A 57032-nucleotide genomic window follows, 5' to 3' on the forward strand; every position below is an offset into this window, starting at 1 on the left:
CCCGCGACCGATTATTTGCAGTAGGTGTCGTGCGTTTCCTTGGTGATCATCGGCGTATCGAGGAAGGTCATCTTCTCGACCGTCTCACCGGCAAGCACCTTCATCGCAAGGTCGAGCGATTCCGGGAACATGGTGGGATAATAGACCGAACCCGTCAGCCGGCCTGAGGCGACGCCCTCGCAACCCTCCTTCGCACCGTCCATGCCGACGGTGGCGACGCCTTCAAGACGCTGTTCCTCCAGCACTTGCGCCGCACCCATCGCCATCGTGTCATTGTGCGCGAAGACGGCCTTCACGTCGCGATGCGCGGTCACGGCGTCTTCCATCGCCGCCACGGCTTCCTGCAAACGGTAATGACCAACATAGGAGACGACCGTGATGCCTGGATGCTTGGCCATTTCCTCCTCGAAGCCCTGCTTGCGATCGACAGTCGCGGATGCTCCGGGCGTTCCTTCGAGCTGGATAACCTTGCCCTCCTCGCCGATCTTCTCAATGACGAAGCGGGCTGCGACGCGGCCCATCTCGATATTGTCGGACCCGATGAAGGCCGCGAAATCCGTTTCCGGCACATCGAGCTTGCGGTCGAAGATGATCAGCGGGACGTTGGCGCGTTTGGCGGCATCGGCGATCGGTGCTAGTGCCTTGGAATCGTTCGGCGACAGGACGACTGCCGAGACATGACGGGTGATCAGGTCTTCGACGCCCGAAAGCTGGGTCGCGCTGTCACGGCGGCCATCGACGATCGTTAGCTTCACATCCGGATGCTCGGCGCCCCAGGCCTTGGCCCGCTCGATACCGCCCACGCGGTAGGGATGCTCGAGGTTCGGCTGTGCAATGCCGATCTCAACCTGTTGCGCGCTTGCGGCAACCGGTGCGGCGAACACCGTGCCGGCCAGCATCGCGATACGAAACATCTGTCTGCAAGTCATGGTTTCCTCCCTATCGACTTGGTCCGGCGTGTGCCGGAATCTCATTGTGATTTCTGCATCACCTGCGTGCCCGGCTCTTTGCTTCCCGTCGGATGCTGAACATCACGGCCACGACAATGATCACGCCGCGCGCAAAGTCCTGCGCATAGGGCGAGACGGAGAGCAGGTTCAGGATGTTGTAGGTGAGCCCGATCACCATCAGCCCGACGAAGGTGAGCAGAATGCTGCCCACGCCGCCGACGAAGGGCGTGCCGCCGATGACAACAGCGGCAATGCCGGAAAGTTCGAAGAGCATGCCGCCTGTCGGCTCGCCGACACCGAGACGTCCGAGAAACAGCAGCCCCGCCATGGCTGCCAGCACGCCGTGCAGCGTGTAGACGCTGCGGATGACGCCTTCGACCTGGATGCCGGAGCGGTGCGCCCCAACCGGATTGTCGCCCACGAGGCAGACATGCCGGCCATAGACCGTGTATTTCAGCACCACGGCTGCCGTGATAAAGACGATCCCCGTCAGCAGCACCGGCATGGGGATCGGCCCGAGATAGCCGCGGCCGAAGGCGAAGACGAATTCTGGCGCCAGATCAGCCGTCAGAGTGCGCCCTTCGCTGAGAATAAGCGCAAGCCCGCGCGCGGCTGTCATCATGCCCAGCGTCGCAACAAAGGGCGGCACCTTGCCCCAGGTGATGAGAGCGCCGTTGATGTAGCCGCAGACAGCACCGACGAGGATCACCACAGCAATCATGCCGGCCGACCCGACGATGGGCGCGGCGAGCGCGCCGACCACCGTAGCGAGCGCGAGAACCGCTCCACCCGACAGATCGATGCCGCCGGAGATGATGACATATGTGAGGCCGATGGCGATCAGCCCAACCATAGTCCATTGCCGGAGCACATTGAAGATGTTGTCGACCGTCAGGAAATACGGCGACAGGAAAGTGGAGATGATGATGAGCGCGAGAAGGCCGGTCACCGCGATGTTGCGCAGCATCAGGTCCTTGGCTCCCGCCACGAGATTCCCTTTGGCGAACATGGGCGTTCTTTCGCTGAGATTGCGTCCGTCAGACATGTTTGGCTCCTCAGTCGCCGACCTTCGCCGATGCCCAGCCCGCAGCCGTCATCAGCCCATCCTGGTTGCGGGTCCACACTTCGAGCTCGAGGCGACCGTCGTCGGTACGACCGGTAACGACCCCGTGGGTCGTCAGCTCGTCGCCGGCGTAAACCGGCTGCAGATAGACGTTCTTCATCCACCCGGAGGAGAACCAGGCAGCCGGACCGAAGAAATCGGCCAGCATCTGCGACATCCAGCAGGTCGTCTGCACGCCCTGCGCGAGGCGGGCACGAAACCCGGCGGCGCTGGAGACGTTGTCGTCCGTGTGAATGTTGTGCCGATTGAAATGGATACCGGAGAATACCGCCATCTCGTCGTTGTGCGCGGTCTTCTTCAAGGAAGGGATCGGTGTGCCGGCGGCAATGTCCAGGCTTGCACGGGCAATGGGAGAAACGTTTTTGGAAATCACCCCGGAAACCCGCCCCGTTGCGGGAAGCGAACTGCCCTCGCCCATGCGGATTCCCTCCGGAATGCGCATGATCTCCGTCGACTTCTGCCGCACCAGCAGGCGGCCACTCTCGTCATGCACGCTGACATCGAGGACGCAATAGCCCTTGCCGCGCCGCTCGTACTTGTCGACATATTCTCCGGTAAGCGTGACCTTCCCGCCGAAGGGCACCGGCGCATGATACCAGAGCTCCTCGGACTGGTGCAGGCCGACCACGGTGTTGGGATTGTACTTTGTCAAAAACAGCGCAACCCCGTCGCGAACCAGCGCTGCCGAGGGGACGATACGATAGCCGATCGCCGGATCGGCATTGGTATAGCAGTCGGAGTAGTCAGACAGCGAAAAGCACGCCGAGCGCAGATAATGCTCATCCATCTCGATGACCTGCGGGCCGAATGTCTCGCCTACCTCGACGGACTCGAAGGTCGGATCCTTATATTGCATTGAGTTCCTCACCGATATCTTCGCCGGCCCTGCCGGCATACTCAAGATGGCCGCAGGCATGCAGCGACACGCGCCATGCGGCGCATCACGGGACATGTCGTTTACCGGAAATCTTCTCCCAGCTCCGAGAGTTTCATATAAAAACGTTTCTGCAAACGTTTTTATTGGTCATACTGCAAAAACCATCAGCGGGAGGAGCAAGGATGGGGGAAAGACGGCGAACAAGACGCGGTATTACGATTGTCGATGTGGCGGACGCCCTGGGCGTCGCACCGTCGACTGTTTCGAACGCCCTGCATGACAAGGATATTGTCGCGCCGCGCACCAAGGCGCGCGTTCTCGCCATGGCGAGAGAGATGAACTACCAGGCGTCGGCCGCCGCACGCGCGCTCGTGACGCGCCAGTCGTCGTCCGTCGGCGTCATCCTGCCCGATTTCGCCAATCCGGTCTTCAACGAGATCATCAGCGGCCTGAATGCCGTTCTCGTCCGGGCCGGTTACGCCACGCTTGTCGCCAGCACGTCGAACGACGGCCGGACATGCAAGGCGGCGATCCACGCTTTTGTGAAACGCGACGTCGATGCGATCGTCGTCATTTCCCAGAGCCTGGATGTCGACGAGACGGCGCAGCTCGCCGGATGCGGCCTGCCGGTAATTCTCGTGCACCGTACACCGGCCGACTGGCAGACGACGCATGCGCCGAGCTCCAGCTTCGACTATGTTGGCATGGACAATGCCGCCGGCGTGCGTGCGCTGGTCGAGCATCTCGCAGCGTTGGGCCACCGGCGCATCGGCTTCATTACCGGCCCGCTGCAATCGTCCGCCGCATGCGAGCGCACGGATGGATTCAGGCATGCGGTAGCGGCGCTGGGGCTCGATGAAGATCCGCGCCTCGTCACGGAAGGAAGCTATGACTTCATCTCCGGCATGCACGGCGCGCGTGAACTGCTTTCGCTGCCGCAGCGGCCGACGGCGGTCATCGCCGCCAATGACCTGATGGCATTCGGAACCATGGACGTCGCCCAGCAGATGGGCCTTACCGTTCCGCAAAACCTTTCGATCGTCGGCGTGGACGATGTCTTCTTTTCCGCATTCCCGATGATCTCGCTGACGACCGCCCGCCAGCCGGCGATCGAGATCGGCGGAAGCGTGGGCGAACGTCTGCTGGAACGCTTTTCGAACGATGCGCTCTGCCCGATCGCTGTCACGCTTCCGGTCGAGGTTATCGTTCGCCATTCCACCGCACCCGTGCCCGTCATCGTCAACCCCGGAAGGCCGCTCTCGGTCGAGAGCCTTGAGGCGTACCTCGCGAGCCGTTGGAAACCGTCCACCATCATCGTTGCATAGACTGGAGCAGACATGACCTCTACCCCGCCGCTCGCCGGCCTTCGCGTTCTCGATCTTTCCCGCTTCATCGCTGGTCCCTTCTGCGCCATGCAGCTCGGCGATATGGGTGCCGACGTGGTGAAGGTCGAGAAGCGCGGTACCGGAGACGACACACGCCTCAACCAGCCGAAAATCGCCGGCGAGAGCACCTATTTCCTGTCGTTCAACCGCAACAAGCGCAGCGTCGATCTCGATTTCCGCGAACCGGTCGATCAGGAGACGCTGCGCCGGCTCGCCGCCACGGCCGATGTCCTCATAGAGAACTTCCGCCCCGGCACGCTCGAAAAGATGGGCTGTGGCTGGGACGTGCTGTCGGCCATCAATCCCCGCCTGATCCTCGTGCGCATTTCCGGCTTCGGCCAGGATGGCCCCTTTGCCAATCGCGCCTGCTTCGATGTCATCGCCCAGGCCATGGGTGGCATCATGAATCTGACCGGTCAACCCGACGGGCCGCCCACCATGGCCGGCACCTTCATGGTCGATTACTCGACCGCCCTCTATGCCACGATCGGCACGCTCTGTGCACTGGAAGCCCGACGCCAGACCGGCAAGGGCCAAGTCGTCGAAACGAGCCTGCTGGAGACGAGCGCCAGCCTGCTGATGAGCGCCATTCCCGATTTCAAGCAGCTCGGCCAGTCGATGACGCGCATGGGCAGCCGGGACCGCTACACCGCTCCGGTCAACAGCTTCCAGTGCAGCGACGAAGAATGGGTCTACCTCTCCGCCGGCACCAATTCGCTTTTCCGCCGTTTCGTGGCGACCGCCGACCTCGCCCATCTTCTCGATGACCCGCGCTTTGCAACCGCCGATGCCCGCCTGGCAAACCAGGAGGCGATAGAGGCGATTGTCCAGCAGTGGGTAGGCCTGCATTCCTCTAGCGCCGTCGTAGAAGCAATGGAGAAGGCCGGCGTGCCCTGTGCCAAGGTCGCAGGTATCGGCGAGGTGACCGAAAATCCGCAATTGCGCTATCGCCGGCAGATCATCGATATCGACCATCCGACGGTCGGCACCTACACGACCCATGGCGTGACCGTGACGCTGCATGACACACCCGGCCGCATCGCCCGTCCGGCGCCCTTGCTCGGAGAACATACGGACGAAGTCCTCAAGGAGTGGCTGGTGGAAGCACCATCGACAAGGCAGGCGGGATGAAGGAAGCGCTATCCCTTCCGCACAGGCCCGGTCGTATGACGGATACGCAGCTCGGTCGGCAGAATGACCTTGCGCCCCGGCGCGTCCGGCGCGCCCAGCCTTTCGAGAAGCAGCTTGCCGGCCGCCCGCCCGAGGTGGCGCTTCGGCTGATTGACGGTGGTCAGTCCCTCCACCTTCAGGGCTTCGGTTTCCATCAGGCTGGAGTCGAACATGTCGTCGAAGCCGGTGACGGATATATCGGCGGGCGTGTTGAGCCCGATGCTGTGGAGGTAGCCGACGATACCGAGTGCGACGAAGTCGTTTGCCGCAAGGATCGCGGTCGGTCGCGGCGTCACGGCCATAAAGGCTTCTGCCGCCTTCGCACCGCTTTCCTTGTAATAGTTGCCAGCGAAGACCAACCGTTCGTCCACCTCCAGCCCGCACGCCGCCATGGAGACACGGAAATGGGCGAGGCGCTCGCGCGACGTGGAGGAATGCGACGGGCCGGAAACATAGGCGATGCGCTGGTGGCCGAGGCCGCGAAGATGAGTGAGCAGAAGCTCGATGCCTTGCTCGTTGTCCGGGCCGACATAGTCGACGCCCTCATAGGGCCGCCGGTTGACGAAGACGCAGGGTGGTCCATGCTCGAGCAGTTTCAAGGTCTCGTCCGCGAGCGTCTGCGACACCATGACGATGCCGTCCACCTGCCGGTCGAGCAGCGACCGCACGATCGCCACCTGCTTTTGCGGATCTTCGTCGGTATTGGACAGAAAGATTGTATGGCCGTCGCTGGAGACGATCTCGTCGATGCCCTTCACGATCTGCGGAAAGATCGGATTCGTTATATCGGCGATCAGCACGCCGACAGACGATGTGCGCTGCGTTCTGAGCGCCCGGGCGATCGTCGAAGTGCGATATCCAAGCCTGTCGGCCGTCTCCTGGATAAGCCGCCTGCGATCGAGATCGACGTAACCCTTGCCGGAAAGCGCGCGCGCCACCGTCGCGCGGGAAAGCCCACACTCCCTTGCGATGTCGATCAACGTCGGCCGTCTGGCCGAAGGAATTGGAACGACGCGTTCCACCATCAAGCGAACCTCTCCGCACAAATTCTGTGCAACTCCAATCACGCTTTGAGAAAGATGGCAACCGCGGCGGTTGACAAGCTCTCCAACTTGTGAGATCGATCCCATATGAGATCGATCTCACAGTAGTGTTTTTCGTTGTTGAGATCAATCCGGCACAGGGCCGTCGAGGAGGATGGCCAGGAGGAAATCCGTGGGACGAACGTCCAAACTGACCTCGCTGCAGGAAGCTGCGGCGATCGTGAAGGATGGCCAGCGCCTGACGCTCGGGGGCTTTGCGATCTATCAACGACCGATGGCCTTCGCGCGGGAACTCGTGCGCCAGGGCCGCCGTGACCTGACGATCGTGGGCGTCGTAAACGCCATCGAGGCGGACCTGCTGATCGGCGCGGGCTGTGTCTCGCGCATCGAGACATCCTATGTCGGTCTCGAAAAATTCGGCCTCGCCCGCAACTTCCGCCGTGCGGCGGAGGCAGGTACGCTCGATACGGTCGACTATCCGGAACTGATCGCGTGGGACCGCTTTCGCGCCAGCCAGGAGGGAATCCCCTTCTGGCCGTGCACCTTTCTCGGCGGCAGCGGCATCGTCGATTACAACAAGGACATCGTCCCGTTCGATTGCCCCGTGACCGGCGCCAGGCTTTGGGCCGTCCCGCCGGCAGCACCTGATGTGGTCGTGGTGCACGCCGTCATGGGCGACGAATATGGCAACGTCGCCTTCCATGACCGCAAGATGCTGCCGCAAAGCGTCGACATCACGCATACGCGGTCTTGCGACACCATTATCGTGACCGTCGAAAAAATCGTTTCTGGAAGAGAAATGCGCAAGCGGCCCGACCTCGTCGAAATCCCTGCGCTGCGCACTACCCATATCGTTGAAGTGCCTTTCGGCGCGCATCCAACATCGCTGCTCGGTATTTACGACTGTGACGAGGACGCCTTCCGCGACTATGCGACAGCCTCCGGCACACCGGAGACGTTCGCGGACTATCTCGATAGCACTGTTCATGCACCGGGTGATCATGCCGGCTATCTCGAGGCCCTTGGTGTCGAGCGCCTGCTTGCCCTTCGCAATGTGGAGCTCCCGGCATGAGCACCCTTCCCTATACGATCGAGGAACTGATCACCGTCGTGCTCGCCAAGAGCTTCAAGGACGGCGAAGTCGGCTTCACGGGCCTTGCGACCGGCGGCGCGGCGGCACTCTACATCACCGGTATCCCGCTTGCCGCGATGGAGTTCGCCCGTCAGACGCATGCCCCGAACCTGACGATTCTGCTTGCCGGCTGGTCGATAAACCCGGTTTTCTCTGAAATCCGCGAACTGCCCTCGGCGGAATTCGACAGCGGGCTTCAAAACCTGCCCTGCGAAGCGCAGATGGAGACCTATCCCGGCCCTTATGCGGTGCGCCGCGGCGACGTGGATTTCGGCTTCGGCTCGGGCGTCCAGGTCGATCGCGCCGGCAACATCAACAGCACCTGTGTCGGCGACTTCAACAAGCCGAAGGTTCGCCTCGTCGGCTCGATCCTGCTGCCTGAGCATATGACCTGCTTCCGCCGCGAGTACATCATGATGCCGCACCATGAGGTGCGCAGCTTCGTCGAGAAGGTCGATTATGTTTCAGGCGTCGGCTATCCGGGCGGTGAGGCGGGGCGCCAGGCGCTTGGCCTGACAATGGGCGGCCCGGAATGGATCGTCACGCCCAAATGCATCTTCGAATTCGACCGCGCCGCCGGCCAAGCCCGGCTGCGCAGCATCCACCCGGGTATAGATCCGCACGACGTCCTCAACTCGACCGGCTTTGCCATCGAGACGGACGGCATTCCCACGACACAGGCCCCGACGGCTGAGGAACTGGCGATCCTGCGGCGCAAGGTCGATCCACATCACGCCCTCATCCCACACGGCGGCGAATGACACTTTCTTGAGGAGCTGAGAACACCATGTCCAACGTCGAGATCGGTTCGAAGCCGGTGGCGAAATCTTCATCCACCACAAACCTGCGCACGGCCGGGCTGTTCCTTTTGAACTATAGCCACGTCATCACCTTCCTTGTCTTGGTGATCGCCGCGAGCATCGCCTCGCCGCACTTCCTGAATTCGACGAACATCCTGAACGTCGTGCGCGGCGCAAGCATGGTGGGCGTGGTCGCGATCGGCATGACCGTCGTCATCCTGTGCCGCGGCATTGACCTTTCCGCCGGCTCGCTGGTCGGCGTTGCGGCGGTGACGGCGGCTGCACTTGCCGGCAGCGGTTCGCCGATTGCCTGGGGCGTGGCCCTTGTGGTCACGACAGCGCTCGGCGTCGTCAACGGCGTCCTCATCACCAAGCTGAAGCTCCAGCCTTTCATCGCTACGCTGGCCATGATGATCTTCGCCCGCGGCTGCATCTATCTCTATTCGGATGGCGGCGACGTCTATGCGCAAGGCGCTGATGCGGCCTTCCGTTGGCTCGGCTCCGGCTACATCTGGGTTGTACCGGTACCCGTCGTGCTCTTCGTCGCTCTCTGGGCAGCGCTCGCCTACGTCATGAAGCACACCCGCTGGGGCCGTCACGTCTATGCCGTCGGCGCAAACGAGGATGCCGCTCGCGTGTACGGTATCGGCGTCGATCGCATCAAGATCCAGGTCTACGCGCTGTCAGGCCTGCTTGCGGGCATTGCCGGGCTCATTCTCGTCAGCCGCGTCAGCGTCGCCGAGCCGAATGCGGGCAACCTGTTCGAGCTTGACGCGATCGCCGCAACGCTGATCGGCGGCACGTCCTTCGACGGCGGCGTTGGTGCCGTCACCGGGACCATACTCGGCGTGCTGATCCTCGCCATCATCACGAACCTGCTCAACCTGCTCGGCGTGTCTCCCTTCGTCCAGATGCTGGCGATGGGCGTAATCATCGTCGTTGCCGTCGTCATCAGCGACATGCGCAACCGACAGCGCTGAACATCTGATTTTTCTTCGAAGGTCTAATGAGGAGGAGACTCGAATGACCAAGATCCTGACGCTGAAAGACGCATTGGCATTGAACCGCCGCAGCCTGTTGAAAGCGGGCCTTGGCGCGGCCGTCCTCGGCACGTTCGGTGCTCCCTACGTGGTGACGAGCGCGCGTGCCGAGCAGCCACTCGCCGGCAAGAAGATCGGCTTCTCGCAGTCCTACGCAACCGACGAGTGGCTGAAGGCCCAGCGGCAGGATCTCTTGGCGCAAGCCGAAAAGCATGGCTTCGAAGTCAGCGTCACCGACGCACGGGAAAACCCCGCGCAGGAAATCCGCAACCTCGAAGACCTCGCCGTGCGCGGCGTCGATGCGGTTGTGATGATCACTTACTACGCCGAGGCGGTACAGCCGGGCGTCCAGGCTCTCAACGACGCCGGAATCCCAATCATCGTCATGAGTTCGGCGCTCGCCGGCGACGGCCAGTTCAATGCACATCTCGCCGCCGATACGTTCGGCACGGCACGCTCCGCTGGCGAATATTATCTGAAGGCGCTGAACGGCAGCGGCAAGGTCGCGCAGATCGAAGGTAAGCCCGGTTCGCTTGTCAATCAGGCACGCGGCAAGGGTTGGCGTGAAATCGTCGACGCCAACAGCGGCATAGAAGTCGTGGCACAGGGCATCGCCAATTACAGCCGCACCGAGGCCCTGACGCTGATGCAGGACTTCTTGCAGGCCAACAAGGAGATCGATGCCGTCTACTGCCACAACGACAACATGGCCAAGGGCGCTCTCCAGGCCATCGAGGAAGCCGGCCGGGCCAAGGAGATGTGGCTGACCGGTTACGACGCCATCACGACAGAAACGTTCGAGATGATCGCGGCCGACCGCCTGCGTGGTTCGTTCCTCTACCCGACTTTCGGTGCGGAAGCGATCGAGGTCGCCGCCGCCATCCTTCAGCAGAAGGACGTCAAGAAGGAGATCGTCTTCGCCTCGCCGATGGTGACGAAGGAAAACCTGTCGCAGTTCTTCGATGCCGACAAGAAGCTGCGCATCGTTCCTCCCGTCGACATGGCCACCCTCGGCCTGTGACCTTCCAGGATGTGGCGGGCGTACGATGAGGCTGCGCCCGCGCATAACAAGACAATAGAGGATTTTCCTATGAGCGTTCGCCAAGAGATGCAGCCAGCGGGCGCGGGTAGTGCGGCCATCGCCGCCCCCCTCGTCTCGATCCGTGGCCTTACGAAGCAATATGGCGGCCATGTCGCCAACAGCAATATCGATCTCGACATCTTCCCCAACGAGGTGATGGCTCTCGTTGGGGACAATGGCGCGGGAAAATCCACCTTTATCAAGATGATTTCCGGCGTCGTCACACCAACGAGCGGCACGATCCGCATTGCAGGCGAGCCCGTTTTCATGACGGCACCTTCCATCGCCCGCGAAAAGGGCATCGAAACACTGCACCAGAACCTTGCGCTGGTCGATGTCTTCACGCCGCAGGAAAACATCTTCATGGGACGTGAGATCCAGCGCCGCGTACTCGGCGCCATTCCCTCGCTCGACCACGCGGAAATGCGCCGCCAGACCATCTCGCTCTTCGAGGAGCTCGGTCTCAAGGCGCCGGACATGACGAAGATGGTGCGCGCGCTTTCCGGCGGCCAACGCCAGGCGATCGGCATTGCACGCCTTCTGCTCGACCGCAACGTGAAGCTCATTATCATGGATGAGCCGATGGCCGCGCTCGGCGTGGAAGAATCCCGCCTCGTGCTGGAACTCATCGAGCGACTGCGCGACAAGGGCTACGCCGTCTTTATCATCAGCCACAATCTTGAGCACGTCTTTCAGATCGCCGATCGCATCGCCGTGCTGAAGACCGGCCGCATGGTGGGTACGGTGCGCCGCGCGGACGTCGAGCACGACGAGGTCGTCTCCATGATCGTCGGTGGGCGTATGCCGCAACGGCTCACCAGCCATTAGGCGCAAGAAGCGCGTGATCGATGACAACACCTCGCGGCAACGCGAGGCGCCGATTTTCGACTGACAAGGATCTTCAATATGACGTCCCCGCTTCAGGGCATTAAGGTGCTCGACCTCACCCGCTTCATCGCCGGTCCGCACTGCGGCATGATCCTCGGCGATATGGGCGCCGATGTCGTCAAGGTCGAGAAGAAGGGATCGGGCGATGACAGCCGGCACTTCCCGCCGTTCCAGGGCGGAGAGAGCCTGTACGGAATGGCGCTGAACCGCAACAAGCGTTCGATGACGCTGAACTTCCGCGATCCGCGCGCGCAGGAGCTGTTGCGCGATATGGTGAGGCAAGCCGACATCCTGCTCGAAAACTTTCGCCCTGGCACGATGGAGCAGATGGGCTGCGGCTGGAAAGAACTCAGCGCCATCAATCCCCGTCTTATCATGACGCGGCTATCCGGCTTCGGTCAGGACGGTCCCTATGCCCAGCGTCCGGGATTCGACGGCATCGCCCAGGCCATGAGCGGCCTCATGGGGTTGACGGGTTCACCCGACGGCCCGCCCTACCTCGCCGGTACCTTCTACATCGACTACATGACGGCCATGTATGGCGTGACGGCAACGCTCGGCGCGCTCAACGCCCGCCACTTGACCGGCAAGGGCCAGATGATTGACGTGTCCCTGCTCGACAGCGCCGTTTCCCTTCTGACGACGGCAATCCCGACGCAGTTGAACAAGGGCGAGACGTTGACCCGCACGGGCAACCGCGATCGCTACTCCTCTCCCGCCAACGTGTTCAAAACCGCATCAGGCGATTTTGTGCTCCTGTTATCGGGAACCAATCCGCTATTCCGACGGCTTGCCGATGCAATGGGACAGCCGGAGCTTGTCGTCGATCCCCGGTTTGCGACCGTTGACGCCCGCTTGCGGAACGCGGCTGCGATCGAAAGCATCGTTCAGGCATGGATGAGCACGCGGGATACGGACGCGGTCCTGGCGCTTATCGGCAACGCTGGTGTACCCTGCACCAAGGTCGCGACAATTGACGAGGTGGTCGAAAACGCGCAGCTGCGTCACCGCAACCAGATCGTTGAGATCGACCATCCGGTCGCCGGCAAGGTCTCGACCGCAGGGGTAACGATGAAGCTCTCCGACACCCCGCTTGAAATCCGCCGCCCCCCGCCGACGCTTGGACAACACACTGTCGATGTCCTCTCCGATTGGCTGTCGCTATCGAGTAGTCGCATCAGGGATCTGATGGATGATGCCGTTGTTTAGATAATCGGTGCCTGAGCAGCCCGAGCCGAAATGACGACACCTCGGTTCAACGAGTTAAGCGACGAAATTGCCTCCCACTCCATCAAGCCGCGAGAGGATCAATCATGCGTGGTAGCAATCCTTGCGGACGGGATGCGCATGTTCATGACCGCCCGAGACCGCCTTTGCGCCGGCAAGGTGCGGATGGTCGGGGGCGAGATTGCGATGAACATGACGATCGTCTTCCTCCGACCTTGGCCAGAGCAGTGCTGCGATCGTGGCCCCAAGAGCGGTGATGATCGCAAGGCCGAGGTAGGTTGCCGGGATGCCGGCCGTTGCGCCGAACCAGCCCGCCAGCGGATAGGTGATCAGCCAGCATCCGTGAGACAGCGCGAACTGAGCTGCGAACAGGGCTGGCCGGTCTTCTGGCGCGGCGGACCGCCGCAATATCCGGCCTGACGGCGTCAGGACGAGAGAATATCCTACGCCGATGATGGCCCAGACGACGATCAGCCCGGCATAGGACGCCGTGAACAGGCCGACGAGAAGGGCTGCGACCAGCACCACCGTTCCGGTCAGCATCGTGGAGCGATCATCGATCTTCTTCAGCAGGCGCGGCAACAGAAGCGCCGCCAGCATCGATCCCAGCCCGAAGGCCGCCAGGGCCATTGCGGTATAGCGCTCTCCGAGGCCCAATGTCCCCTGAACGAGCACGACCGTGTTGACAAAGACCATGGAGCCTCCTGCCGCGACAGCAAGATTGAGCGCAAACAGGCCACGCAGGCGGGGAACGGTCAGATAGAGGCGGATGCCGCGGGTCGTCCGGTCGTAGATGCTTCGCGGTTCACCCGGCTTCGGATCGGGCAACAGGACCGAGACGACGAGGCTGGCGGAGGCGAGGAAGCCGACAACGGTGCCGAGATAGAGATTGTGGTAACTCATCAATGCTAGAAGAGCCGCTGCCAGAAGCGGGCTGCCGACCTTTTCCAGATCGTAGGCCAGACGCGAGAGGGAGAGCGCGTTCGTATAATCGTCCTCGTCGGGCAACACGTCGGGAATGGTCGCCTGGAAGGTTGGCGTGAAGGCGGCTGACGCGGCTTGGAGCAAGAAGATCAGGATATAGACCTGCCAGATGCCGGTGATGAAGGGCAAACAGAGCGCGACGGCGGCCCGGATGAGGTCCAGCGTCACCAGCATCGCCCTTCTCGGAAACTGCTCGGTAAACGCGGTCGCGATCGGGGCGACGACCACATTGGCGATCATCCTGATCGCCAGCGCCGTTCCGAGAACCATCCCTGCATTTCCGTCCGCCAGTTCGAACGCCTGCAGGCCGAGCGCGACGGTTGCCAACCCCGTGCCCAGCAAGGAGACGACCTGCGCAAGGAAGAGATGACGATAGGTGCGGTTCTTCAGGACGAAGAGCATGGCGGGCGACCGGTTTTCAGAGGTATTTGGTGATGGTCTTGAACTCGTCGATCGTCTGACGCTGTTCGCGTCCGAGAGCGCCGACGGCATTTTCCAGGCAGTGATCCAGGTGATCCTGGATCAAGGTTCGCTTCGCATTGGTGATCGCCTTTTCCACCGCATGAAGTTGCTGGGCGATGTCGAGGCATGACTTACCAGCCTCGATCATGGTGACGACGCTTTTCAGGTGGCCTTCGGCCCGCTTGAGCCGCTTGACGATGTCGGGATGCGTATCGTGGCGATGTTCGTGTTCTTCCGTGCTCATAAGAAACTACCTATCCTCCTGGAGGGGATACGTCAACGGGCGTCACATAAGTAGCCTGAGAGATAGGCGCTCGTTTCAAGCTGGACCGTTGACCGGTCATTTCATAGTATCGGCGAGCCTTGGCTTCCAACCCGACGGGATAGTATTCGCTTATGGACTTGTCGCTTCGGATCCTTCGCTACGTTGTCGAGACGGCCGATTGCGGCAGCATCACGGAAGCCGCCAAACGTATGAATGTCTCTCAACCGTCGATTTCAGCGGCGCTGGCGCAGATGGAGGCACAGCTTGGCATCCAGCTGTTCGTCCGGCACCATGCCCGTGGTGTAACGCTTTCGGCGGCGGGGCAACGTTTCGTCAATGATGCCCGCCTCCTTCTCAATCATGCTCGGGATTTCGCCCAGAACGCGCAGTCGCTGGGTGACGCCTTGCGTGGCGAAATCGTTGTGGGCAGCTTTCCAACACTCGCGATCCGTTTCATGCCTTCCCTGCTGTCGGGCTTTTCGCGCCGCTATCCTGGAATTTCCGTCAAGCTCGAAGAAGGCGATCAGCAGGAAATGATCAGCCATCTGATCTCCGGGCGGACGGAGTTGGCGCTGTCCTACCACTTTGCGGTTCCGGACGAGATCACGGGTGAGAAGCTTGCAGATTTGCCGCCTTACGCACTTGTCTCCGCCAATCATCCGCTCGCCGGTCGCAAGGACATCAGCCTCGCCGAGCTTGAGGACGAGCCGTTTATCCTGTTGGACCTGCCGCATTCGCGTGAATATTTCTTCAGTCTATTCGAGATATGCGGGTTGAGCCCGCAAGTCGCCTTCAGGACCCGCTCCTCAGAATTGATCCGTGGCCTGGTGGGCCACAATCAGGGCTACTCGCTCCACAATGTCTTGCCGCGCACGACGGTCGGGTATGACGGCAGCAAGATCGCAATTCTCCCGATCTCGGAACCACTACCACCTGCAACAGTAACTTTTCTGCGGCTGGCGCGTCATGAGTTCAGGCCCGCAGTGCAGGCGTTCGCCGACTACATGCGCAAGGCCTTCGCCACCGGTGGAATGTTCGCTCCCTGAGAAGCTTATTGTCAACGCAGCGATGCAATCGAGAAAGCTATTAAACTTGCCGTTCGAGATAGGAAAATCCTATGCTGGGGATCGAGGTGGGGTATGGGTCCCAACTATTCAACAGCAGCCCGAAAAGTAGCCGGAATAAAGCAACTTATTGCCTATTTTATAGTCATTCGCCGTCTTGAACTTTTCCTGTGCGATCCGGGATACTTGGTCACCAACAATAAGAGAGGGTGACCGACATGTCCGTAATGAGGAAAATGGGTTTTGCGTTCGGCGTTCTTGCCAGCGTAATTTCTGCCGATCTTGCAGCCGCTGAAACAAAAATGCGCCTGGCTGTGGAAACCACCAGCGGTGATCCGACCAATGTCATGCTCGCGACCTTTCGCGACGAGTTGAAGAAGACCACCGGCGATGCTTTCGCCATCGAATTTTTCGATGGCGGATCGCTTGGCGACGAAAACGCGCTTGCCGAACTCATCCGCGCCGGTGCGGTTGAAGTCATCCCGCTGGGATCGGACGGGGTGGCCGCACTCGACAGCAAGTTCTCGGTCTTCGACACGCCCTTCCTGTTCTCCGGCAAGGAGCAGGCACGCGCCATGCTCGACGGCGAACTCGGCCAGATCATGGCCAAATCCCTCAAGGAAAAAGCGAACCTCGAAGTCCTCGCCTTCGGCGAACTGGGCGTCCGCGTCATCACGAATTCAAAGCGCGAAATCAAGACACCGACAGATCTGAGCGGCCTCAAAATCCGCACGCCGAACAGCCCGACCCGCATCATGGCTTTCCAGACGCTCGGCGCTGCTCCCACCACGCTCGCTTTGGGCGAAGTCTACATGGGTCTGAAGCAAGGCGTCATCGACGGGCAGGAAAACCCGCTTTCGGTCGTTAAGGAATTCTCGCTCTTCGAAACGCAGCCCTACATTTCGCTCACCAACCACATCTACACTCCAATCACTCTGGTCATGAACGGCACGGCTTTCGACAGCCTTTCGGACGACCTGAAGGCAAAGGTGAAGGCCGCAGCCAAGGTCGGGGTCGACAAGACCCGCACCTTGTCCGACGACAGCGACGCCAACCTCGTCGCCGAATTCGAGAAGGCGGGTGTGACGGTCACGAAGCCCGACATCGCTGCCTTCCAGGCCGCCGCCGCTCCCGTTCGCATGAAAATTGCTGAGGTTGTCACGCCCGAATTCATGACACAGGTCGAGGAGACCCTTCGTTGACCGCTGCATCAAACCCGACTCCGGCGCAAGCCGGGGTCTACCCGCGCTTTCGCTACGACGGCTCGGGCAATCGCTCAAGGATCGGCCTGATCTACATCGCTTCCAGCGTGGTCATGGAAGAGGAAATGTGGGCCATGTCGGCGGAAGGCGTCTCGACCCACACCGCTCGTATCAAGCTTCCGAAGGTCACCGTCCAGGGCATCGAGGAAATGATGAACGCGCCGGAACTCGAAACGGCCGCGCGCATGGCTGGTGCAGCACCGATCGACGTTCTTCTCTTCGGCGGCACCAGCGCTTCCTTTCTACACGGCACCGCCTATGACAAGGCGCTGATCGAGAAGATCAAGGGCTGGGTACCCGGTCCGAAAATCACCACAGCATCTACGGCTACGCTTGCTGCACTGAAACGGGTGAAAGCCGGCAAGGTTGCGCTTGCCACACCCTATCTGCCCGAGATCCACGAACGGGCCATCCGCTTCCTGGAAGAAAACGGCCACACCGTCGTCAAGAGCAACCACCTGAACATCTCGGACGACCACGCGCTAGCGGAAGTGCCGATCGAGCAAGTCTACGATCACGTATTGTCCGTCGATCATCCTGATGCCACCGCGATTTTCGTATCCTGCACCAACTTTCGCACAGTCGGCGCAATCGAAGCGCTCGAGGCGCGGCTTGGCAAACCCGTAATCTCGGCCAACCAAGCCTCCTTCTGGCACTGCCTGGAATTGACAGGCGTCGCAGGCGCGCGCCCGGGTTATGGCCGATTGTTCGAGGGTTTTGTCTCGGAAGGAAGCGAACGATGAAAGACATCGACGCTCCGACCCCAAGCGAAATCCTGAGCGAGGACGTAACGCGCCGCTCCAAGCTGCGCGACGGATTCCAGTGGTTCGTCGAGACCGCCGCCATCGTCCTGCTCGCCGTCCTCGTCGCGCTGGTGCTTGCCAATTCTCTTGGCCGCTACCTCTTTGCAAAGCCCCTTCCCTGGACCGAGGAAATCGTGACCGCGCTTCTGATGTGGCTCGGCGCCCTTGGCATCACCATTGCCGGCTTGAAGAACGAACTGATCAGTTGCGCCGTCTGGACGCAGAAACTGAGCGGCGCGTCCAAGCGCAGGCTTGCAGTCTTCCAGTCGATTTTCTCGCTTGTCGTGCTTGCATCCGTCGCCGTCCTTGCTTGGCAGTATCTCGGTATTTTCGGCAATGACCGATCACCTATCCTCGGTGTTTCCAAGTCGGTCGCCATTTCCGGAATCCTCGCAACCTGCGCTGGGCTCGGCATCGCCTCCACACTCAACATTTTCGAAAGGGAGAAGGACTGATGCTCGGTCTCGCGGCCCTGATACTTCTCGCGCTCTGCGTCTTCGTCCTGATCGGCCTGCCTATCGTGATTTCGCTGGCGGCGTCGGTCCTGCTGTTCCTGGCCTTCAGCGGCGGCTGGGCGTTGGCCCTTCCGCAACAGACGCTTGGCGGCGTCGGCGACTATATTCTCATCACCCTGCCGCTCTTCATTCTGGCTGGCGGCATCATGAATGCCACGGGGATAGCGGACAAGCTCTTCGACTTCGGCGTCGCCCTGGTCGGGTGGATGCGCGGCGGCCTCGCCCATGTCGACGTGATCGCCAGCGTGATGTTCGGCGGCATGATCGGCACGTCGGTCGCAGATCTTGCCGGCAGCGGCTCGGTCACGATCCCGAAGCTCAAGGCGCACGGTTATCCGGGCCCCTTCGCCTGCGCGGTCACCGCGACCTCCTCTGGCATCGGCGTTCTCATTCCGCCGAGCTCACCGATGATCCTCTATTCGGCGGTGACCGGCACCTCACTCGGCGCCCTTTTCCTGGCCGGCGTCATCCCCGGCCTGCTGATGGCCGTCGCGATGATGATCACCATCTCGATCCTCGCTCGCCGCAATGGCTGGAAGGCGATGGGAACCTTCGAATGGACGGAGGTCATCCGCACCGGCAAGCACGCGATCCTGCCGCTCGGCATGCCAGGTCTCATCCTCTTCGGCCTGATGTTCGGCGTGTTCACCGCAACCGAGGCCGGCGCCTTTGCCGTTGCCTACGCCCTGCTGCTGTCCACGGTGGTCTACCGGACGCTGACGCTCTCCAACATGCGCCGCGCATTGGTGGATTCCTGCATCCTGACGGGCGAAGTGCTGATGGTCGTCGGCTTCTCGACGGCGCTCGGCTGGGCGCTCTCGCAGGCGGGTGTTCCCGCGGCACTTGCCAACGGACTTCAAACCGTCTTCCCGTTCGAGAACACGACACTCAAGATTTTCGCGCTGCTTCTGATAGCCCTGATTGCCGGCATGGTGCTCGACCCTCTCATCCCCATGATCATGCCGGTTCTTCTACCATCCCTGATGATAATGGACGTGGATCTGGTGCATTTCGGCGTGCTCATGGTCACGACGGTCGTTATCGGGCAGGTCACCCCACCGGTCGCCATCGCGCTCCTGGTGGCGGCGAAGATCGGCAACGAGGATGTCATGAAGGTCGCCAAGGCGAACATGCCCTTCCTGATCGCCCTCTTTCTCTTCTTGATCCTGCTTGTGCTCGTCCCCTCATTATCGACGGCTCTTCCAGAAATCCTGAAGTAGATCAGACGCAGCAATCGACAAAGATCAAATCATCGCCCGGCCATCCCGGCCGGGCGGAGTGGAAAACGCGCGCTTTCAAACAGCGGGAGTCCGCTCGTTCCGCGCTTTTTCCCGTGCCACGTTTTCAGACCGGGCACCCGGTCGCATCGACCATTTTTAGGACATGACCATGACCATCGAAACTATCGACACTCTCGTCGTCGGCGCCGGCCAATCCGGGATTGCCATGAGCGAGCATCTCCGGGACTGCGGCGTTCCCCATATCGTCCTCGAACGCAACCGCGTCGCTGAGCAGTGGCGCTCCGGCCGTTGGGATTCGCTTGTCGCGAATGGTCCCGCCTGGCACGACCGGTTCCCGAACCTCGAATTCGATGACATCCATCCCGACACTTTCCCGCCCAAGGAGCGGATGGCGCGCTATTTCGAGGACTACGCGAAGATGATCGAGGCGCCGATCCGCACCGGTGTCGAGGTCAAACGCGTCGAGCGCCTCAAGGGTCGTCCAGGCTTTCTCGTCACGACCTCGGCGGGACAGATCGAAGCACAGCGCGTCGTGGCAGCGACCGGTCCGTTTCAGGTGCCGCAATACCCGCAGATCGTACCTGAGGATGCAGGTATCGACCAACTTCACTCCTCCGCCTACAAGAACCCGGGGCAGCTTGCCGATGGCGCCGTTCTGGTCGTTGGCGGCGGCGCTTCCGGCTCGCAGATCGCCGAGGAGCTGCAACGCGCCGGACGTCAGGTCTATCTCTCGATCGGCGAGCACTATCGTCCGCCACGAGCGTACCGGCAACGCGACTATGTCTGGTGGCTGGGCGTGCTCGGCAAATGGGACGAGATCAAGATCATCGCGAAAAAGAAGCATGTTGCCTTTGCCGTCAGCGGTTACGACGGCGGCAAGACCATGGATTTTCGTCGCCTCGCGGCCATGGGCGTTACCGTGGTCGGAATGACCGAAACCTATGATGACGGCGTCCTGACAATCGCCGACGATCTCGCCGCCAACATCGCGGAAGGCGATCGCGCTTATCTAGAGGTACTTGCGGAAGCGGATGCCTATATCGACCGCACCGGCATCAACTTGCCGCCGGAGCCGGAGGCGTGGGTTATCCCGACCGATCCGGATTGCATCGCCAAACCCATTCGCAGTCTCGATCTCGCTGCCACAGGTATCAAGACGATCATATGGGCGACCGGCTTCAAATTTGATTTCAGCTGGCTCGACGTCAATGCCTTTCACCCGGACGGCACGCCGTTCCACAAGCGCGGCATTTCGGCCGAACAGGGCATCTACTTCCTTGGCCTTCCCGAACTCACGAACCGTGCTTCCTCCTTCATCTACGGCTGCTGGTACGACGCAAAATACATCGCGACGCACATCGTGGTGCAGCGGAATTACGTCGCCTACGAGAAGGTTTAGCACACCGATCGATGCCGGACGGAACCACCGCCTGCCATTCCAACCAAGCGACAGGAAGAACCATGCCGCAGATCATGTTCATCAACGGGCCCAATGCCAATCTCTACGGACTCGACCCCGCCGGCACGTACGGCCTGCAGAGCTTTCCGCAGATCGCGGCGGCCTGCCGCGCAAAAGCGACGGAACTTGGCATGGCGCTCGATTTCCACCAATCGAACCACGAGGGGGTGATCATCGACTGGATCCAGCAAGCCCGGCAGAGCCACGACGGTCTGCTGATCAACGCGGCCGGGCTCACTTACACATCGATTGCAATCCTCGACGCGCTGCTCGCGTTCCCCGGCCCGATCCTCGAATGCCATATGAGCAATATCTGGAAGCGTGAGCCGTTTCGGCATCACTCCTTTATCTCGAAGGCCGCGACCGGTGTGATCGCCGGCCTTGGCGCCGATGGTTATCTGCTGGCGCTGACCGCGATGAAGCAACTGGTCGAGCAAAAGGCGGCCTGACGATTCTGTCGCCAGAAAATGCCAGCCGTTACAGACTTGCCGGTCGTGCAAACTTGAAAGACGAGCCCATGTCCCTCTCGCCCTTGCCCCTCGACAAATCCATGACCGCCGTGATCGCCACGACCACGGGCGGCCCAGACGTCCTGGCCGTGGTCGAGCGTCCTGTTCCCCGCCCGCTGGCGGGTGAAGTGCTGATTTCGGTCTCAGCGGCCGGCGTCAACCGGCCCGATCTCATGCAGAGATCCGGCGCGCTTCCGGTGCCTGCCGGTCTCTCCGACATTTTGGGGCTTGAAGTCGCCGGCCGCATCGTTGGATGTGGGGATGCCGTCGACCCGGCTCTCGTGGGCACCGCCGTCATGGCCCTGGTCAAGGCTGGCGGCTACGCGACGCATGTCTGCGCGCGCGCCGACCAGTGCCTGGCGATCCCGACCGGATTGTCGTTGACGGAGGCCGCTGCCCTTCCGGAGGGATTGTTCACCATCTGGCACAATCTCTTCGACCGGGGCGCGTTGCGCGCCGGAGAGATGCTCCTGATCGAGGGCGGGGCATCCGGAATCGGCACGCTCGCCCTGCAACTCGCCCAAAGCGTCGGCGCAAAGGTCATAGCGACGGCCGGCGGACCCGAAAAATGTGCACGGATCGCCGCGATGGGCGCTTGCGCCGTTGATTATCGCGAGCCCGGCCAGGACGAGGCGATCCAGGCGCTTACAGGAGGCCGCGGCGTCGATGTGGTGCTCGACATCCTCGGCGGAGCGGCTGTCAACCGCCATCTCGCCATCATGGCGCCCGGCGGCCGGCATGTCGGCCTTTCCTTCATGACCGGTGCTGTGGCCCCGGTCGATCTGGCGCTGCTGATGCGCAAGGGCATCTGGATGACGTCCTCGACGATGCGGCCGAAATCCGACGCGGAAAAGGCTGCGATCGCACGAGATGTCACGCGCCATATCCTGCCGCTTCTCGGAGAAGGCCGCGTCCGCCCTGTCATCTCCGCCGTGTTGCCGATTGCGCGGGCGGAAGAAGCTCACCGCCTGCTCGAGGGTGGCGGCAATTTCGGCAAGATCGTCCTCGAAATGCCGCAGGAGGCATGACCATGAACCGCATCTCGCTCTTCTGGGCGCCCGCCTCCCCCTTCGTGCGCAAGGTGATGGTCTGTGCTCACGAAGTCGGCTTCGCAGACAGGATCGACATTCTTGAAAGTGCGGCAAACCCGATTGAACGCGACGCCCGCATACAGGAATTCAATCCCCTGGCCAAAGTGCCTGCGGCCCGAACTTCAGACGGCACTGTCCTCTATGACAGCCGGGTTATCTGCGAATATCTGGACACGCTGAAGGCTTCGGAGAGCGGCCCTGAAGCCCTTCAACTCTTTCCCCCGGCGGGACCCAAGCGCTGGACGGCGCTTCGTCGCCAGGCCCTGGCCGATGGCCTCGTCGATGCGGCGCTTCTGGTGCGCTACGAAATATTGCTTCGCCCGGAAACCCTTCGCTGGCCCGCCTGGATCGAAAAGCAGAGCGAGAAGATCGTCGATGCGGTCGACGATATGCTGGCCGACCTGCCGGCGCCGGAGACCTTGGACATCGGCACGGTGAGCTATGCTTGCGCGCTCGGCTGGCTCGATTTCCGCTTCCCGGATCTCGACTGGCGGTCCGGCCGCACGCCGCTCGCAGCATGGTACGCAAGCTATGAAGCCCGCCCGGCCATGATCGCGACGCAACCGCGATCCTGAGCCCCCATTCCCGGCAGCGAATCTCGCCGCCGGCCGACCTCAACGACAGAAAGGTGAGCCCCATGGCCCATATCCGCCACCGCAAATTCAACACCCGAGAAACTTACCCGGAACAGAAGCTCGACAACGACCTCGCACAGGCTGTCGTCGCGCGCGGCACCACGATCTTCCTGCGCGGCCAGTGCCCGCAGGACCTCGATACGGCAAAGAACATCGAGAGCCACGACCCCGTCGAGCAGACGCACAAGGTCATGCAGAACATCCGCCAATTGATCGAGGAATGCGGCGGCCGGATCGAGCATGTGACGAAACTCGTTGTCTATCTGACCGACGTCCGCCACCGCGAAGCGGTTTACCGCACGATGGGCGACTACATTCGCGGCGTAAACCCCGTCTGCACCGGTCTCGTCGTCGTGGCGCTCGCCCGCCCCGAATGGCTCGTCGAGATCGATGCCACGGCCGTCATTCCCGACTGAAACGAACGCCGGATCCGTCCGAAGGAGGCTTCACCATGACCTTTTCCATCGTCGGCCATTGCCCGGAAACCGGGATGTTCGGCCTCGCCATCTCTTCCTCCTCCCCCGCGGTGGCCGCGCGCTGTGCGCATGCGCGCGCCGGGGTCGGCGCCGTCTGCAGCCAGAACGTTACCGACCCCAGGCTCGGCCCGCGCGCACTCGACCTGATTGAGCGTGGTGCAACGCCGACCGAGGCGCTGACGATCGTCGAGCGGACGGGTAGCCATATGGCCTGGAGGCAGGTTCTGGCCGTCGACGGGACAGGCGAAAGCGCGATCTTTTCCGGTCCCAATGTGCTGGGCCGATGGAGCGAGGCGAAGGATCGGAACGTCGCGGCGGCGGGCAATCTGCTCGCCCATGCCGGCGTGCCGCAAGCCATGATCGACAGTTTCCGCACGTCGTCCGGTCATCTTGGTGATCGCCTTGTCGGCGCGCTCGTGGCCGGACTAGCGGCTGGCGGCGAGGCCGGGCCGGTGCATTCGGCGGGTCTTCTCGTTGTCGACAAGCAGAGTTGGCCGCTTGCCGAACTGCGCATCGACTGGACGACGGCCTGCCCGATCAAGGCACTCGTCGAGGCGTGGGCAGTCTACAGGCCGCAGATGGATGCATATGTCACGAGAGCACTCGATCCTCGCAGTGCGCCCTCCTACGGCGTGCCCGGAGACGAATGACACATGTCGCCTGAAATACGCGACATCCTCTCGCGGCTGATCGCCTTCCCAACGGTCTCGCTGCAGTCGAACCTCGCCCTCCTCGATTATGTCGAGAGCCTGCTCGTTCCTTTAGGGATAACGGTCCGTCGCTTCGCACATCCGGATGGAACGCGGGCCAATCTCTGGGCAACGGTCGGCCCGGAGGTCGATGGCGGGGTCGTACTCTCCGGCCACAGCGACGTGGTCCCCGTAACCGGCCAGCGATGGGCTTCCGACCCATTCGTTTTGCGCGAGGATGCGGGACGCTGGTTTGGCCGGGGCGCCGTGGACATGAAGGGGTTCGTCGCCGTTGCGATCCACACCATGATGCAGGCCGCGAAGCGTGATTTGCAACGCCCTCTTCATCTCGCACTCTCCTATGACGAAGAGGTGGGCTGCCTCGGCGTGCGGGGAATGATCGACAGTCTTGCACGCGAGCCGCTTCGTCCCGCCTTCTGTATCGTCGGGGAGCCCACGGGCATGCGGCTCGCCACCGGTCACAAGGGCAAGACGGCGCTTCGCGCGTGTTGTACAGGCAGGGCCGGGCATTCCGCGCTGGCGCCCGACGCCTTGAATGCGCTGCACCTTGGTGCCGCCTTCGTGCAGCGACTGCAGGCGCGACAGGCGGAACTCGCCTTGCGCGGGGCACGCGACGCGGCCTATTCGGTTCCCTACACGACGATCCATGCCGGTCTCATGCGCGGTGGAGAAGCGCTCAACATCGTTCCTGCGTCATGCGAGATCGATTTCGAGATACGCAACATCGCAGCCGACGACCCCCATGCGATTCTCGCGACGATCGTCGAAGATGCGGATGCCATTGCCATGCCCTATCGCGATCGCTTTGCGGAGGCGGCTATCCGTATCGACACGTTGTCGAGTTATCCCGGGCTCGACACACCCATGGACAGTCCGACAATCGCCTGTGTTTCGGCTCTTCTGGGCACCGGGTTGCCGACGATCAAGGTGGCATATGGAACCGAAGGCGGGCTCTTTGCAAAAGGCCTCGACATTCCGACCTTGATCTGCGGTCCCGGAGATATGGATCAAGGACACAAGCCAGATGAGTTTGTCGCAATCTCGCAAATCGAGGCCTGTTTCCATTTTCAGATGCGGTTGTTAGGTCTTTTGGAGAAGGGTGGTCCTCTGTCTGCGGAGTAGCTCGTTCCAGCGCTTCGCATTGAGCGGCAGCTAAACCCAGGCTTAGCCTATTTCCAAAAGGTGCCTTCCTCGACGTGGTCGATCCGCAACCACTGCACACCGATCACCCGCTCTGGCGCCATGCACCCGTCGTCATCACGCCGGCATGTCGCTGCACAGCACCGACGAAAGGCCGGCGGGACTGGCCGAGCGCAGGCGTTGAACGCCTGCCTCCGATCACGGCGATACGATCACCCAGAGCTTGCGTACGGTCTCGATCGTTCGCCACGTACCGACGAAGCCGGGCCGCATGGTGAACGTATCGCCGGCGACGAAGCGGCGAGGCGCGTGGCCGTCTTCGGTTAGTTCCACGATACCGGAGAGGATGGTGCAATATTCCCAGGTTTCGCCCTTGATCGAGCGGGTCGCGCCAGGTGTGGCTTCCCAGATTCCCGAGCGGATACGGCCGTCATCGACATTATCCTGTTCCCAGGTTTTATAGGACGGGTCACCGTCGACCAGACGCTCTGGCAGGGCCTTGCTCTCGCGCGGCGTGCCGGGATTATCGAGCTGGAAGGCGATCAGGTTGGACATGGAATAAACCTTTCAGACTATGTCAGGACAGCAGTTCGGCGATAGCCTTGCCGCAGGTCTGGGTGTCGGCGGCACCGCCTAGGTCGCGGGTGCGCAGCTTCGGTTCCCTCAGCACGGTCTCGATGGCGCGCATGAGCCGTGACGGCGCGAAGCCGCTTCCAGCGCCCTGATGCCTTCCGGCATGACTTCCCGGCCGATACCGTCGCCGGCAATCACGGCGATATCGTAGATCCGTTCGCTCATCGTCTCTCTCCCGCCTCCGTCCATCAGATCGGCTGCGCCTTCAGGCCGCCGACGTGGAAGGTCTTGACCTCGAGATATTCTTCCATGCCGGTAGGGCCGCCCTCCCGGCCGAGGCCGGACTGCTTGACGCCGCCGAAGGGGGCCACTTCCATCGAGACGCTGCCGGTGTTGAGGCCGACCATGCCGAATTCCAGCGCCTCGCCGACACGCCAGGCGCGATGCAGGTTCTCGGTGAAGAAATACGCGGCAAGACCATAGGGCGTTCCATTGGCGATTTCGATCGCTTCCGTCTCGCTCTCGAAGCGAAACAGCGGCGCGACCGGACCGAAGGTCTCCTCGCTGGCGAGGCGCATGGCAGTGGTCGCTCCTGTCAGCACAGCCGGTGCGACATAGCGCTCTCCCATCGGCAGATCGTCTCGCGGCGTGATGTTTCTGGCGCCAAGCGCCATCGCATCATCGAGATGGGTGTTGATCTTTCTGACGGCTGCGACATTGATCATCGGGCCGATCTGGGTGCCGTCATCCACGCCAGGACCGACACGCATCGCCCGAACGCGTGCAGCGAGCTTTTCGGCGAAGGCATCGTAAATGCCGGCCTGGACGAGCAACCGGTTGGCACAGACACAGGTCTGGCCGCCGTTGCGAAACTTGGACACAATGGCGGCTTCCACCGCCGCATCGAGATCGGCGTCGTCAAAGACGATGAAGGGCGCATTGCCGCCGAGTTCGAGACTGAGCCGTTTCACCGTCGGAGCGCATTGTGCCATCAGCACCGAACCGACGGCCGTCGAGCCGGTGAAGGATATCTTGCGGACATCGGGGCTGGCGGTCAGCGTTGCACCGATGATTTTCGGCAGGCCGGTGACGATGTTGATGACGCCGGCAGGAATGCCGGCACGTTCTGCCAGCAGGCCCAGCGCAAGCGCCGAATAGGGCGTAAGGTCCGACGGCTTGATGACGACGGTGCAGCCGGCGGCCAGCGCCGGCGCGCATTTGCGCGTGATCATCGCATTGGGGAAGTTCCAGGGCGTGATAACGGCCGCGACACCGACGGGCTCCTTGCTGACCAGGATGCGGCGGTCCGTCGTCGGCGCCGGGATCGACATGCCGTAGCTGCGGCGGGCCTCCTCGGCGAACCACTTAATGAAGGTCGCACCATAGAGGATTTCGCCCCGTGCCTCGGCCAGCGGCTTGCCCTGTTCCAAGGTCATGATCAGCGCCAGGTCGTCGGCATTTTCGATCAGCAGGTCATGCCAGCGCTCAAGAAGGCGCGCCCGCTCGGCGGCTGTCGTGAGCCGCCAGGTCCTGAAGGCCGCTGCCGCCGCGGCGATCGCGCGCTCCGTATCCTCGGCGCTGCAATCTGGCACCGTGCCGATCACCGCCCCGGTAGCCGGGTCGTCGACGGTCACCGTGGCACCGCCCGCGGCGCCGGTCCAGGCACCGCCGATCAGCGCCTGCTGAATGAAAAGCGAGGGATCTTTGAGTTTAAGCATGTTTTCACCTGTCTAGTGCCGCTGCGACGTGTATCGCGGCGGCCGAGAGCATCAATCGCCGAAGCCGACGATCCCCTTGATTTCCGTGAATTCGTGGAGGCCGAACTTGCCGTATTCGCGGCCGTTGCCCGACTGCTTGTAGCCACCGAAGGGGGCGGCGCCATCCCAGGCAGAGTCGTTGAGGCGGACGACGCCCGTCCTCAGCCGACGGGCGAAGGCGCGCGCCTCTGCGGGCTCGCCCTGAACATAGGATGCCAGGCCATAGGGCGTGTCGTTGGCGATGTCGGCGGCCTCGTCCTCGCTGCCGTAGCCGAGGATGCACAGGACGGGGCCGAAAATCTCCTCACGCGCGATCGTCATGTCGTTCGTCACCCGGGCGAAAACCGTTGGTCGGACGTAATAGCCCGCACTGAGGTGCTCCGGGCGATCGGGACCACCGACCACCAGTTCCGCCCCCTCATCGATGCCCTTGCGGATGAGGCCCTGGATCTTGTCGAACTGCGCCTCGCTGACGACAGGGCCGATCTCGCTTGCCGGATCGCACGGTGCGCCGACACGGACCGCTTCGGCTGCCTGCCGGGCAATACCGATCGCCTCGTCCATGTCCTCCGCCGGCACCAGAAGTCGCGTCGGCGCATTGCAGGACTGGCCGGAATTGGCGAAGCACTTGTCCACGCCGGCGCGGACGGCCGCAGCGAGGTTGGCGCTTCTCAAGACGATATTGGGCGACTTGCCGCCCAATTCCTGATGGACACGCTTGACGGTCGGTGCCGCCGCGTGGGCGACCGAGACGCCCGCACGCGTCGAGCCGGTAAACGATACCATATCGATATCGGGATGGCTGGCGAGCATTGCACCGACGGTCGGGCCGTCGCCGTTCACCAGATTGAACACGCCCTTCGGCACACCGGCTTCGTGCAGGATTTCGGCGAAAAGGATGGCGTTGACGGGAGCGATTTCGGACGGCTTCAAAACCATGGTGCAGCCGGTGGCGAGCGCTGGTGCCACCTTGCAGGCGATTTGGTTCATCGGCCAGTTCCATGGCGTGATCATGCCAACCACGCCAACCGGCTCATGGACGATCCGCGTCGTGCCTTGCATATATTCGAAGGAAAACTCCCGCATCGCGCGGATGGTTTGAGCGAAATGGGCAACCCCGATGCCCGCCTGCTCATCCCGTGCCATCCGGCGCGGCGCACCCATCTCGCGCGAAATCATGTCTCCGATCTCGTCGTTGCGCTGCTTCAGAAGGTCGAGAATGCGTTCCAGCAGAGCAAGACGTTCCTCGTGCTTCGTCAAGGAAAAACTCGCGAACGCGCGGCGGGCGGCAAGGATGGCCCGCTCGGCATCGGCCGCCGTCCCCATCGCAATCTCCGCAAAAGGTTGTTCGGTGGCGGGATCGATGACCGCGAGCCGCTGGCCGCCGATCGGGTCGACCCACGCGCCGTCGATGTAGAATTTCAGATATTTGTCCATTTCGTCTCCAATCGCTTCAGCGGCCGGCCAGGATAAAGTCGGCGACCCGCTCGGCAATCATGATCGTCGGGATGTTGGTATTGGCACGCGGGATGGACGGCATCAGCGACGCGTCGCAGACCCGCAGGCCCTCGACGCCGTAAACCCGGCCTGTGGGCGACGTCACCGCCATCGGATCGTCGGCCGGCCCCATACGGCATGTCCCGGACGGATGCCATGTTCCGCCCACATGGCGCCGGACGAACTCCGTCAAGGCAGCGTCGTCCTCCAGCAGTCCCCGCATCGTCGTGCCGAGCGTGATCGCCGAATGCACCAGCGCCGTCCGCAGAGGCCCGGACACATCGAGAAGGGCGGACAGCAGACCGCGCTGCACCGCGTTCGCCGTTCCCGGTACGGCGACTTTCGCCACACGCGGGGAATAGCTTGAGGGGAAGATCGTACCTCTGTGGCCTTCCATCAACGGATCAGAGAGCACCTCGGCCCCCATGCGCAAGGCAAGCTTGAGGCGCTCAAGGTCCCGTTCGTCGCTCAGCATGCGAAAATCGACGTCGGGTTCGGCTTTGGGATCGGTGGAGGCGAGCCTCACGAAACCGCGCGAGTAGGACTTGTTGACCCAGAAGAACAGGCTGCCGAGGCGACGCCCTACGGAATGCCAGCCGGACCGGGACAGGATGGCCGCATGCATGTCGCCGACAGGACTGTCGCCAAGGCCGGACGAAAAGCGCCAAATCGCCTGTTCGTGGTGCTCCGCCCTGTCGCGCACCCGCATATGCGGCGGCAGATAGGCGGCAACGGCGATGGACGGATGCTCCATCAGATTGGTCCCGACGCCTTCGCGCGCGGCAACCACGCCGGCACCGACCGATGCGAGATTGCCGGCAGGACCTATGCCGGACCGCATCAGCAAGGCGGGCGTATGGATCGCGCCGGCCGAAACGATCACCTCGGCAGCCCTCACCGTTTCCGAGGATGCGCCCGAAAGCGTGGCACCCGTCGCACGCCGCCCCTCGAACAGGATGCGCTGTGCCACGCTTTCGGTGATGATCCGCAGATTGGGCCGACTGCGCACGTCGGCCGTGAGATAGGCAAGGGAGGTCGGTAATCTTTCGCCCTTGTCGCTGACGGCGATCGCGCCGCGGAATGCGCCGTCCTCCCAAAGACCGTTCTGGTCCGGCCGGATCGGGTGGCCGCGCCGGTCGAGCGTCTTCATGACGCGATCCACGAAGGGCGAAATCCGGTCGTCCGATATGCGGCGGATTGTCAGCGGTCCCTCCGTTCCGTGCAGGGGGCCGGTGAAATCCCTGTCGGTTTCGATCTTCAGGAAATAGGGCAGGCATTCTTCCCACGTCCAGCCATCCGCCCCCAGCGCCTGCCATTCGGCATAGTCGCCCGGCGCGCCGCGGTTGGCCATCAGGGCGTTGATCGCCGAACCGCCGCCCAGCAACCGCGCCTGCTCGTAGGTTCGTGACGGGCGGGGCGCCGAATTGGAGCGGGCATAGCCCATTAAAGCCGTCAGCGACGACCAGATATTGCGCGTGTCGAGATAGGCGCGGCCTGGATAGCGGCTGCGCACGTCGTCGGGAATGTCATCGGCCGAAATATTGCGCCCGGCCTCGACCAGCACGACCGTTCGCCTCGGGTCGGCGGAGAGGCGTGCGGCCAGGACGCAGCCGGCCGAACCGCCACCCAGGATCAGATGATCGACGATCATGCCTCTCGCCCTTGAGAGCGTTCCGTATTGCGGGCAGCGAGCGCCGCAAGCATCAGCAGGATGAAGGAGATCGCCGTCAGCAACGAACTGATCGAGGCGATCGTCGGATCGATCTCGTCACGCAGTGCCGTGAACATGCGCTTGGTCAGGGTCTGATTTTCGCCGCCGGAGATGAAGAGCGAAACCACGGTCTCGTCGATCGCCGAGATGAAGGCGAACAGCATGCCGGAGATGACGCTCGGCCGAATCTGCGGCAAAGTGACGGCGAAAAAAGTGCGCCAGCGGTTCATGCCGAGGCTTCGCGATACCATTTCCTGGGTGTGATCGAACTTGCGCAAACCGACCAGGACAGCCGTCACGACATAGGGCAGGCCGAGCATGACGTTGGCCAGGATGAGACCGGTCATAGAGGCCAGCAGCCCGACTTGCGCATAGACGAGGAAGACGCCGACGGCCGTGATGACGATCGGGACGATCAGCGGCAGCAGCAACAGGGCCTGCAGGCTGCGGACCAGACGCGATTGCGTAAGGTTCAAGGCGTAGGCCGCGGCCGTTCCGAGGATTGTCGCGAGGATGGCGCTGACGACCGCGACGACCAAGCTCACGCGGGTCGCCTGCATCCAGGCCGCGCTTCCAAGATAGGCTTCATACCAGCGCAGCGACCATGACGGTGGCGGGAAGGCAAGGAAACGCGCGCCGGAGAACGACATGGGCAGGATGATCAGGATCGGAATGATCAGCCAAGCCAGGATGAGGGTCACGAAACCGTAAAGTAAAACTCTCGACAGGCTCATGCGTCACCTCGTTCCCATGATGCGTTCGAACGGTATCAACAGGCTGACAAGTCGGAAGATGAGGAACACGCAAACCATCAGCACGACGCTGATCGAAGAGGCGGCACCCCATTCGTTGTAGACTTCGATATTGCGCGAGACCAGCATCGAGACCATGTAGGTGCGCCCGCCGCCCAGCAGTTCCGGCGTGATGTAGAAGCCGAGCGTCAGCACGAACACCAGCACCATGCCGGCAATCATGCCCGGAAGCGACAAGGGCAGGAAAACGCGCAGGAAGACATGCAGCGGCGATCCGCCGAGACTGGCACCGGCCATGGTCAATTCGCCGGGGATCTTCTTCATCGTCGCATAGAGCGGCAGGACCATGAAGGGCAGCAGGATATGGATCGTCGCCATGACCGTGCCGAACTCGTTGTTGACCAGCTTGAGCGGAGCGTCGATCAGGCCCGAACCGGTCAGGGCCGAGTTGATGATACCGTTACGCTGAAGCAGGATCAGCCACGCATAGGCACGCACCAGCACCGACGTCCAGAACGGCAGCAGCACCATCGTCAGCACGACGATACTCCACCGTTGGGACAGTCCCGCCGCCACATAGGCGACGGGATAGCCGAGCAGAACCGTCATCGCCGTGACGATCGCGGCGATGCGAAAGGTTTGCAGGAAGGTCATCCAGTAGACCGGGTCCGTCAGGAATCGCTCGTAGTGCGCCAGCGTGAACCCACCGTCCTGCCGGACGGACTGCCAGGCCAGCCACAGGAGCGGCAAGACCAGCAGAACGACGACGACCAGCAAGGCGGGTGCAAGCAACATGATCATGAGCCTCTGCTCGCGCCGGTCATGCTGTTGCGACAGATCTTGTGTCGATCCTGCCATAAATGGACCCTCCAAAGGCCGACGGTTACTGCTGGATAAACGTCGCCCAGCGCTTCTGTGCCTCTTCGCCGGCCGGCGAGCTCCACCATTCGTCCGACACCAGGACCTGCAACTCGGCGTTCTCCGGCGAACTGGGCATTTCCGCCGCGCGCTCCGGCGAGATCTTGCCGGTCTTGTAAGCCTCAGGGTTGCCCGGACCGTAATCGATATAGGTCGGGAAATTCGCCTGGATTTCCGGCGTCAGCGCGGCATTGACGAATTTGACGGCGGTTTCGAGGTTCGGCGCGCCCTTGAGGATGCACAGCGACGTGTATTGCAGGAAGCCTTGATTGAAGGAGTAACCGATCGGTGCACCCTCCTTCACGACGGCTGCCACGCGGCCGTTCCACGCCATTTCCATGTCCACTTCGCCATCCGCCAGCAACTGTGCGGACTGCGCACCTGAAGTCCACCAAACCGCCACATGCGGCTTGATCTCCTCGAGCTTCTTGAAGGCGCGGTCGACATCGAGCGGATAGAGCTTGTCGGCCGGCACGCCATCGGCGAGCAGCGCGGCTTCAAGTGTCGCCAGCGGATGGTTGCGCAGCGCGCGAGTGCCCGGGAACTTCTTGACGTCCCAGAAATCGGCCCAGGTCTTGGGAGGATTGTCGCCGAACTTTTCCTTGTTGTAAGCGAGCACGCTCGAATAGAATTCGTAGGCGACAGAATACGGGCTCTTGTATTCAGCCGGCATTTTCTCTGCATTGGGGATCTTCGAGAAGTCGAGCTTCTCGATCATGCCCTGCTCGCCCCCGCGGATGCAGTCCTTCGGCGGGGTGTCGATCACGTCCCAGATGACCTTGCCGGATGCCGTTTGTGTCTTGAGCACCGGCCAGGCGTCGGGCGAGCTGTCCTGGTTGACGGTGATGCCGAGCAGTTCGGCGACCGGATCGAGGATCGCCTTGGTCTGGGCTTCCTGGTAGGCGCCGCCTTGGGACACGAAAGTGATCTGCTCGGCGGAAGCCATGCCGGCGGTGAAGATCGTCGCGCTTGCGGATAGCACGATCATAGAAAGTCTGGAATTCATAAGTCGTTCTCCTCTTTATAGACGGGCGTAACGCCGCTGATGGCATGCGACTTCCGGGTCTTAACGCCCGATTGCATCGAGGAACTGGTACCAGCCGGCGACAAGGCGGACGGCTGGCTTCCTGATGGGATAGAATGGCACGGGCTTGAGCGGCTCGGAGGTCAGGAGCCCGAGATCGGGCTCCTCGCCCGCAACCATGGCCGCGACGTAGCGGCCCATGTTCGATGCCAGCGCGACGCCTGTGCCGTTATAGCCGAGAGCATAGACCACGCGGTCGTCGAGCCGGCCCAGATGGGGAATGCTGTTCATGGTCATGGCGACGAGCCCCGACCAGCGGTGCGTGACCGAAACCGAACCAAGTTCGGGAAACTGCCGCACCATCGCCTTTTCCAGCGCTGCAAAAGCGCTTCCGGAATCGGCCGTGCCGAAGGCGCCGCGGCCGCCATACATCAGCCGGTCGCCGGCTCTACGGAACCAGCGCATCATGCGGCGCGTCTCGGTATAGCTGCGGCCCTGCGACAGCAGGGAAGAACCGGCCAAAGGCTCTGTCGCAATCATCGCCGAGCGGAAGGGAATGAGGGATTTCCGTACCGCGGATGTCGCCGGCGTCAGGTCGGAATAGGAATTGGTGGCGATCACCACCTGCCGCGCCGAGACTGTGCCGCCCGGCGTTTCGAGCACGACGCCGTCCCGATCGCGCCGCATCCCCGTGACCGCCGACTTCTCGTGAATAGCGATCCCCTCAGCCTTCAGGCCGGCCGCCAATCCGAGCACGAAGTTCAGCGGATGGATGATGCCGCCATGGGTGTTCAGCATGCCGCCGACGAAATCGCGCGAGCCGGTCTCCGCCTCCATCTCCTCGGGAGACAGGATTGTGCAGGCATGGTCGCCGAGAGATCCTCGTAACCACTCGACTTCCTTCTTGAGGCCGTCGAGCGAGATCTCGTTATGGGCGCAGCGCAGCGAACCTGTCGGGCGGTAGTCGGCGTCGGCGATGCCGTAGTCCGACACCAGTTCGCCGACATGGTCGATCGCCTCGATGCCGAGATCGTGCATGCGCCTCGCCGTTTCGAGGCCATAGCGTGAAGCGATATCGGAAAAGGCCAGCCGGAATTTTCCGGATACGACGCCGCCATTGCGACCGCTGGCGCCCCAGCCGATCTGGCTCGCCTCCAGCACCACCGCGGAAAGGCCGCGGCGGGCAAGGTAGCGCGCAGTCGACAGCCCGGTATAGCCGCCGCCGATAATGGCGACGTCGAACCGATGACCGCCCGACAGCCGGTCGAAGGCGGGCCGGTGCGAAGCCGTCTCCTGCCATAGGGACTGGATGTCGGGAAAGGGAGGACGGGGGGCGGTCATCGGTCTTGCTCGTTCTCGATCCGGTTGTCTAATCAGGCTGCCGTCGCCGCCTTCACGCCGGCCGCAAGTTCCGCGTCGACCGCATCTGCCAGTTGTCCGAGGCTCGCGAAGTGGAAGTCTGGCTTGGTAACCACCTTCGGCACCGGCGTGCCGCCGAAACCCTGCTGGCCCTGGCGACGCTCGATCCAGCAGGTCGTGTAGCCGAGTTCGCGGGCGACACCGATATCGTGATGCTGGCTCTGCGCGACATGCAGGATTTCCGACTGCTTGAAGCCGAAGGCCGACTGGCGGCCCTTGTTGTAGGCGAAGAACTGCGGATTGGGCTTGGCGCAGCCGGTTTCGTCACAAGTAATGCTGTCGTGGAACGGGTTGCCGAGCGTATCGGAATAGGCAGAAAACGCGGTCCGGTCGGCATTTGTCATGGCGACGAGGCGGAAATTCTTGCGCAGGCGCGCCAGAGCCTCGACGGAATCGGCGAAGGCCGGCCAACGCAGCACAGCGAGCTGGAAGGCTTCCGCCGTGGCGTCGTCATTCTTGTAGCCGTTCTCCGCAGCGAGCGAGAGATAAACGTCCTTCATCGCGAAGGAGGAGCGACCATAGAACTTGTCGCGGCCGCGCTTGTAGGGCTCGAAGATCTCGTCGTCGCTTGCCTTGGCAGCCTTGTCACCGCCCAGCGCGCGCACGGCATTGAGCACGCCGCTTTCGAAATCGATCAAAGTACCGACCACGTCGAAGGTCATGACTTTGAATTGTGTTAATTGCATAATCTTCATCCTTGTTGACCGTAGTGAATGGATCCGTCAGCCCGCTTCGGGAACGATGACCGTGTCTTCCGGGTGGAGCGCGAGGGTTATCGCCTCGCCCGGCGATTTCATCAGCGCGCGGCCGGCATGATTGCTGGGAAGCCTGAAGCTCATTTCGCCGCCGTCATCGAGCTTCACGAAAACCCGAATGCTTTCGCCCTGGTAGAGCGTGTCTGTGACCGTGCCGGAGAGCCTGTTGCTGGCTTCTGGCTCCGAACCGTAGGCCACGACGAGCTTTTCGGAATGGACCACGAGATGCAGGTTCGACCCGGCCGGCATGGGATGCGCCGTCTTCAGCGCCTGCTGGCCGAGGCGCACAACGCTGTCGCTTTCGCGCTGAACCGGCAGCAAGGTCGCCTCCCCGATGAAGCTGGCGACGAAGGTATTGGCGGGGTGATCGTGCAGGCGCTCGGGCGTATCGACCTGCACCAGTTTACCCCTGTTCATGATCGCTACTCGGTCGCTCATCGTCAGTGCCTCCCGCTGGTCGTGGGTGACATAGATGATCGTGGAGCCGAGCCTCTTGTGCAGGCGCTTCAGTTCGATCTGCATGTTTTCACGCAGCTGCTTGTCGAGCGCCGAGAGCGGCTCGTCCATCAGGATCAGGCCCGGCTCGAAGATCATGGCGCGTGCAAGGGCAACACGCTGACGCTGGCCTCCCGAAAGCTCGTGGATCTTCCGGTTTTCGTAGCCCGTCAATTCGACCATCTCGAGCGCCGACGCCAACCTATCCGGCCATGTCGCCTTTGGCAGGCGGCGCGCCCGCAGCGGGAAGGTGATGTTCTCGCCCACACTCATATGTGGAAAAAGGGCGTAGTTCTGGAAGACGATGCCAATCTCACGCTTGTGCGGCGGCTCAAATGTAATATCGCGATTACCCAGCCAGATGGAGCCCGCACTCGGCTGGACGAAACCACCCAGGATGCCGAGAAGCGTCGTCTTGCCGGAACCGGACGGGCCGAGAATGGAGACGAACTCGCCCTGGGCGACATCGAGGCTTACATCATCGAGTGCGCGAAAGGGCCCGTAGGACTTCGTGGCCTGCCTGATGGAAACGCCGACGCGCGCTCTTTCTTGTTGATTAATCATATGATTCCACTGCACAATTCTACCTCGTCCGGCATGAGGCCGCAGCACGGTAGCTGGTTCTCGCTGAAACAGAAATGGAGAGGTGGTTCGGCGCATCTGGCATCCGAACCGGCATCAATCCATGACGTTCCCCTTGTCATCTGGAAGGTCTTTTGCCTTCGTTATCGATCAACAGACCAAACAAGATCGCTTGGCGCAATTGAAAAAATATTGGAAGGGTGTTACATCATGTAATGACGTTTCTTCGCCGCTCCCTGCCATCAATGAATGGCCTCTTCACGTTCGAGGCCGCTGCGCGCAGCGGTAGCTTCTCTCGCGCGGCTGAAGAGCTGAACGTGACGCCGGCCGCGGTCAGCCGGATGATGTCGCGGCTCGAGGAACATCTTGGTACGGCATTGTTTCTTCGCCAGCCCGGCGGCGTGACGCTGACGGAAGCAGGCTCTTTGCTGTTCGATGCGATCGGCCGCGGCTTCGCCGGCATCGAAAGCGCATTGCGCGAGATCGAGGATCGCCGGACGGGTATCGAAACGGTGTCACTTTCGGTTTCGACAGGCTTCACCACCCATTGGATGATGCCGCGAATGGCGGAGTTCAAGAAGGAATTTCCCGCTGTCGATCTGAGATTCCAGCTCGTGATGGGCGCGCTGTCAGGTTCGGTGAATGATGTCGACCTTGGCATGCGCTTTGTCGACGGACCAGACGGCAGGCATGAAGCTGCCTTCGTCATGCCAGAAATCTTGCTGCCGATCTGCAGTCCCGACTACATGAAAAGCCACGTCATATCCGGCGGAAACGTCAGCCGCGTTCCGGATACGACCATCAACCTCAGCGACGCACAGCCGGATTGGTCAAAGCTGTTCACACCGGCCAATGGTCGTGAAACGCACAATTCGATGATTTTTTCGGATTACGCCATTGTCGTTCAGGCAGCGCTTCTGGGTCAAGGCGTCGCGCTCGGCTGGCTCAATGTCGTGGCGCACTGGCTGCGGAACCGCACGCTGGTGCCGGCCCGCGAGCAACTCATGGTAACCGGTCGCCGCTGCCATCTCGTCCGCTTGCGCGACAAGCCCTTCCGCCCCATAGTCGGCCAGGTCCGCGACTGGTTGATTGCAGAATTGACTGAGGACGTCAGAGCCGTGGGAGAGCTATATCCGTCTTTGAATATCGATATCAGGAGGTAAACAGTGTGACCGATTTGCGGATATCAGGTAGTCGATCCGCTCTTTTGGTTTCGACTTCGGCCACGGTTCCGTGGGAAGCCTGAAAGTCATCGGCTTCTCCGTTCCGACAAAAATACCACGCAATCACGGGGTCGGAGTATATGAGGGTCGTAGCCATATCCGCGATCAACCTCTCAAGCCGCCGAAACACGCGTATTTCAGCTCGACATATTCATCAATGCCGTATTTGGAACCTTCGCGACCAAAGCCGCTCTCCTTGATCCCGCCAAATGGCGCAAGCTCCGTCGAAATCAGCCCTTCGTTGATGCCGACCATACCGAATTGAAGCTCTTCGAGCACATGCCAGATACGGCTGATGTCGCGCGCGTAGAAATAGGCCATCAGGCCATAGCGCGTGTCGTTGGCGAGGCGGATGACCTCGGCTTCGTCCTTGAAGCGGAAAACCGGGGCAACCGGGCCAAAAGCCTCTTCATGCGCCAGCCGCATCGAGGCCTGCATGCCACTCAGCACCGTCGGCTCAAACCATGTGCCGCCGAGTGCATGCGGCTTGCCACCGGTCTCGACATGGGCGCCTTGCCCCACGGCGTCACCGATCAGTTCCGCCACTTTCGCAACGGCTTTGGCATTGATCAGCGGGCCCTGCACCACCTCAGACGCGGCACCGTCTCCGACCTTCAGCTTGGCAACCTCTTGCGTCAGCTTCGCCACGAAGGCGTCGTGGATGCCGTCCTGCACATAGATGCGGTTGGTGCAGACACAGGTCTGGCCGGAATTGCGGAACTTCGAAGCGATAGCACCGGCGACGGCGAGATCGAGGTCCGCGTCGTCGAAGACGATGAACGGCGCATTGCCGCCGAGCTCCAGAGAGAGCTTTTTCAGCGTATCAGCGCATTGCCGCATCAGGAGCTTACCGACGGCGGTTGAACCGGTGAAGGAGAGTTTGCGGATGACCGGATGCTCACAGAGCAGACGGCCGATGCCGGCCGCGTCCTTCGACGGCACGATGTTGAGCACGCCGGCCGGGATGCCGGCCTGCCGGGCAAGCTCCGCCATCGCCAACGCCGTCAACGGCGTCTCCTCGGAGGGTTTGACGACCATGGTGCAGCCGGCGGCGAGTGCTGCGGCGGCCTTTCGGGCGATCATCGCCAGCGGAAAGTTCCACGGCGTGATGGCGGCGCAGACACCGATGGGCTGTTTCAGCACGATGAAACGCCGGTCGCGGCCAGCGGACGGGATGACGTCTCCATAGACGCGTTTGGCCTCTTCGGAAAACCAGTCGACAAAGGAGGCGCCGAACGCCACCTCGCCGCGCGCCTCGTAAAGCGGCTTGCCCTGCTCGGCGGTGATCAGCCGGGCAAGGTCTTCCGCGTGCGCCGTGATCAGGTCGAACCACGCACGCAGCAGCTTTGCCCGTTCCTTGGCCGGCCGCGCCCGCCAGTCGGTTAGCGCGCGCTCGGCGGCGCGGATCGCCCGCTCGACGTCGGTGGCGGCAAGATCGGCGACGCGGGCGAGAACCTCGCCCGTCGCCGGATTGCGCACCTCGAAAGTCGCGCCCGTATCCGCAACGGCCCAACCGCCGTCGATGAAAGCCTGGTCGTGAAGCAGCGCAAGCGTCATTGCCCGGCCTCCACCTTTTCCAGGGCCGCCCGCAGGCTGTCCTTCAGGATGGCGATCCCTTCGTCGAGGTGGTCGAAAGGAATGGTCAGCGGCGTCAGCACGCGCACGACATTGCCATGCACGCCGCAGGAAAGCAGCAGCAGGCCCTTTTCGGCGGCGGTGTGCGTGATTGCCTTGACCAGTTCCGGCCAGGGCTGGCGCGTCTCGCGGTCACGCACGAACTCGATCGCCACCATCGCACCGAGACCGCGCACTTCACCTATGCAGGCGAATTCGTTGCCTTCCTGCCAATCCTCGAAGGTCGATTTCAACCGGCTGCCGACCTCGTTGGCGCGATCGATCAGCTTTTCGTGCTCGATGATCTCCATCACGGCGAGCGATGCCGCGCAGGAGAGCGGATTGCCGGCAAAGGTCGAGCCGACGCCGCCCATCGGGATCTTGTCCATGATATCGGCGCGGCCGGTGACGGCAGCGATCGGGAAGCCTCCACCCAGCCCCTTGGCCATGGTGACGATATCGGCGGCGACGCCGGCATGTTCCATTGCGAACATTTTTCCCGTGCGGGCGAAACCTGTCTGGATCTCGTCGGCGATCAGCAGGATGCCGTGTTTGTCGCAGATCTCGCGCAGCGCGCGCAGGAAGGTGACGGGCGCCGGATAGAAACCGCCCTCGCCCTGCACCGGCTCGACGAAAATGCCGGCGACACGCGTTGGATCGACCTCGGAACGGAAAAAGCGGTCGAGCGCGGTCAACGATTCCTGTTCGGAAATGCCGTGATAGGGGATCGGGAACGGCAGGTGGAAGACGTCCGGCACCAGCGGGCCGAAGCCGGCCTTGTAGGGCGTGGTCTTGCCGGTCAGCGTCATCGCCATCAGCGTGCGGCCGTGGAAGCCGCCGGAGAAGGCGACGAAGGCCGAGCGGCCGGTCGCGGCACGGGCGATCTTGGCGGCGTTCTCGATGGCTTCCGCGCCGGTGGAGACGAGAAACGTCTTCTTCGGGAAATCGCCCGGCACCAGGTCGTTCAGCTTCTCGCAGACCGTGACATAGTCGATATAGGGCGTGGTCTGGAACGAGGTGTGCGTGACCTTGTCGAGCTGGTTGCGCACGCGCTCGACCACCTTCGGATGGCGGTGGCCCGTGTTGTTGACGGCGATGCCGGCGGCAAAATCGATGTAGCGCTTGCCTTCGACGTCCCACAGTTCGGCGTTTTCCGCCTTCTCGATATAGACGTCGAGATGTTTCGACAGGCCAGCCGGAATAGCGGCAGCGCGCCGCGCCGTGAAGGCAGCGTTCGTGGACATGGATGTCTCCTTGCACAGTTTGTTATGGCGCGGCGCTATCGCGGCGCTTCAAATTGGCCGGCCCCACCCTCAAAGACGGGGCCGGCGCATCAATTCCTAGACGGCGGCCTTGGCGCGGCGGGCGTCCCTCGCAAGCTTCCAGTCGACGCATTCCTCGGAGCAATAAATGCTCCCGTCATGGGTCTTCTTGCGGCTGGAATCCTCGGCCGAGGCCTCGTAGATCAACACGCCGCAATTGGCGCATTTCGTATAGCTTTCGATGTAAAGCCCGTTCAGCGAAAACTTCATGGTCTCAGGCCTCCTGATAGCCGTAATGTTTCTGGGCGGCCGCCTTGGAGACGTAGCCCTCGCGGACATCCTCCGCGACCGCTGCCGGATCGCGCTTTGCCGGTTCGCCATAGCCGCCACCGCCGGGGGTGACGAGCCGCACGCGGTCGCCGCGGCGGATGGAGACGTTGGAGTAGCGGCTGGTCGAGGCCTTGCCGTAGGCCTCGCGCATCGTCTGCCAGTCCTCGCGGCCATTCTTCATGACCAGCGTCGCGCCGACGCCGCCTTCCGTGCCGCCATTAAGACCCCAGGGGGCGAGCAGGTGACGGTCGGTCATCTGCGAGCAGATGATCTCGTCGTTGAGGCACAGCATCTGCTTGGTGTAGCCGACGCCACCACGGAACTCGCCGGCACCGCCGGCATCGACGTTGAAGGCGAGGCTTTCGATGCGCCAGGGGAAGCGCGTCTCGTAGACTTCGACCGGCGTGATGCGGCAATTGCCGTTGATCGAATCGACGCCGTCATTGCCGTCCGCAAAGGCACGACCACCCCAGCCGACCGCTTCGAGATCGTAGCAGGCGAAATATTCGCCCGTATCCGCATCGACGCCGCCGAAGACGAAGTTGCAGTGCGTCGCGCCTTCCGCCGCCATCACCCGGTTCGGAATGGCCGGCGCCATGGCGCCAAGGATCGTGCCGACGATGCGCGGATGCGTCTCGGTGTTGCCGCCGACTTCCGGTGCCGGGAAATCCACGTTGACGATGGTGCCGGGCGGCGCCATCACGCGGATCGGCCGGAAGCAGCCGGAATTGCGCGGGATGGTCGGGTCGGTCATGTGCAGCACGGCATTGTAGGCGGCCGAGGTGGCGACGCCGAGCGTCGCGTTGATCGGGCCGGAAGCCTGCGGCGAGGAACCGTGGTAATCGACGATGATCTCGCCGCCGCGCTTGTGAACCTCCACGGCGACCGTATAGGTGCGCTCGGCGTCGATGCCGTCGCTCTCGATCGTATCCGAGAAGGCGTAAATGCCGTCCGGGATCGCTTCCAGCTCGGCGCGCATGCGGCGTTCCGAATAGAGCAGCAGGTCGTTGACGGTCTCCTTGATCTTCTCCTTGCCGTATTTCTTGTAGATCTGCGTCATCTGCTTTTCGCCGAGATCGACGGCGGCGATGAGCGCGCGAAGGTCGCCATAGTTGACGCGTGGCGTGCGCACGTTGGCGAGAAGCAGCTTCCAGACCTCGATATTGTCCTTTCCGCGCTTCTTGATCTTCACCGGCGGAATGCGGAGGCCTTCCTGGAAGATTTCCGTCGCCTCGCCGCAGAAGCCGCCCGGCGCCATGCCGCCGACTTCCGCGATATGGCCGATCGCCACCGCAAAGCCCATGATCTCGCCATCGACGAAGATCGGCTTGAAGAAGGTGTGCTCCGGCGTGTGCAGGCCGCCGCGATAGGGGTCGTTGTGGAGAATGACGTCGCCTTCCTCGATCTCGTCGATCGGGATTTCCTTGAGGCACGACTTGACGAGCAGCGGCATGCCGCCGATCTGCGCCGGGCAATAGTCGGCGACGGCGATCATGTCGCCGTTCATGTCCGCGAGGCCGCAGGTGAAGTCGAGCGCTTCGTTGAAGATCGTCGAATAGGACGTCTTCATCAGCACGATCCCCATCTCCTTGCAGAGGGAGACCATGCTGGATTCCAGGATGTTCATCGTAACGAAGTCCATGACGGTACTCCTCAGGCCGAAATGATCAGATTGCCGAGACGATCGACGCGGAGCGTCTGTTTCGGCTGCAGGATGGTGACGGACGCGTTTTCTTCAATAATGGCAGGACCGGATACGGTCTGCCCCTGCTTGAACGTTCCGCGATCGTAAGTCTTCACGTCATGCCAGCCGTCCTCGAAGCGCACCTTGCGGCTGCCGGAGGCGGCAGGCGTGCCCTCGCCCTTTTCGAGTTCGCGCATCTGCGGCTTTTCGGAAACAGCAACGGCGACGACCTTGAGATTGACCGTCTCGATGGTTTCGCCGGGAATGGAGAAGCCGAAGCGGTTCTGGTGTTCCTCGTGGAAACGCTCCCACAGGTTCGCAATGGTCTCCTCGGTGAACTGGTTGGCGGGGAAGCTCAGTTCCAGCTCGTGGTTCTGGCCGAAGTAACGCGCCTCGATGGAACGGTAGATCTCCACCTTCTGCTGGTAGCCCTGGGAAACCAGCTCGGCGATGGCGCCATCCACCAGTTCCGTCATCGCCGCCGTGGCACGCGCACCGTCGAAATATTTCGAGATCTGCTGCACGGTGCGATGCCGGTCGACGCGCGCATCCGTCATGATGAAGCCGAAGGCGGAGAACTGGCCGGGATAATTCGGCACGATGCCCTGCGGAATGCCGGAAATATCCATGAGGTCGCAGATATGCACCGGACCCGCCCCGCCCGAGGCGACGAGCGAGAAGTCGCGCGGATCGAGGCCGCGCTGGAGCAGGACGGCGCGCAGCGCGCCGAGCATATTGTTGTTGGCGATCTGCACCATGGCGAAGGCCGCCGCATCGACTTCAAGGCCGAGCTGGTCGGCGATCTTCTTGACCGCGCGGTGCGCCGCCTCGGCGTCGAGCTTCATCTTGCCGCCGAGGAAGTAATCGGGGTTGATTCGGCCGAGCACGACATTCGCGTCCGTCACGGTGGCATTCTCGCCGCCGCGGCCATAGCAGGCGGGGCCAGGCGCTGCACCGGCCGATTGGGGGCCCATGCGCAGCATGCCGCCCTTGTCGATCCAGGCGATGGAGCCTCCGCCGGCGCCGATCGTGTGGATGTCGATCATCGGGATCTGGATCGGCAGGCCCCATTCGATCTCGAAGCTGGTCGTCACATGCTCCATGCCGTCGACGACGGTCGAGCAATCGGTCGAGGTGCCGCCCATGTCGAAGGTGACGAGGTTCTTGATGCCCGTCAGCTCGGAAAGGACGCGGGTGGCGACGACGGCGCCGGTCGGGCCGGACAGCGTCATCTGCACCGGTGATTCGGCGGCACCCTTCAGCGTCGATTCACCGCCGTTCGACTTGATCACACCGATCCTGTCGCCGATGCCGATGGCGTCGAGACGCTTCTGCATGCGGTGGAAATTGTCGGAGACGATGGGCTTCAGATAGGCGTCCGCGATCGTCGTCGAGGCGCGGTCGTATTCCTTCCACTTCGGCAGGACCTCGTAGGAAATCGAGATTGGCATGCCCGGCAGTTCTTCGGCAAGAATGTCGCGGATGCGCTGCTCGTGGCTCGGGTCGATATAGGAGAACAGCGTGCAGACAGCGATCGCCTCGATCGTGCCATCGGCCTTGATCGTCGCGGCAAGCTCGCGCACGGCCGTTTCGTCGAGCGGCGTAACAAGCTCGCCCTTGGCGCTGAAACGGCCACCGATCTCATAGGTGTCGGCGCGCTTCATCAGCGGCTTGGTCTTGATCCAGGTAATGTCGTAGTGGCTGCGGCGGTCACCGCGCTGGATGAAGGGGACATCGCGAAAGCCTGATGTCGTGACATAGGCGACCTTGGCGCCGCGGCGCGTGAGCAGCGCGTTCGTTGCGATCGTCGTGCCGAGACGGATCTTGTCGACGCCGGCGACATCCTCCACCTGTCCGAGACCCTGGAGCACGCCTTCGATCGGTTCGGAGGGCGTCGTCAGGTTCTTCCAGTTCTCGATCGTGCCGGTCGCCGCATCGTAGGAAACGAAGTCGGTGAACGTTCCCCCAATATCGATGCCGATGATTTTTCTGTCAGGCATTGTTCCCTCTTTTCTCATGGATAGGGTCAGGACGAGCGGGGTTTTTCCCGTTCGTAAGCTACAAGCAGGTGGCGCCAGGAATCGCGGATGTGATCGCGGATGGCGTCCATCGCCTTTTCGGGGTTGCGGGTGCGCAGCGCCTCGACGACCGGCCAGTGATCGACAGCGGCCGCCATCTGGCTTTCGAACTGGCGCTCGGCCATGGTGATCAGCATCTGCACTTCCGCCTGGATATTGGTGAAGGCGTGCAGCGTCTGGCGGTTCTTCGAGAGCTTGCAGATCTCCAGATGGAAGGCGAGGTCGTTCTCGACGAGGACGATCTCGTCATTGGCGTTGGCGGCCGCGACCATGGCATCGACGAAACCGGCAATGCGGTCGACATCGGCATCCGTCATCTGCGGCAGCGCCTGCTCCACCGCGAAACGCTCGACCACCACGCGGAAGGAAAAGATCTCGTCGATGTCGCTGCGCAGGAAGGTGCGCACGAAGGTGCCCTTGCGTGGTACGGCAACAAGCAGGCCGCGCTCTTCCAGCCGGCGGATCGCCTCGCGGATGGGGTTGCGGCTGATGCCGAGCTGGCGGGCAAGTTCCGCCTCGTTGATGCGCTGGCCCGGCTGGAGCCGGCCGAAGATCAATTCGCGCACGAGAAAGGTCGAAACCTGATCGGACAGCATCCGGTGGTCGATGATGCCAACCGGTTCGTCTATATTGAAGAGGAGGTTGCTAGCCATTGATGAGCCCTTTCTCGCGTTGTTCCTGCCCCGGCAGGGTCATTTCCCGCCCTGCCATGATTCCGTCTTTGCGGAAGACCAGTATCAACAGCATAAAGGCCGCGATGATAAGCTCCTGCGTGCCCGCCGGCAGCGACCACTGCTCGCCGCCGATCGAAATCCCGCCTTCGAGACGACGGAAGATATCGACCATCGCGGTGATCACGACGACGCCGACCACCGCCCCGGCAAGGCTGCCCATGCCGCCGACAATGAGCATGGCGAGCGCGAGGAAGGTGAAACTCAGGAAGAAACTGTTGATCGAGACAGTCCCGAGATAATGCGCCTGCAACACCCCGCCGAGGCCGACCATGAAGCCGGACAGCGTGAACGCGATCAGCCGCGACCAGTAGAGCGAAATGCCCGATGCGGCCGCCGCCACCTCGTCTTCCCGCGTCGCCCGGATCGCCAGGCCGAAGGCGGAGACCTGGTAGAGATAGGCGATGACGATGGCGACGACGGCGCAGCCAAGTGCCAGCCAGGCCGTGACATAGGTCGGCAGGCCGACGATCGACGCCGAGCCCATCGTGACGCTGTCCCAGTTGGAATAGACGACGTTGAGGATGAACAGAACGGCAAGCGTGGAGATCGAGGCCGCCAGGCCGGTGAGCCGCATGATGACGAGGCCGGTGAGGAAAGCCGCGCCGCCGGCTAGCAGCACCGAGACCACGGCCGACGGCAGCAGCGGAATGCTCTGATCGCGCAGGAGCGGCGGCAGGCCGGACATGGTGATCGGCTTCAGCATCTCGCAGCAGGTCTGCCACGCCGAGGCATAGGCGGCGATCGCCATGAAGGTGGCATGGCCGAAGGAGATGATGCCGGAATTGCCGACGAAGACATAGAGCCCGACGACGATGACGATGCTGATCAGCATCTCGATGACGGTGCGCTGGATGGAGAGGCCGCCGAACTGGCCTGTCACCACCACGATGACCGCGAGCGGTATGACGAGGGCGAGCACCGGAAACCAGAAGCGGCCGATCGTTGCGAAGGACATGGTATCGCTCTTCATTATACGCGCTCCTTCGCGGCGCTGGTGACGATCAGGCCCTGCGGGCGCACGAGGAGGATCAGGATGACCATCATGAACACGCCGGCGTCGCGGAAGGGGCGCAGATCGGCTGGCAGGTAGGTTTGCAGCAGCACGCTGGCGACACCCACGAGGAAGCCGCCAAGTGCCGCGCCCGGCAGCGAACCCATGCCGCCGATGACGGTGGCGAAGAAGGCGTAGACGACGGGCATAAGCCCCATGCGCAGGTCGAGCGTGCCCGTCTGGATCGTCAGGAGCAGCGAGACCGCGCCGCCGAGCAGGCCGGAAATGGCGAAGGCAAGTGCGATCACCCGGTTTGCCGGCATGCCGAGCAGGCGGGCCATCTGGAAATTCTCCGCCGCCGCCCGCATCTGGATGCCGAGCGGCGTCTTCTTGAGGAAGAGCACCAGGGCGACGAGCAGGCCGGCGGTGACGACCATGGTGAGGAGTTGCACGCCCGGAACCCGCACGCCGCCGATCTCCACCGCATTCGCCAGCCCCTGCCCGATGCCGACCGATTTCGGCCGGCCGGTATGGATGAGCATGACGAGGTTCTGCAGGAAATAGCTGACGGCGAAGGAGGAGATGAGCAGCGTCGATGGATTGGAATTGCGCAGCGGCCGGAAGGCGACACGCTCGGTCAGAAGCGCCAGAGCCATGACGACGACGAGCACGCCGCCGATCATCAAGGCCGAGGGCAGCGCGCCGAGCAGCAGCGGCGGCGTGACGCTCGCGGTCGGCAGCACCAGCGCATAGGCGCCGATGGTAATATAGTCGGCCTGGGCAAAATTGACGAGCCGCATGACGCCGAAGACGAGACCGATCGCCAGCGCGACGAGGGCATAGAGGCTGCCCAGCGCGATGGCATCGACGAGAACTTGAACGATGTTTGCCATGGCGTCCGGTTCCTAGATCGCGAGGGTGCTGTCGGCCGCCTTTTCGCCGAGATAGGCGCGGCGGACGGCGGGGTTTTTCTGAATGTCCTGGGGCGAGCCCTCGGCAAGGCTCTGGCCGCCATCGAGCACATGGATGCGCTGGCAGACGCCCATGATCACCTTCATATTGTGTTCGATCAGCAGCACGCCGCAGCCGAAGCGCGCCGGCAGCTCGGCGATGACTTCCATCAAGGCCTCGCATTCGGCGTCGTTCATGCCCGAGGCCGGCTCGTCGAGCAGCGCGAAAGACGGCTGCAAGGCGAGTGCCCGGGCGATGCTGACACGCCGCTCGTCGCCATAGGAAAGGCTGTCGCAGCGGTTGTCCGCTTTTTTCGCAAGGCCCATCCAGTCGAGGATTTCCAGCGCCCGCTCCCGGGCCGCCTTGCGCGAAAGCCCGCTGCCGATTGCGGCGACGGAAAGGTTCTGCTCCACCGTCATCGCCCGGAAGAGACGCGCCGCCTGGAAGCTGCGGCCGACGCCGGCCTGCGCGATCTTGCGGGCCGTGAGCTTCGAGACGTCAATACCGTCGAGGCTGATGCTGCCGCTGGTCGGCCGCTGGAAGCCGCTCAATACATTCACCATGGTCGTCTTGCCGGCGCCGTTCGGGCCGATGAGGCCGAGCACCTCGCCGCGCCGGAGTTCGAGGTCGACCCCGCTCAAGGCCCGGATGCCGCCAAAGGCGACGGCAACGCCGCGGGCTTCCAGCCGTTCTTTCGATGGACGTGACATATCGGGCGAGACCTATTCGTAAGCTCGGCTATGAATTTGCTTGGAGATTTTGGTTCCGTCGGCTGCACCGCCATGCAGCCGACGGATCGCAGCCGGTTACTGACCGACGCGGAACAGGAGCTTCATGTCCGGCTTGAACGTGTTCCGGTAGACCTCGACGGCGCGGAAGGAGTCGTTCTCGACCTTCATGATCAGCCAGGGCCGGTCGACCTGAATATGCAACTGGTCGGTGAAGGAGGTGGGGCCTGCCGTGAACGGCTGGTCCTTGAAGGTGTTCATGACGCCCACCACGGCTTCGGATTCGGTCGTCTTTGCCTGCTCGACCGCATAGGCCCACTGCTCGATGAGGCTATAGCCCAGAACCGAATAGGAAGAGACCGGCGGCTCGCCGTAACGCGCCTTGTGGCTTTCAAGGAACGTGTTCATTTCCGGGCGTGGATCATCGCCGTAAAGCGACATGAAGGCGGGCAGGTAGAAATCCTTGAGGCCCGGCACGGCGTTCAGCCAGTAATTGTCGACCATCGCCGTGTTGGCAAGGATCGGCAGGTCGATGCCGGCAGCGCGAAGCTGGCGCACGGCCGAAGCACCCCCCGGCGTGAACGAGCACACGAAGACCGCGTCGGGCTGCGTCGCCAAACCCTTGAGGCGGGTGATCTGCGAGGCAATCGACGGGTCGTCGTTCTTGAACGTGTCATTGCCCAGGATTGTCTCAGCGCCGGCACTTGCAGTCCAGGCCGCGCGAAAACCGGCGCAGGCCGACTTGTTGTATTCGATCGTCAGGTCTTCCAGCACGTAGACAGACTTCAGGTTCATTTTCTTGTTGCCGTATTCGGCAATTGCGATGCCTTCCGACTGCGCCGCGCTGTTGGCGGTAAAGGCGAGCGGGCCGACGCCCTGCACGCCCATCTTAGGATCGGCAGCACAGAGGCTGAAGGCGATCTTGCCGGCCTGCTTGGCGGCAAGTGCGGACGGCGCGCCGAAATCGTAATCACACGAGACAACCAGCATGTCGACGCCGCTGTCGACCAACTGTGCGCCGACCGTTGCGGCACGGGCCTGCTCCGTCTTGGTGTCCATGACGGAATATTCGATCTGGCGACCCAGCAGGCCACCGGCCTTGTTGATCTCCTCGATCTTCATGACGGCCGCCTTGAAGGGCGCGCTGTCGTAGTTCGAAAGCCAGCCGGATTCCGCGATGGCGAAGCCGATCTTGATCGGCTCTTCGGTCTGAGCGCTGGTCACCGGCAATAGCAGGGCGATTGCGGCCGAGGCGGCCACAGCAACAGATTTCATTGTCGTTCCCCTTCGGCCGTAGCGATGCTCGGCCTGATTTTTTGCACATAGTCCTCTGTGGACAGAAGACAGAATGCGGGTTAGATTTTTTTTGTCAACGGCAAAAAATGGCGCGGCCTCCCGATTTCCATCGAAGGACCCAACCGCGCGAGAGGGGAACGACATGTTAGAAATCCGCGGCCTTACGGCCGGCTACGGCCGGCTTGCTGCCCTGAAATCCGTCGATCTTGTGGTCCATACGGGCGAGATCGTCTTCGTGGTCGGCCCCAATGGCGCCGGCAAGTCCACGCTTCTGAAGACGATTTCCGGGCTCATGGCGCCCACGGGCGGAACGCTCGCCTTCAATGGCGAGGCGATCGCCGGCCAGCCGCCGGAAAAATTGTGCCGCAAGGGCCTGGCGCTGGTGCCTGAGGGCCGCAGCATCTTTCGCACCCTGACGGTGCAGGAGAACCTATTGCTCGGTGGCATGATCCGCAAGGACAAGGAAGAGGCAGCCGCGGATCTCGAGCGGGTACTTGAGACCTTTCCAATCCTGAAGGCGCGGTATCGCGGCGTCGCCGGCCATCTCTCGGGTGGCGAGCAGCAACAGCTGGCCATCGCCCGCGCCATCCTGCAACGCCCCTCGCTGATGATGATCGACGAGCCCTCGCTCGGCCTTGCCCCCCTCGTTATCGATCAGGTCTACGAGAGCCTTCGCCAGCTCAATGCCGGCGGACTGACGCTGCTCGTCGTCGAGCAATCCACCGCCCGCATCCTCGATCTCGCCTCCCGCATCTACGTCCTGCGCAACGGCCATGTCGCGCTGGAGGGAGCGGCAAGCGATCTTGCGGACGGCCACGCGCTGGAGGATGCTTACTTCGGGTATGGCGAACGCCAGACGACACACGCGTGATCAGGCAAGACAGATGATATTCGACTATTGCATCATCGGCGGGGGCATCGTCGGCCTGGCAACGGCCATGCGTCTTCTCGAAGGCAGGCCAGGCTGCAGCCTCATCCTCATCGAGAAGGAGGATGCGCTCGGCAGACACCAAACGGGCCACAACAGCGGCGTCATCCACGCGGGCATCTACTACCCTCCCGGAAGCCTCAAGGCCGAACTCTGCCGCAAGGGCGCGGAGGCGACCAAGGCGTTTTGCGCGGAAAACGACATTCGCTTCGAGACCTGCGGAAAATTGCTCGTCGCGACGTCGGATCTCGAAATACAGCGCATGGACGCCCTCTATGAGCGATCGAAACAGAACACGATCGAGGTCTACCGCGTCAGCGAGGAAGAGTTGAAGGAGCGCGAGCCGAACATTCGTGGCCGCGGCGCACTCTTCGTGCCTTCGACCGGCATCGTCAGCTATGCCGAAGTCTGCCAGGCGATGGGGCGGCGCATCGCTAAACTCGGCGGCGACATCCGCCTTTCGACCCGCGTCACCGGCATCCGCGAGACGATTGACGCCGTCGACGTCGCCTCCGAGGGCGAGAGCTGGCGGGCGAGAAAACTGGTCGCCTGCGCCGGCCTGCAATCCGATCGGCTGGCGGCTCTCGCCGGCCTTTCGATCGAGCACCGCATCGTGCCGTTCCGCGGTGAATATTTCCGCCTCCCGCCCGACAAGAACGACATCGTTCGACACCTCATCTACCCGATCCCGGACCCCGCCCTGCCCTTCCTCGGCGTGCACCTGACGCGCATGATCGACGGCAGCGTGACGGTCGGACCGAACGCCGTGATCGGCTTTGCGCGCGAGGGCTATCCGCGCCTCTCGGTCAATCTGGCCGACATCGCGGACTACGCGCTCTATCCAGGCTTCTGGAAAACCGTCGTTGCGAACCGGAAATCCGCCGTGACGGAGTTGCGCAACTCGCTGTGGAAGCCAGGCTATCTGGCGGAATGCCGCAAATATTGCCCGAGCCTCACGCTTGCAGACCTCCTGCCCTACGAGGCCGGCATCCGCGCCCAGGCGGTGCGGAAGGACGGCACGCTCGTCCACGACTTCCTCTTCGCCGAGACAGACCGGATGCTGCATGTCTGCAATGCGCCCTCGCCCGCGGCCACTTCTGCAATTCCAATCGCGGAGATGATCGTCGAACGGCTGGAAAAAGGATTGTAAAGCCAATTCATCCCATGCGCCCTCGCCCATCTCTGTTCGGCGCGCTCACGGGCATGGTGATCCTGCGCGAGAGGGGCGGCCCATCGCGGCTCGCCAGGCGCCAAGTGCTGATCGCCGGCGTCATCCTTCTCTCGGGCGGTTGAGACATGACATGGCTGCTCTACTCTCCCGCCTAATCCTTCATGTCCGGCCGGATCGGCATCGTCGGCGCCGGGCGCTCCGTGATATGGACGACGATCAGGTTGGCGCCCTTGTCGCGGGAATTCTGAACGCTGCAGCGCGAACTCATCCAATCTCACTATCCCAGCGCCAGAGGGGTAGATCGTTTACAATTTTACGAAATATTTAGGTTAATTGACGGTTTCCATATTGGACCGTTTCAGCGCAATCGCAGATCGGTAAGTTTACCGGCATCAGTTTTGCCATGAAACATCCGGAGCGTTGCGCATGACCATTCTTGCCACCACGAACAATGCGCATACAGGCAACTTCTCCTCACTCTCGCATACGAGCGTCGTGGCAACGGGCACTCGCATGGTCGGTCCCGATGTTCTACGCTCGCTGGCAATCCTGCTGGTAGTGCTCGTGCACCTTCCGCTGAACGCGGCCCCGAGCATGTGGGTGACACACCCTCGATTGAAGTGACGAACTCGCGCAACGCGCTCGATTTGGCTTTGGCAGGCGTAGCGCGTGTCGCGCTGCCGACCTTCGTCGGGAACAACCAGAGCGGGCTGAAACAGGTGACAGAACCGATCGGCGAACTGGAGCACGATCAGTGGCTGGTCACGCACGACGAGGACAGATTCCTGCCGGACGTCCGCCGCGTGATCGAGCGGATCTATGCGGTGTTGAGAGCCGCGATCAAGTAAAAGCGATTTTGGCCTTCCTGCCTGATGCCAGTCCCTGGCGTCGGAAAGTCGACGCTTCTTAAGTTGGCGACGCCTGTGTCAGAAACTTCGCGTCAATCACCACGAAAAATCAAACTCCGCGGCAAGGAAAGAGAGAGCCGCCGCGCCGATCAGACCGGAATTCTGGCCGAGCGCAGCGCGCATAACCGGTACATCCTTGAATGCAGGCATGGCCCGCTCGGTGATGTAGTGCTGGATACCGGGATGCAAGCGCTCGAATTCATGGGAGAGGCCACCGCCCATGATGACGATCTCGGGGCTGAAGATGTGGAGGAGGCTTGTGAAGCCGCGGCCGAGGATTTCCGCTTCCTCCTCGATCAGATCGTTGGCGAGCGCATCGCCGGCGCGTGCGACAGCGAAGACCGCGCGGCTGTCGATGACGTCGCCACCGGCGCCGAGCCGCGTCTCGGTGCAGGCGAAGGCACGATCTTGCGCCCGCCGGGTAAAAGCCGTGCCCGACCCATAAGCTTCGAAGCAACCCTTGTTACCGCAGGGGCAAAGCGCGCCGTCCGGCATGACGGACATGTGGCCGACATGGCCTGCCATGCCCTTGCGGCCGCGCAACACGCGCCCATCGGCGATGACGCCGCCACCGATCCCCGTGCTGACGGTCACGTAGACGAGGTTTTCCAATCCCTTGCCCGCGCCGAACTGCCATTCACCGATTGCGGCGGCAATGCCGTCATTCTCCAGACTGACTGGAAACGCGAAGCGCTTCTGCAACTCCGCCTTCAGCGGGAAGTCTGCAAAGCCGGCCAGTGTCGGAATATCCCGTGTGATTCCCGAGACCGTATCAATCGGTCCGGGCGTGGAGACGCCGATGCCCACGACCGTAGCCGTTCCGGCAGCCGCGGCAAGGCCGTCGGCAAGGGCCTGGATCTGCGCCAGCACGCGCTCGGGACCTGCCATCGCATCGGTCCGGTCCTCGGCGCGCGCGAGAACCCTGCCGTCGGCACTGACAAGTGCGGCGCGAACTTGCGTACCCCCAAGATCGATGCCGATGGCGATCTCACTCATGATCGGACGAACCTTCAGAGGGAATGAAGCCAGGACATGCGCTCCTCAAGCGAGGGTGCATTGAAAGCCAGCGAACCAAGCACGACCGTCTCGGCGCCGGATTGGCGCAGCAACGGTACGGTGTGCTCGCGAATGCCGCCATCGGCCGCCAGCACGACGCGGTGGCCTGCGCCGCTTTCGGCGATGATCTTTCGGGCCTCCTGCAAGCGCGCGCCCGCCTTCTCGTCGAGGCCCTGCCCCTTTACACCGATCGCGGTGCCGAGCAGCGTTACGAAACGCAGCCGCGCCGCATGACGCCGGATCCGTTCGACGGGCGTCTCGACCCGCAACACCATGCCGGCGGCGACGCCACGGCGGTCAAGGAGATCGAGCGCCGCATCCACGACACTGTCGTTCTCGACATGAATACTGATGAGGTCGCTGCCGGCGTCGGCGAACTGCTCGATCTGCGACAGCAAGACGGTATCGGCCACCATGAGGTGAACATGGATCGGGCGCCTAGAAACCCTTCGCACGCCGGCCACCAGATCGGGGAAGAACAGCATGGCCGGCGCGAAGTGGCCGTCGGCGACGTCGATATGCAGGACGTCGACATGCGGCTCGACGCGGGCGAGATCATCGGCAAGCCGCACGAGATCGGCGGACCAGACGGAGAATTCGGCAATCAGGCGATCCTTGGGAAGGTCGTCGATCCAGGTTTTTGCGGGGGCAGTCATTTCTTAGAGGTCCTTCAGGAAAGCATGGAGGGCGCGGCGAAAATCGGCGACGTATCGCGTCTTGTCTTCCGCCTTGGGGGTGATCTGGACGAAGCGCGCGGCGGGGATTGCTGCCGCAAGTGCGCGCGCATGGGCGATGGGATGGATGACGTCGCGCTCGTGGCCGATGACGAGCGCCGGCGCGGCTATGCGGGCAATCTCATCCTCCGCCACGCCGGGACCGTCCTTCGATATGGCCGTCAAAAGCGTTGCGGTGACGTCGACGGGTTCGCGGGCGAAAAAGCCGGTGAGCGAGGCCAGATTGTCCGGGGCGTCGGCGGCAAGGCGCTGGCCAATCGGCCCCGCCAGAAACGCCGCCTTCGCCTCGTGAGGCGAAAGCTCTGCCAGGAGGCGACCGACCTCGGCATTCGGCGCCATGTTGCCCGGCGCCGAGGCGACGAACCAGGCCGGACGAGCAAGGACAAGCGCACGGACGAGATCGGGCCGCGTGACGGCAAGGCGCAGCGAGATCGCCGCGCCCATGGATATACCCCCGATGATGACCGGCGCCTCCAGATGGGTCTCGATATAGGCCGCGACATCACCTGCAAAGGTTTCGATCGAGAACCGGTCCAGCGCGCCGGATTGCGAGCGGCCGTGGCCGCGGGCCTCGATGGTGATGCGGCGAAAGCCGGGGTCGTCCGGGAACGCCTCGGCCGACTGGCCGGCATCACCGCAAAGCCCGTGCAGGAAGACGACCGGCGTGCCTTCACCCGCCATGTCGACGTTCAGAGATGTGCCGTCGCCGGTTCGGAAGACGCGGTTCATCGTCCCGCCTCAAGCTTTTCCGACAGGAAGCGGGAAACATCTTCGGCTTCCTTTGCCGCAAGCCCGTGGGTGATCAGGCTGCCGGTAAAGCCGATCGCCTTCAGGCAGCCAAGATAGTGACTGTAGTCGAGCACGCCCTTGCCGGCCGTGGCGAAGCTGCCATCCGGGTTCCGGTCCTTCGCATGCGCCATCACGATGCGGTCGGCGAGAAGATCGATGGCCGCGGAGATAGTCGTCCTTTGTTCGTCGAGCGTGGCGGTCTCGAACAGATTGGCGGGATCGAGCACGATCCTGATGCGCCGGCTCTGCATCTCATCGATCAGGCGTCGGGCCTTATGGGCGGAGTTGATCACATTGGCAAGCTCCGGCTCGATGCCCAGATCGACATCGTACCGCTCGGCAATGCCGATCGCCGTCTCCATGGCCTCCAGCAGATCGCGCCAGGCTTCCGGCGTGCCGTTGTCCGGGTGCTCCTTCCACTGGTCGTACGGATCGCGCGTACCGGTGCAGAGCGTGATCAGGCGGGTGGACATTGCGTGGCTACGCTCCGCCAGTACGGCAAGCCGGCGATGTCCCGCCTCGCGCACCGCCCGATCGGGATGGATCATGTTGTAGGTGCCGGAGACCGCGGCGATCTCGATACCGGCCTTGTGTGCCGCACCGGCGATGGCACGCGCCTGCCCCTCGTCGATCGCATCGGGCATGGAGGCAAGGCCGGAGCAGGCCATGTTGTATTGCGCGCAGACGAAGCCGGCACCGGCGACAGCCTTAAGCACCGGCCCGGGCTGCGTCCCCTCGAAGGTCTTGGCGAAGATGCCGAGTTTCATCACACGCCGCCCGTCACGTCGGCCAGCGCAACGGACTTGCCGATTTCGACGGAGCGGGCGATGGCGACCATGGCCCGCACGGACGCGAGGCCGTCATCGATATTGGCGCCCTCCATCGGCGTGCCATCCAGAATGGTGCGGGCGAACCCTTCGACCTGACGGCGATAGAAATGGCCGTCCGCGCCGAGCACCCGATGCGTCGCACCGTCAGCCTCGCGGAAAATATCCACCTCACTCGTCTTGTAGTACCAGGGATTATAGGTCTTGCCGAGGACGCTGCCGTTCCTGCCATAGATCTGGAACCCCTCGTGCCAGTCCATGCGCACCTGCACCGTGAGGTCGAGGTGTCCGAGCGTGCCGGAGGCGAACTCCACATCGATGAACCAGCACCAGATGCCCGCACGTTCGGAAAGCCGCGCCTGCACCGAGAGGATATCGCCGGCAAAGTAGCGGGCTGTGTCGATCAGATGGCAGCCATGTGCCAGCATGTAGTAGCGCCTGAGATCGGCCTTCGGATTGGTGGTGGGCTTCTTCGCATTGGCGCTGGTGACCACGAGCGGCTGCACCGCGTCGGTCATCGGATAACGATGCGTGCTGTCGCAATACCAGGCCTTGAGCGCGACCATCTCGCCCATCTCGTCGGCAATGAAGGATTTTGCCGCCTGCAGGCCGGCATCGAAGCGCTTCATGTGCCCGACCTGGAAGACCTTGCCGGAGCGTTCGACAGCGGCCTTCAGCGCGACGCATTCCTCCACCGTAACCCCGACGGGTTTCTCGCACAGCACATGCTTGCCGGCTTCAAGCGCGCGCAGCGATGCCGGTACATGGAAGGCATCGGCCGTCGCGATGATCACCGCTTCCACGTCAGGATCGGCAAGCATCCTGTCATAGTCGTTGTAGGACTTTTCAGCCCCGTGGGTGATGACCATGCGCTCGCGCAGGTCGTCGGCGACATCGCAGATCGCGTAGAGAT

54 protein-coding genes and 2 pseudogenes (1 of these 56 running past the window's edge) are annotated in these 57032 nt (G+C 62.5%); 24 read left to right on the top strand and 32 right to left on the bottom strand.

What is annotated here, in order from left to right; genetic code table 11:
• Window positions 1-11: 11 nt before the first annotated feature.
• From GR158_RS21165 to GR158_RS21175, 3 genes are read right to left on the bottom strand one after another with little or no spacing between them, the layout of a single operon-like run.
• A complete protein-coding gene (locus GR158_RS21165) occupies window positions 12-929 on the bottom strand; it encodes a substrate-binding domain-containing protein (RefSeq protein ID WP_160872474.1) in 918 nt (305 codons plus the stop codon).
• A 58-nt stretch (window positions 930-987) separates the two neighbouring features.
• A complete protein-coding gene (locus GR158_RS21170; RefSeq protein ID WP_134650571.1) occupies window positions 988-1995 on the bottom strand; it encodes an ABC transporter permease in 1008 nt (335 codons plus the stop codon).
• Between the two features lie 10 nt (window positions 1996-2005).
• Complete coding sequence (locus GR158_RS21175) at window positions 2006-2929, bottom strand: MaoC/PaaZ C-terminal domain-containing protein (protein WP_160872475.1); 924 nt, start codon at window positions 2927-2929, stop codon at window positions 2006-2008.
• A 248-nt stretch (window positions 2930-3177) separates the two neighbouring features.
• On the opposite strand from GR158_RS21175, the gene GR158_RS21180 reads away from it, so the two are divergent.
• Both GR158_RS21180 and GR158_RS21185 read left to right on the top strand, forming a co-directional pair.
• Window positions 3178-4275, top strand: a complete 1098-nt coding sequence (locus GR158_RS21180; protein ID WP_160872476.1) for a LacI family DNA-binding transcriptional regulator — start codon at window positions 3178-3180, stop codon at window positions 4273-4275.
• 12 nt (window positions 4276-4287) lie between these two features.
• The gene (locus GR158_RS21185; RefSeq protein WP_160872477.1) at window positions 4288-5466 is read left to right on the top strand and encodes a CaiB/BaiF CoA-transferase family protein; all 1179 of its coding nucleotides are present in this window, start codon (window positions 4288-4290) and stop codon (window positions 5464-5466) included.
• A gap of 8 nt (window positions 5467-5474) precedes the next feature.
• Here the strand turns inward: GR158_RS21185 and GR158_RS21190 are convergent, their stop codons facing one another.
• Complete coding sequence (locus GR158_RS21190; RefSeq protein WP_209020886.1) at window positions 5475-6485, bottom strand: LacI family DNA-binding transcriptional regulator; 1011 nt, start codon at window positions 6483-6485, stop codon at window positions 5475-5477.
• A 235-nt stretch (window positions 6486-6720) separates the two neighbouring features.
• Here GR158_RS21190 and GR158_RS21195 point away from each other — a divergent pair, with 235 nt between their 5' ends.
• The 6 genes from GR158_RS21195 to GR158_RS21220 all read left to right on the top strand — a co-directional run bounded on the left by GR158_RS21195 (window position 6721) and on the right by GR158_RS21220 (window position 12698).
• Entirely contained in the window at window positions 6721-7620 is a 900-nt protein-coding gene (locus GR158_RS21195) for a CoA transferase subunit A (protein ID WP_160872479.1), read from the top strand.
• A complete protein-coding gene (locus GR158_RS21200; RefSeq protein ID WP_160872480.1) occupies window positions 7617-8441 on the top strand; it encodes a CoA-transferase in 825 nt (274 codons plus the stop codon). The genes GR158_RS21195 and GR158_RS21200 overlap by 4 nt, the downstream gene beginning before the upstream one ends.
• Window positions 8442-8467: 26 nt before the next feature.
• On the top strand, window positions 8468-9460 hold the full coding sequence (locus GR158_RS21205) for an ABC transporter permease (RefSeq protein ID WP_160872481.1): 993 nt from the start codon (window positions 8468-8470) through the stop codon (window positions 9458-9460).
• A gap of 43 nt (window positions 9461-9503) precedes the next feature.
• Window positions 9504-10541, top strand: coding sequence for a substrate-binding domain-containing protein (locus GR158_RS21210; protein WP_160872482.1), 1038 nt, complete (start codon window positions 9504-9506; stop codon window positions 10539-10541).
• 69 nt (window positions 10542-10610) lie between these two features.
• Window positions 10611-11429, top strand: a complete 819-nt coding sequence (locus tag GR158_RS21215; RefSeq protein WP_160872483.1) for an ATP-binding cassette domain-containing protein — start codon at window positions 10611-10613, stop codon at window positions 11427-11429.
• A gap of 78 nt (window positions 11430-11507) precedes the next feature.
• A complete protein-coding gene (locus GR158_RS21220) occupies window positions 11508-12698 on the top strand; it encodes a CaiB/BaiF CoA-transferase family protein (protein WP_256365824.1) in 1191 nt (396 codons plus the stop codon).
• Between the two features lie 102 nt (window positions 12699-12800).
• Here the strand turns inward: GR158_RS21220 and GR158_RS21225 are convergent, their stop codons facing one another.
• Window positions 12801-14102, bottom strand: coding sequence for an MFS transporter (locus GR158_RS21225; RefSeq protein ID WP_160872485.1), 1302 nt, complete (start codon window positions 14100-14102; stop codon window positions 12801-12803).
• 16 nt (window positions 14103-14118) lie between these two features.
• Complete coding sequence (locus tag GR158_RS21230; RefSeq protein WP_160872486.1) at window positions 14119-14406, bottom strand: metal-sensing transcriptional repressor; 288 nt, start codon at window positions 14404-14406, stop codon at window positions 14119-14121.
• A gap of 152 nt (window positions 14407-14558) precedes the next feature.
• On the opposite strand from GR158_RS21230, the gene GR158_RS21235 reads away from it, so the two are divergent.
• The 12 genes from GR158_RS21235 (at window position 14559) to argE (ending at window position 25314) form a co-directional block, all read left to right on the top strand.
• A complete protein-coding gene (locus GR158_RS21235; RefSeq protein ID WP_160872487.1) occupies window positions 14559-15473 on the top strand; it encodes a LysR family transcriptional regulator in 915 nt (304 codons plus the stop codon).
• A 320-nt stretch (window positions 15474-15793) separates the two neighbouring features.
• Window positions 15794-16693, top strand: a complete 900-nt coding sequence (locus tag GR158_RS21240; protein WP_160872488.1) for a TRAP transporter substrate-binding protein — start codon at window positions 15794-15796, stop codon at window positions 16691-16693.
• Window positions 16690-17496: an Asp/Glu racemase gene (locus GR158_RS21245; RefSeq protein WP_246665741.1), complete on the top strand. Its 807-nt coding sequence runs from the start codon at window positions 16690-16692 to the stop codon at window positions 17494-17496. The genes GR158_RS21240 and GR158_RS21245 overlap by 4 nt, the downstream gene beginning before the upstream one ends.
• Window positions 17493-18011 carry a TRAP transporter small permease gene (locus GR158_RS21250; protein WP_160872489.1) on the top strand — a complete coding sequence of 173 codons (519 nt, stop codon included), beginning with the start codon at window positions 17493-17495 and terminating at the stop codon, window positions 18009-18011. Before GR158_RS21245 ends, GR158_RS21250 begins: the two co-directional genes overlap by 4 nt.
• On the top strand, window positions 18011-19291 hold the full coding sequence (locus GR158_RS21255) for a TRAP transporter large permease (RefSeq protein ID WP_134650554.1): 1281 nt from the start codon (window positions 18011-18013) through the stop codon (window positions 19289-19291). The genes GR158_RS21250 and GR158_RS21255 overlap by 1 nt, the downstream gene beginning before the upstream one ends.
• A 169-nt stretch (window positions 19292-19460) precedes the next feature.
• Window positions 19461-20711 (top strand): NAD(P)/FAD-dependent oxidoreductase, encoded by a 1251-nt coding sequence (locus GR158_RS21260; protein ID WP_160872490.1) that lies wholly within the window; start codon window positions 19461-19463, stop codon window positions 20709-20711.
• 62 nt (window positions 20712-20773) lie between these two features.
• Entirely contained in the window at window positions 20774-21220 is a 447-nt protein-coding gene (locus GR158_RS21265) for a type II 3-dehydroquinate dehydratase (protein ID WP_160872491.1), read from the top strand.
• A gap of 68 nt (window positions 21221-21288) precedes the next feature.
• Entirely contained in the window at window positions 21289-22308 is a 1020-nt protein-coding gene (locus GR158_RS21270) for an NAD(P)H-quinone oxidoreductase (RefSeq protein ID WP_202402386.1), read from the top strand.
• A gap of 11 nt (window positions 22309-22319) precedes the next feature.
• Complete coding sequence (locus GR158_RS21275) at window positions 22320-22946, top strand: glutathione S-transferase family protein (protein ID WP_160872549.1); 627 nt, start codon at window positions 22320-22322, stop codon at window positions 22944-22946.
• Window positions 22947-23008: 62 nt separating this feature from the next.
• On the top strand, window positions 23009-23422 hold the full coding sequence (locus GR158_RS21280) for a RidA family protein (RefSeq protein ID WP_160872492.1): 414 nt from the start codon (window positions 23009-23011) through the stop codon (window positions 23420-23422).
• Window positions 23423-23457: 35 nt separating this feature from the next.
• Window positions 23458-24132 carry a DUF1028 domain-containing protein gene (locus GR158_RS21285; RefSeq protein ID WP_160872493.1) on the top strand — a complete coding sequence of 225 codons (675 nt, stop codon included), beginning with the start codon at window positions 23458-23460 and terminating at the stop codon, window positions 24130-24132.
• A 3-nt stretch (window positions 24133-24135) separates the two neighbouring features.
• Window positions 24136-25314: an acetylornithine deacetylase gene (argE, locus tag GR158_RS21290; RefSeq protein ID WP_160872494.1), complete on the top strand. Its 1179-nt coding sequence runs from the start codon at window positions 24136-24138 to the stop codon at window positions 25312-25314.
• 216 nt (window positions 25315-25530) lie between these two features.
• Here argE and GR158_RS21300 read toward each other — a convergent pair whose 3' ends face one another.
• The 11 genes and pseudogenes from GR158_RS21300 to GR158_RS21350 all read right to left on the bottom strand — a co-directional run bounded on the left by GR158_RS21300 (window position 25531) and on the right by GR158_RS21350 (window position 36797).
• Complete coding sequence (locus tag GR158_RS21300) at window positions 25531-25887, bottom strand: cupin domain-containing protein (RefSeq protein ID WP_134650543.1); 357 nt, start codon at window positions 25885-25887, stop codon at window positions 25531-25533.
• A 135-nt stretch (window positions 25888-26022) separates the two neighbouring features.
• Window positions 26023-26130 (bottom strand): annotated as a pseudogene (locus GR158_RS21305) (tartrate dehydrogenase); the annotation flags it as partial.
• A 23-nt stretch (window positions 26131-26153) separates the two neighbouring features.
• Window positions 26154-27623 carry an NAD-dependent succinate-semialdehyde dehydrogenase gene (locus GR158_RS21310; RefSeq protein WP_160872495.1) on the bottom strand — a complete coding sequence of 490 codons (1470 nt, stop codon included), beginning with the start codon at window positions 27621-27623 and terminating at the stop codon, window positions 26154-26156.
• Between the two features lie 51 nt (window positions 27624-27674).
• Entirely contained in the window at window positions 27675-29099 is a 1425-nt protein-coding gene (locus GR158_RS21315; protein WP_160872496.1) for an aldehyde dehydrogenase family protein, read from the bottom strand.
• A gap of 16 nt (window positions 29100-29115) precedes the next feature.
• Entirely contained in the window at window positions 29116-30810 is a 1695-nt protein-coding gene (locus tag GR158_RS21320; protein WP_160872497.1) for a GMC family oxidoreductase, read from the bottom strand.
• Entirely contained in the window at window positions 30807-31604 is a 798-nt protein-coding gene (locus GR158_RS21325) for an ABC transporter permease (RefSeq protein WP_134650539.1), read from the bottom strand. The genes GR158_RS21320 and GR158_RS21325 overlap by 4 nt, the downstream gene beginning before the upstream one ends.
• Before the next feature lie 3 nt (window positions 31605-31607).
• Window positions 31608-32480, bottom strand: coding sequence for an ABC transporter permease (locus tag GR158_RS21330; RefSeq protein WP_160872498.1), 873 nt, complete (start codon window positions 32478-32480; stop codon window positions 31608-31610).
• 169 nt (window positions 32481-32649) lie between these two features.
• Window positions 32650-33546 (bottom strand): annotated as a pseudogene (locus GR158_RS21335) (ABC transporter substrate-binding protein); the annotation flags it as partial.
• A 60-nt stretch (window positions 33547-33606) separates the two neighbouring features.
• Window positions 33607-34905: an FAD-binding oxidoreductase gene (locus tag GR158_RS21340; protein WP_160872500.1), complete on the bottom strand. Its 1299-nt coding sequence runs from the start codon at window positions 34903-34905 to the stop codon at window positions 33607-33609.
• A 32-nt stretch (window positions 34906-34937) separates the two neighbouring features.
• A complete protein-coding gene (locus GR158_RS21345) occupies window positions 34938-35669 on the bottom strand; it encodes an HAD-IA family hydrolase (protein WP_134650535.1) in 732 nt (243 codons plus the stop codon).
• Between the two features lie 36 nt (window positions 35670-35705).
• Entirely contained in the window at window positions 35706-36797 is a 1092-nt protein-coding gene (locus GR158_RS21350; protein WP_160872501.1) for an ABC transporter ATP-binding protein, read from the bottom strand.
• A gap of 233 nt (window positions 36798-37030) precedes the next feature.
• On the opposite strand from GR158_RS21350, the gene GR158_RS21355 reads away from it, so the two are divergent.
• A complete protein-coding gene (locus tag GR158_RS21355; protein ID WP_160872502.1) occupies window positions 37031-37978 on the top strand; it encodes a LysR family transcriptional regulator in 948 nt (315 codons plus the stop codon).
• A 165-nt stretch (window positions 37979-38143) separates the two neighbouring features.
• On the opposite strand, the gene GR158_RS21360 is transcribed toward GR158_RS21355, so the two are convergent.
• The 10 genes from GR158_RS21360 to GR158_RS21405 all read right to left on the bottom strand — a co-directional run bounded on the left by GR158_RS21360 (window position 38144) and on the right by GR158_RS21405 (window position 49685).
• A complete protein-coding gene (locus GR158_RS21360) occupies window positions 38144-39595 on the bottom strand; it encodes an NAD-dependent succinate-semialdehyde dehydrogenase (protein ID WP_160872503.1) in 1452 nt (483 codons plus the stop codon).
• On the bottom strand, window positions 39592-40896 hold the full coding sequence (gene gabT, locus GR158_RS21365; RefSeq protein WP_160872504.1) for a 4-aminobutyrate--2-oxoglutarate transaminase: 1305 nt from the start codon (window positions 40894-40896) through the stop codon (window positions 39592-39594). The genes GR158_RS21360 and gabT overlap by 4 nt, the downstream gene beginning before the upstream one ends.
• Before the next feature lie 96 nt (window positions 40897-40992).
• Complete coding sequence (locus GR158_RS21370; protein ID WP_160872505.1) at window positions 40993-41184, bottom strand: hypothetical protein; 192 nt, start codon at window positions 41182-41184, stop codon at window positions 40993-40995.
• A 4-nt stretch (window positions 41185-41188) separates the two neighbouring features.
• Window positions 41189-42886 (bottom strand): hydantoinase B/oxoprolinase family protein, encoded by a 1698-nt coding sequence (locus GR158_RS21375; RefSeq protein ID WP_134650530.1) that lies wholly within the window; start codon window positions 42884-42886, stop codon window positions 41189-41191.
• An 11-nt stretch (window positions 42887-42897) separates the two neighbouring features.
• A complete protein-coding gene (locus GR158_RS21380) occupies window positions 42898-44928 on the bottom strand; it encodes a hydantoinase/oxoprolinase family protein (RefSeq protein WP_160872506.1) in 2031 nt (676 codons plus the stop codon).
• 26 nt (window positions 44929-44954) lie between these two features.
• Window positions 44955-45659 (bottom strand): GntR family transcriptional regulator, encoded by a 705-nt coding sequence (locus tag GR158_RS21385; RefSeq protein ID WP_160872507.1) that lies wholly within the window; start codon window positions 45657-45659, stop codon window positions 44955-44957.
• Window positions 45652-46710 carry a branched-chain amino acid ABC transporter permease gene (locus GR158_RS21390; protein ID WP_246665742.1) on the bottom strand — a complete coding sequence of 353 codons (1059 nt, stop codon included), beginning with the start codon at window positions 46708-46710 and terminating at the stop codon, window positions 45652-45654. Before GR158_RS21390 ends, GR158_RS21385 begins: the two co-directional genes overlap by 8 nt.
• Window positions 46710-47624, bottom strand: a complete 915-nt coding sequence (locus GR158_RS21395) for a branched-chain amino acid ABC transporter permease (protein ID WP_160872508.1) — start codon at window positions 47622-47624, stop codon at window positions 46710-46712. Before GR158_RS21395 ends, GR158_RS21390 begins: the two co-directional genes overlap by 1 nt.
• Before the next feature lie 12 nt (window positions 47625-47636).
• On the bottom strand, window positions 47637-48392 hold the full coding sequence (locus GR158_RS21400) for an ABC transporter ATP-binding protein (protein WP_134650526.1): 756 nt from the start codon (window positions 48390-48392) through the stop codon (window positions 47637-47639).
• 96 nt (window positions 48393-48488) lie between these two features.
• On the bottom strand, window positions 48489-49685 hold the full coding sequence (locus tag GR158_RS21405) for an ABC transporter substrate-binding protein (RefSeq protein ID WP_160872509.1): 1197 nt from the start codon (window positions 49683-49685) through the stop codon (window positions 48489-48491).
• 163 nt (window positions 49686-49848) lie between these two features.
• On the opposite strand from GR158_RS21405, the gene GR158_RS21410 reads away from it, so the two are divergent.
• From GR158_RS21410 to GR158_RS21420, 3 genes are all read left to right on the top strand, one after another.
• Complete coding sequence (locus GR158_RS21410) at window positions 49849-50577, top strand: ABC transporter ATP-binding protein (RefSeq protein ID WP_160872510.1); 729 nt, start codon at window positions 49849-49851, stop codon at window positions 50575-50577.
• 16 nt (window positions 50578-50593) lie between these two features.
• Window positions 50594-51784, top strand: coding sequence for an L-2-hydroxyglutarate oxidase (lhgO, locus tag GR158_RS21415; RefSeq protein WP_371731772.1), 1191 nt, complete (start codon window positions 50594-50596; stop codon window positions 51782-51784).
• A 617-nt stretch (window positions 51785-52401) separates the two neighbouring features.
• The gene (locus GR158_RS21420; RefSeq protein WP_160872512.1) at window positions 52402-52653 is read left to right on the top strand and encodes a hypothetical protein; all 252 of its coding nucleotides are present in this window, start codon (window positions 52402-52404) and stop codon (window positions 52651-52653) included.
• A gap of 96 nt (window positions 52654-52749) precedes the next feature.
• Here the strand turns inward: GR158_RS21420 and GR158_RS21425 are convergent, their stop codons facing one another.
• The 5 genes in view from GR158_RS21425 to GR158_RS21445 are tightly spaced (at most 14 nt apart) and all read right to left on the bottom strand, a layout consistent with a single transcriptional unit that may run on beyond the window.
• Window positions 52750-53709 (bottom strand): ROK family protein, encoded by a 960-nt coding sequence (locus tag GR158_RS21425; protein ID WP_160872513.1) that lies wholly within the window; start codon window positions 53707-53709, stop codon window positions 52750-52752.
• 14 nt (window positions 53710-53723) lie between these two features.
• Entirely contained in the window at window positions 53724-54425 is a 702-nt protein-coding gene (locus tag GR158_RS21430) for a ribulose-phosphate 3-epimerase (RefSeq protein WP_160872514.1), read from the bottom strand.
• 3 nt (window positions 54426-54428) lie between these two features.
• A complete protein-coding gene (locus GR158_RS21435) occupies window positions 54429-55232 on the bottom strand; it encodes an alpha/beta fold hydrolase (RefSeq protein ID WP_160872515.1) in 804 nt (267 codons plus the stop codon).
• Complete coding sequence (locus tag GR158_RS21440) at window positions 55229-56059, bottom strand: sugar phosphate isomerase/epimerase (protein WP_160872516.1); 831 nt, start codon at window positions 56057-56059, stop codon at window positions 55229-55231. The genes GR158_RS21435 and GR158_RS21440 overlap by 4 nt, the downstream gene beginning before the upstream one ends.
• Window positions 56059-57032, bottom strand: the 3' portion of a protein-coding gene (locus GR158_RS21445; protein WP_160872517.1) for a Gfo/Idh/MocA family protein. Its footprint extends 103 nt past the window's final position; the window shows 974 of its 1077 coding nt (coding positions 104-1077); its start codon lies beyond the right edge, outside the window; it ends in the stop codon at window positions 56059-56061. Before GR158_RS21445 ends, GR158_RS21440 begins: the two co-directional genes overlap by 1 nt.

It is taken from the genome of Shinella sp. AETb1-6 (assembly GCF_009826875.1).
GTDB classification, from domain to species: Bacteria; Pseudomonadota; Alphaproteobacteria; order Rhizobiales; family Rhizobiaceae; genus Shinella; species Shinella sumterensis.

Coding starts and splice junctions, on each gene's coding strand:
- GR158_RS21165 (WP_160872474.1), bottom strand. CDS start 929: ATGACTTGCAGACAGATGTTTCGTATCGCGATGCTGGCCGGCACGGTG.
- GR158_RS21170 (WP_134650571.1), bottom strand. CDS start 1,995: ATGTCTGACGGACGCAATCTCAGCGAAAGAACGCCCATGTTCGCCAAA.
- GR158_RS21175 (WP_160872475.1), bottom strand. CDS start 2,929: ATGCAATATAAGGATCCGACCTTCGAGTCCGTCGAGGTAGGCGAGACA.
- GR158_RS21185 (WP_160872477.1), top strand. CDS start 4,288: ATGACCTCTACCCCGCCGCTCGCCGGCCTTCGCGTTCTCGATCTTTCC.
- GR158_RS21200 (WP_160872480.1), top strand. CDS start 7,617: ATGAGCACCCTTCCCTATACGATCGAGGAACTGATCACCGTCGTGCTC.
- GR158_RS21205 (WP_160872481.1), top strand. CDS start 8,468: ATGTCCAACGTCGAGATCGGTTCGAAGCCGGTGGCGAAATCTTCATCC.
- GR158_RS21210 (WP_160872482.1), top strand. CDS start 9,504: ATGACCAAGATCCTGACGCTGAAAGACGCATTGGCATTGAACCGCCGC.
- GR158_RS21215 (WP_160872483.1), top strand. CDS start 10,611: ATGAGCGTTCGCCAAGAGATGCAGCCAGCGGGCGCGGGTAGTGCGGCC.
- GR158_RS21220 (WP_256365824.1), top strand. CDS start 11,508: ATGACGTCCCCGCTTCAGGGCATTAAGGTGCTCGACCTCACCCGCTTC.
- GR158_RS21225 (WP_160872485.1), bottom strand. CDS start 14,102: ATGCTCTTCGTCCTGAAGAACCGCACCTATCGTCATCTCTTCCTTGCG.
- GR158_RS21230 (WP_160872486.1), bottom strand. CDS start 14,406: ATGAGCACGGAAGAACACGAACATCGCCACGATACGCATCCCGACATC.
- GR158_RS21235 (WP_160872487.1), top strand. CDS start 14,559: ATGGACTTGTCGCTTCGGATCCTTCGCTACGTTGTCGAGACGGCCGAT.
- GR158_RS21240 (WP_160872488.1), top strand. CDS start 15,794: ATGCGCCTGGCTGTGGAAACCACCAGCGGTGATCCGACCAATGTCATG.
- GR158_RS21250 (WP_160872489.1), top strand. CDS start 17,493: ATGAAAGACATCGACGCTCCGACCCCAAGCGAAATCCTGAGCGAGGAC.
- GR158_RS21255 (WP_134650554.1), top strand. CDS start 18,011: ATGCTCGGTCTCGCGGCCCTGATACTTCTCGCGCTCTGCGTCTTCGTC.
- GR158_RS21260 (WP_160872490.1), top strand. CDS start 19,461: ATGACCATCGAAACTATCGACACTCTCGTCGTCGGCGCCGGCCAATCC.
- GR158_RS21265 (WP_160872491.1), top strand. CDS start 20,774: ATGCCGCAGATCATGTTCATCAACGGGCCCAATGCCAATCTCTACGGA.
- GR158_RS21270 (WP_202402386.1), top strand. CDS start 21,289: ATGTCCCTCTCGCCCTTGCCCCTCGACAAATCCATGACCGCCGTGATC.
- GR158_RS21280 (WP_160872492.1), top strand. CDS start 23,009: ATGGCCCATATCCGCCACCGCAAATTCAACACCCGAGAAACTTACCCG.
- GR158_RS21285 (WP_160872493.1), top strand. CDS start 23,458: ATGACCTTTTCCATCGTCGGCCATTGCCCGGAAACCGGGATGTTCGGC.
- argE (WP_160872494.1), top strand. CDS start 24,136: ATGTCGCCTGAAATACGCGACATCCTCTCGCGGCTGATCGCCTTCCCA.
- GR158_RS21300 (WP_134650543.1), bottom strand. CDS start 25,887: ATGTCCAACCTGATCGCCTTCCAGCTCGATAATCCCGGCACGCCGCGC.
- GR158_RS21310 (WP_160872495.1), bottom strand. CDS start 27,623: ATGCTTAAACTCAAAGATCCCTCGCTTTTCATTCAGCAGGCGCTGATC.
- GR158_RS21315 (WP_160872496.1), bottom strand. CDS start 29,099: ATGGACAAATATCTGAAATTCTACATCGACGGCGCGTGGGTCGACCCG.
- GR158_RS21320 (WP_160872497.1), bottom strand. CDS start 30,810: ATGATCGTCGATCATCTGATCCTGGGTGGCGGTTCGGCCGGCTGCGTC.
- GR158_RS21325 (WP_134650539.1), bottom strand. CDS start 31,604: ATGAGCCTGTCGAGAGTTTTACTTTACGGTTTCGTGACCCTCATCCTG.
- GR158_RS21330 (WP_160872498.1), bottom strand. CDS start 32,480: ATGGCAGGATCGACACAAGATCTGTCGCAACAGCATGACCGGCGCGAG.
- GR158_RS21340 (WP_160872500.1), bottom strand. CDS start 34,905: ATGACCGCCCCCCGTCCTCCCTTTCCCGACATCCAGTCCCTATGGCAG.
- GR158_RS21345 (WP_134650535.1), bottom strand. CDS start 35,669: ATGCAATTAACACAATTCAAAGTCATGACCTTCGACGTGGTCGGTACT.
- GR158_RS21350 (WP_160872501.1), bottom strand. CDS start 36,797: ATGATTAATCAACAAGAAAGAGCGCGCGTCGGCGTTTCCATCAGGCAG.
- GR158_RS21355 (WP_160872502.1), top strand. CDS start 37,031: ATGACGTTTCTTCGCCGCTCCCTGCCATCAATGAATGGCCTCTTCACG.
- GR158_RS21360 (WP_160872503.1), bottom strand. CDS start 39,595: ATGACGCTTGCGCTGCTTCACGACCAGGCTTTCATCGACGGCGGTTGG.
- gabT (WP_160872504.1), bottom strand. CDS start 40,896: ATGTCCACGAACGCTGCCTTCACGGCGCGGCGCGCTGCCGCTATTCCG.
- GR158_RS21370 (WP_160872505.1), bottom strand. CDS start 41,184: ATGAAGTTTTCGCTGAACGGGCTTTACATCGAAAGCTATACGAAATGC.
- GR158_RS21375 (WP_134650530.1), bottom strand. CDS start 42,886: ATGGACTTCGTTACGATGAACATCCTGGAATCCAGCATGGTCTCCCTC.
- GR158_RS21380 (WP_160872506.1), bottom strand. CDS start 44,928: ATGCCTGACAGAAAAATCATCGGCATCGATATTGGGGGAACGTTCACC.
- GR158_RS21385 (WP_160872507.1), bottom strand. CDS start 45,659: ATGGCTAGCAACCTCCTCTTCAATATAGACGAACCGGTTGGCATCATC.
- GR158_RS21390 (WP_246665742.1), bottom strand. CDS start 46,710: ATGAAGAGCGATACCATGTCCTTCGCAACGATCGGCCGCTTCTGGTTT.
- GR158_RS21395 (WP_160872508.1), bottom strand. CDS start 47,624: ATGGCAAACATCGTTCAAGTTCTCGTCGATGCCATCGCGCTGGGCAGC.
- GR158_RS21400 (WP_134650526.1), bottom strand. CDS start 48,392: ATGTCACGTCCATCGAAAGAACGGCTGGAAGCCCGCGGCGTTGCCGTC.
- GR158_RS21405 (WP_160872509.1), bottom strand. CDS start 49,685: ATGAAATCTGTTGCTGTGGCCGCCTCGGCCGCAATCGCCCTGCTATTG.
- GR158_RS21410 (WP_160872510.1), top strand. CDS start 49,849: ATGTTAGAAATCCGCGGCCTTACGGCCGGCTACGGCCGGCTTGCTGCC.
- GR158_RS21425 (WP_160872513.1), bottom strand. CDS start 53,709: ATGAGTGAGATCGCCATCGGCATCGATCTTGGGGGTACGCAAGTTCGC.
- GR158_RS21430 (WP_160872514.1), bottom strand. CDS start 54,425: ATGACTGCCCCCGCAAAAACCTGGATCGACGACCTTCCCAAGGATCGC.
- GR158_RS21435 (WP_160872515.1), bottom strand. CDS start 55,232: ATGAACCGCGTCTTCCGAACCGGCGACGGCACATCTCTGAACGTCGAC.
- GR158_RS21440 (WP_160872516.1), bottom strand. CDS start 56,059: ATGAAACTCGGCATCTTCGCCAAGACCTTCGAGGGGACGCAGCCCGGG.